General features: G+C 68.5%; 56 protein-coding genes and 2 tRNA genes (2 of these 58 cut by a window edge). 45 read left to right on the forward strand and 13 right to left on the reverse strand.

Annotated features, from left to right (window positions below):
• The 3 genes in view from AC1DCT_RS00555 to AC1DCT_RS00565 are tightly spaced (at most 28 nt apart) and all read left to right on the forward strand, a layout consistent with a single transcriptional unit that may run on beyond the window.
• Positions 1–147, forward strand: partial view of a DUF6114 domain-containing protein gene (locus AC1DCT_RS00555; RefSeq protein WP_477426947.1) — the final stretch only. The gene continues 402 nt to the left of window position 1, outside the view; the window shows 147 of its 549 coding nt (coding positions 403–549); its start codon lies beyond the left edge, outside the window; the stop codon is at positions 145–147.
• Positions 144–863: a hypothetical protein gene (locus AC1DCT_RS00560; protein ID WP_477426949.1), complete on the forward strand. Its 720-nt coding sequence runs from the start codon at positions 144–146 to the stop codon at positions 861–863. Before AC1DCT_RS00555 ends, AC1DCT_RS00560 begins: the two co-directional genes overlap by 4 nt.
• 28 nt (positions 864–891) lie before the next feature.
• Complete coding sequence (locus AC1DCT_RS00565; protein ID WP_477426951.1) at positions 892–1,464, forward strand: GNAT family N-acetyltransferase; 573 nt, start codon at positions 892–894, stop codon at positions 1,462–1,464.
• A gap of 22 nt (positions 1,465–1,486) precedes the next feature.
• On the opposite strand, the gene AC1DCT_RS00570 is transcribed toward AC1DCT_RS00565, so the two are convergent.
• Positions 1,487–1,972 (reverse strand): NUDIX hydrolase, encoded by a 486-nt coding sequence (locus tag AC1DCT_RS00570; protein ID WP_477426953.1) that lies wholly within the window; start codon positions 1,970–1,972, stop codon positions 1,487–1,489.
• Positions 1,973–2,163: 191 nt separating this feature from the next.
• On the opposite strand from AC1DCT_RS00570, the gene dnaE reads away from it, so the two are divergent.
• The 5 genes from dnaE (at position 2,164) to AC1DCT_RS00595 (ending at position 10,209) form a co-directional block, all read left to right on the forward strand.
• On the forward strand, positions 2,164–5,682 hold the full coding sequence (dnaE, locus tag AC1DCT_RS00575) for a DNA polymerase III subunit alpha (protein WP_477426955.1): 3,519 nt from the start codon (positions 2,164–2,166) through the stop codon (positions 5,680–5,682).
• A gap of 146 nt (positions 5,683–5,828) precedes the next feature.
• Positions 5,829–7,316 carry a CvpA family protein gene (locus AC1DCT_RS00580; RefSeq protein ID WP_477426956.1) on the forward strand — a complete coding sequence of 496 codons (1,488 nt, stop codon included), beginning with the start codon at positions 5,829–5,831 and terminating at the stop codon, positions 7,314–7,316.
• Between the two features lie 6 nt (positions 7,317–7,322).
• Entirely contained in the window at positions 7,323–8,657 is a 1,335-nt protein-coding gene (hisD, locus tag AC1DCT_RS00585) for a histidinol dehydrogenase (protein ID WP_477426958.1), read from the forward strand.
• A gap of 10 nt (positions 8,658–8,667) precedes the next feature.
• Positions 8,668–9,141, forward strand: a complete 474-nt coding sequence (nrdR, locus tag AC1DCT_RS00590; RefSeq protein ID WP_440731458.1) for a transcriptional regulator NrdR — start codon at positions 8,668–8,670, stop codon at positions 9,139–9,141.
• Between the two features lie 45 nt (positions 9,142–9,186).
• Entirely contained in the window at positions 9,187–10,209 is a 1,023-nt protein-coding gene (locus tag AC1DCT_RS00595; RefSeq protein ID WP_477426959.1) for a quinone-dependent dihydroorotate dehydrogenase, read from the forward strand.
• 92 nt (positions 10,210–10,301) lie between these two features.
• On the opposite strand, the gene AC1DCT_RS00600 is transcribed toward AC1DCT_RS00595, so the two are convergent.
• The gene (locus AC1DCT_RS00600; RefSeq protein WP_477229266.1) at positions 10,302–10,859 is read right to left on the reverse strand and encodes a DUF3043 domain-containing protein; all 558 of its coding nucleotides are present in this window, start codon (positions 10,857–10,859) and stop codon (positions 10,302–10,304) included.
• Between the two features lie 54 nt (positions 10,860–10,913).
• Between AC1DCT_RS00600 and AC1DCT_RS00605 the strand changes: the two genes are divergently transcribed.
• The 6 genes from AC1DCT_RS00605 to AC1DCT_RS00630 all read left to right on the forward strand — a co-directional run bounded on the left by AC1DCT_RS00605 (position 10,914) and on the right by AC1DCT_RS00630 (position 16,521).
• The gene (locus AC1DCT_RS00605) at positions 10,914–12,329 is read left to right on the forward strand and encodes a M20/M25/M40 family metallo-hydrolase (RefSeq protein WP_477426961.1); all 1,416 of its coding nucleotides are present in this window, start codon (positions 10,914–10,916) and stop codon (positions 12,327–12,329) included.
• Between the two features lie 117 nt (positions 12,330–12,446).
• A complete protein-coding gene (erpA, locus tag AC1DCT_RS00610; RefSeq protein WP_233309172.1) occupies positions 12,447–12,806 on the forward strand; it encodes an iron-sulfur cluster insertion protein ErpA in 360 nt (119 codons plus the stop codon).
• Between the two features lie 121 nt (positions 12,807–12,927).
• The gene (gene ctaC, locus AC1DCT_RS00615) at positions 12,928–13,833 is read left to right on the forward strand and encodes an aa3-type cytochrome oxidase subunit II (RefSeq protein ID WP_440731462.1); all 906 of its coding nucleotides are present in this window, start codon (positions 12,928–12,930) and stop codon (positions 13,831–13,833) included.
• Positions 13,834–13,838: 5 nt separating this feature from the next.
• Positions 13,839–15,566 carry an aa3-type cytochrome oxidase subunit I gene (gene ctaD / locus AC1DCT_RS00620; RefSeq protein WP_441978114.1) on the forward strand — a complete coding sequence of 576 codons (1,728 nt, stop codon included), beginning with the start codon at positions 13,839–13,841 and terminating at the stop codon, positions 15,564–15,566.
• A gap of 3 nt (positions 15,567–15,569) precedes the next feature.
• The gene (locus AC1DCT_RS00625; RefSeq protein ID WP_441978115.1) at positions 15,570–16,004 is read left to right on the forward strand and encodes a cytochrome c oxidase subunit 4; all 435 of its coding nucleotides are present in this window, start codon (positions 15,570–15,572) and stop codon (positions 16,002–16,004) included.
• 142 nt (positions 16,005–16,146) lie between these two features.
• Complete coding sequence (locus AC1DCT_RS00630; RefSeq protein ID WP_477426963.1) at positions 16,147–16,521, forward strand: nuclear transport factor 2 family protein; 375 nt, start codon at positions 16,147–16,149, stop codon at positions 16,519–16,521.
• A gap of 70 nt (positions 16,522–16,591) precedes the next feature.
• Here the strand turns inward: AC1DCT_RS00630 and AC1DCT_RS00635 are convergent, their stop codons facing one another.
• From AC1DCT_RS00635 to ctaE, 5 genes are all read right to left on the reverse strand, one after another.
• Positions 16,592–17,011, reverse strand: coding sequence for a rhodanese-like domain-containing protein (locus AC1DCT_RS00635; RefSeq protein WP_440731466.1), 420 nt, complete (start codon positions 17,009–17,011; stop codon positions 16,592–16,594).
• Between the two features lie 85 nt (positions 17,012–17,096).
• A complete protein-coding gene (gene qcrB, locus AC1DCT_RS00640) occupies positions 17,097–18,908 on the reverse strand; it encodes a cytochrome bc1 complex cytochrome b subunit (RefSeq protein WP_477426965.1) in 1,812 nt (603 codons plus the stop codon).
• Positions 18,905–19,978, reverse strand: coding sequence for a cytochrome bc1 complex Rieske iron-sulfur subunit (qcrA, locus tag AC1DCT_RS00645; protein WP_440731468.1), 1,074 nt, complete (start codon positions 19,976–19,978; stop codon positions 18,905–18,907). The genes qcrB and qcrA overlap by 4 nt, the downstream gene beginning before the upstream one ends.
• Before the next feature lie 33 nt (positions 19,979–20,011).
• Entirely contained in the window at positions 20,012–20,809 is a 798-nt protein-coding gene (gene qcrC, locus AC1DCT_RS00650; RefSeq protein WP_477229260.1) for a cytochrome bc1 complex diheme cytochrome c subunit, read from the reverse strand.
• Positions 20,810–20,830: 21 nt separating this feature from the next.
• Positions 20,831–21,463, reverse strand: a complete 633-nt coding sequence (ctaE, locus tag AC1DCT_RS00655; RefSeq protein WP_440731470.1) for an aa3-type cytochrome oxidase subunit III — start codon at positions 21,461–21,463, stop codon at positions 20,831–20,833.
• A gap of 181 nt (positions 21,464–21,644) precedes the next feature.
• On the opposite strand from ctaE, the gene trpD reads away from it, so the two are divergent.
• A complete protein-coding gene (gene trpD, locus AC1DCT_RS00660) occupies positions 21,645–22,709 on the forward strand; it encodes an anthranilate phosphoribosyltransferase (protein ID WP_440731471.1) in 1,065 nt (354 codons plus the stop codon).
• 20 nt (positions 22,710–22,729) lie between these two features.
• Positions 22,730–23,716: a PHP domain-containing protein gene (locus AC1DCT_RS00665; protein WP_440732413.1), complete on the forward strand. Its 987-nt coding sequence runs from the start codon at positions 22,730–22,732 to the stop codon at positions 23,714–23,716.
• 2 nt (positions 23,717–23,718) lie between these two features.
• On the opposite strand, the gene AC1DCT_RS00670 is transcribed toward AC1DCT_RS00665, so the two are convergent.
• Positions 23,719–24,654: a 5'-3' exonuclease gene (locus tag AC1DCT_RS00670; RefSeq protein ID WP_477426967.1), complete on the reverse strand. Its 936-nt coding sequence runs from the start codon at positions 24,652–24,654 to the stop codon at positions 23,719–23,721.
• A gap of 310 nt (positions 24,655–24,964) precedes the next feature.
• Here AC1DCT_RS00670 and rpsA point away from each other — a divergent pair, with 310 nt between their 5' ends.
• The 4 genes from rpsA to AC1DCT_RS00690 all read left to right on the forward strand — a co-directional run bounded on the left by rpsA (position 24,965) and on the right by AC1DCT_RS00690 (position 29,286).
• On the forward strand, positions 24,965–26,425 hold the full coding sequence (rpsA, locus tag AC1DCT_RS00675) for a 30S ribosomal protein S1 (protein WP_440731473.1): 1,461 nt from the start codon (positions 24,965–24,967) through the stop codon (positions 26,423–26,425).
• 205 nt (positions 26,426–26,630) lie between these two features.
• Entirely contained in the window at positions 26,631–27,860 is a 1,230-nt protein-coding gene (locus AC1DCT_RS00680) for an MFS transporter (RefSeq protein ID WP_477426969.1), read from the forward strand.
• 35 nt (positions 27,861–27,895) lie between these two features.
• Entirely contained in the window at positions 27,896–28,504 is a 609-nt protein-coding gene (gene coaE, locus AC1DCT_RS00685) for a dephospho-CoA kinase (RefSeq protein ID WP_477426971.1), read from the forward strand.
• Positions 28,501–29,286: a GNAT family N-acetyltransferase gene (locus AC1DCT_RS00690; RefSeq protein WP_477426973.1), complete on the forward strand. Its 786-nt coding sequence runs from the start codon at positions 28,501–28,503 to the stop codon at positions 29,284–29,286. The genes coaE and AC1DCT_RS00690 overlap by 4 nt, the downstream gene beginning before the upstream one ends.
• A gap of 3 nt (positions 29,287–29,289) precedes the next feature.
• On the opposite strand, the gene AC1DCT_RS00695 is transcribed toward AC1DCT_RS00690, so the two are convergent.
• Complete coding sequence (locus AC1DCT_RS00695; RefSeq protein ID WP_440731477.1) at positions 29,290–29,889, reverse strand: DUF4126 domain-containing protein; 600 nt, start codon at positions 29,887–29,889, stop codon at positions 29,290–29,292.
• A 306-nt stretch (positions 29,890–30,195) separates the two neighbouring features.
• Here AC1DCT_RS00695 and AC1DCT_RS00700 point away from each other — a divergent pair, with 306 nt between their 5' ends.
• From AC1DCT_RS00700 to AC1DCT_RS00710, 3 genes are all read left to right on the forward strand, one after another.
• On the forward strand, positions 30,196–30,756 hold the full coding sequence (locus tag AC1DCT_RS00700; protein WP_477229254.1) for a hypothetical protein: 561 nt from the start codon (positions 30,196–30,198) through the stop codon (positions 30,754–30,756).
• Positions 30,757–30,818: 62 nt separating this feature from the next.
• The gene (uvrB, locus tag AC1DCT_RS00705; RefSeq protein ID WP_440731479.1) at positions 30,819–32,888 is read left to right on the forward strand and encodes an excinuclease ABC subunit UvrB; all 2,070 of its coding nucleotides are present in this window, start codon (positions 30,819–30,821) and stop codon (positions 32,886–32,888) included.
• A gap of 37 nt (positions 32,889–32,925) precedes the next feature.
• Positions 32,926–33,258, forward strand: a complete 333-nt coding sequence (locus tag AC1DCT_RS00710) for a TfoX/Sxy family protein (RefSeq protein ID WP_441978126.1) — start codon at positions 32,926–32,928, stop codon at positions 33,256–33,258.
• A 131-nt stretch (positions 33,259–33,389) separates the two neighbouring features.
• Here the strand turns inward: AC1DCT_RS00710 and AC1DCT_RS00715 are convergent, their stop codons facing one another.
• Positions 33,390–33,635 carry a hypothetical protein gene (locus tag AC1DCT_RS00715; RefSeq protein WP_477426975.1) on the reverse strand — a complete coding sequence of 82 codons (246 nt, stop codon included), beginning with the start codon at positions 33,633–33,635 and terminating at the stop codon, positions 33,390–33,392.
• 48 nt (positions 33,636–33,683) lie between these two features.
• Between AC1DCT_RS00715 and AC1DCT_RS00720 the strand changes: the two genes are divergently transcribed.
• The 16 genes from AC1DCT_RS00720 (at position 33,684) to AC1DCT_RS00795 (ending at position 49,841) form a co-directional block, all read left to right on the forward strand.
• Positions 33,684–34,124 carry a MarR family winged helix-turn-helix transcriptional regulator gene (locus AC1DCT_RS00720; RefSeq protein ID WP_440732414.1) on the forward strand — a complete coding sequence of 147 codons (441 nt, stop codon included), beginning with the start codon at positions 33,684–33,686 and terminating at the stop codon, positions 34,122–34,124.
• An 80-nt stretch (positions 34,125–34,204) separates the two neighbouring features.
• Complete coding sequence (locus AC1DCT_RS00725) at positions 34,205–34,912, forward strand: DUF4129 domain-containing protein (protein ID WP_440731482.1); 708 nt, start codon at positions 34,205–34,207, stop codon at positions 34,910–34,912.
• The gene (locus tag AC1DCT_RS00730) at positions 34,909–35,400 is read left to right on the forward strand and encodes a hypothetical protein (RefSeq protein ID WP_440731483.1); all 492 of its coding nucleotides are present in this window, start codon (positions 34,909–34,911) and stop codon (positions 35,398–35,400) included. Before AC1DCT_RS00725 ends, AC1DCT_RS00730 begins: the two co-directional genes overlap by 4 nt.
• A gap of 2 nt (positions 35,401–35,402) precedes the next feature.
• A complete protein-coding gene (locus AC1DCT_RS00735; RefSeq protein WP_477426977.1) occupies positions 35,403–36,401 on the forward strand; it encodes an AAA family ATPase in 999 nt (332 codons plus the stop codon).
• The gene (locus AC1DCT_RS00740; RefSeq protein WP_477426979.1) at positions 36,398–37,705 is read left to right on the forward strand and encodes a DUF58 domain-containing protein; all 1,308 of its coding nucleotides are present in this window, start codon (positions 36,398–36,400) and stop codon (positions 37,703–37,705) included. The genes AC1DCT_RS00735 and AC1DCT_RS00740 overlap by 4 nt, the downstream gene beginning before the upstream one ends.
• On the forward strand, positions 37,702–38,265 hold the full coding sequence (locus AC1DCT_RS00745; protein ID WP_477426980.1) for a hypothetical protein: 564 nt from the start codon (positions 37,702–37,704) through the stop codon (positions 38,263–38,265). The genes AC1DCT_RS00740 and AC1DCT_RS00745 overlap by 4 nt, the downstream gene beginning before the upstream one ends.
• Positions 38,266–38,311: 46 nt before the next feature.
• Complete coding sequence (gene uvrA / locus AC1DCT_RS00750; protein WP_440731487.1) at positions 38,312–41,230, forward strand: excinuclease ABC subunit UvrA; 2,919 nt, start codon at positions 38,312–38,314, stop codon at positions 41,228–41,230.
• Positions 41,230–43,221: an excinuclease ABC subunit UvrC gene (uvrC, locus tag AC1DCT_RS00755; RefSeq protein WP_477426982.1), complete on the forward strand. Its 1,992-nt coding sequence runs from the start codon at positions 41,230–41,232 to the stop codon at positions 43,219–43,221. The genes uvrA and uvrC overlap by 1 nt, the downstream gene beginning before the upstream one ends.
• Positions 43,222–43,248: 27 nt before the next feature.
• Complete coding sequence (gene rapZ / locus AC1DCT_RS00760; RefSeq protein WP_440731489.1) at positions 43,249–44,118, forward strand: RNase adapter RapZ; 870 nt, start codon at positions 43,249–43,251, stop codon at positions 44,116–44,118.
• 86 nt (positions 44,119–44,204) lie between these two features.
• The gene (gene whiA / locus AC1DCT_RS00765) at positions 44,205–45,182 is read left to right on the forward strand and encodes a DNA-binding protein WhiA (protein WP_440731490.1); all 978 of its coding nucleotides are present in this window, start codon (positions 44,205–44,207) and stop codon (positions 45,180–45,182) included.
• Positions 45,183–45,380: 198 nt separating this feature from the next.
• Positions 45,381–46,007: a superoxide dismutase gene (locus tag AC1DCT_RS00770; RefSeq protein WP_441978133.1), complete on the forward strand. Its 627-nt coding sequence runs from the start codon at positions 45,381–45,383 to the stop codon at positions 46,005–46,007.
• A gap of 100 nt (positions 46,008–46,107) precedes the next feature.
• Entirely contained in the window at positions 46,108–47,118 is a 1,011-nt protein-coding gene (gap, locus tag AC1DCT_RS00775) for a type I glyceraldehyde-3-phosphate dehydrogenase (RefSeq protein ID WP_440731492.1), read from the forward strand.
• Between the two features lie 10 nt (positions 47,119–47,128).
• A complete protein-coding gene (locus tag AC1DCT_RS00780; protein ID WP_477426984.1) occupies positions 47,129–48,355 on the forward strand; it encodes a phosphoglycerate kinase in 1,227 nt (408 codons plus the stop codon).
• Entirely contained in the window at positions 48,346–49,137 is a 792-nt protein-coding gene (tpiA, locus tag AC1DCT_RS00785; protein WP_440731494.1) for a triose-phosphate isomerase, read from the forward strand. Before AC1DCT_RS00780 ends, tpiA begins: the two co-directional genes overlap by 10 nt.
• Before the next feature lie 99 nt (positions 49,138–49,236).
• Positions 49,237–49,485, forward strand: a complete 249-nt coding sequence (secG, locus tag AC1DCT_RS00790; RefSeq protein WP_251441808.1) for a preprotein translocase subunit SecG — start codon at positions 49,237–49,239, stop codon at positions 49,483–49,485.
• Positions 49,485–49,841 (forward strand): RNA polymerase-binding protein RbpA, encoded by a 357-nt coding sequence (locus tag AC1DCT_RS00795; protein ID WP_045272527.1) that lies wholly within the window; start codon positions 49,485–49,487, stop codon positions 49,839–49,841. The genes secG and AC1DCT_RS00795 overlap by 1 nt, the downstream gene beginning before the upstream one ends.
• Before the next feature lie 100 nt (positions 49,842–49,941).
• On the opposite strand, the gene AC1DCT_RS00800 is transcribed toward AC1DCT_RS00795, so the two are convergent.
• From AC1DCT_RS00800 to AC1DCT_RS00810, 3 genes are all read right to left on the reverse strand, one after another.
• Positions 49,942–51,258: a hypothetical protein gene (locus AC1DCT_RS00800; RefSeq protein WP_477426986.1), complete on the reverse strand. Its 1,317-nt coding sequence runs from the start codon at positions 51,256–51,258 to the stop codon at positions 49,942–49,944.
• Between the two features lie 147 nt (positions 51,259–51,405).
• Positions 51,406–51,774: an A1S_2505 family phage non-structural protein gene (locus tag AC1DCT_RS00805; protein WP_440731496.1), complete on the reverse strand. Its 369-nt coding sequence runs from the start codon at positions 51,772–51,774 to the stop codon at positions 51,406–51,408.
• 132 nt (positions 51,775–51,906) lie between these two features.
• Positions 51,907–51,980: transfer RNA gene (locus tag AC1DCT_RS00810), tRNA-Gly, on the reverse strand.
• Positions 51,981–52,110: 130 nt separating this feature from the next.
• Between AC1DCT_RS00810 and AC1DCT_RS00815 the strand changes: the two genes are divergently transcribed.
• The 6 genes from AC1DCT_RS00815 to AC1DCT_RS00840 all read left to right on the forward strand — a co-directional run.
• Positions 52,111–52,184, forward strand: a tRNA-Pro gene (locus AC1DCT_RS00815).
• A 63-nt stretch (positions 52,185–52,247) separates the two neighbouring features.
• Positions 52,248–53,723: a trigger factor gene (tig, locus tag AC1DCT_RS00820; RefSeq protein WP_477426988.1), complete on the forward strand. Its 1,476-nt coding sequence runs from the start codon at positions 52,248–52,250 to the stop codon at positions 53,721–53,723.
• Positions 53,724–53,804: 81 nt separating this feature from the next.
• Positions 53,805–54,299: a tetratricopeptide repeat protein gene (locus AC1DCT_RS00825; RefSeq protein ID WP_477426990.1), complete on the forward strand. Its 495-nt coding sequence runs from the start codon at positions 53,805–53,807 to the stop codon at positions 54,297–54,299.
• A gap of 80 nt (positions 54,300–54,379) precedes the next feature.
• The gene (locus tag AC1DCT_RS00830) at positions 54,380–54,970 is read left to right on the forward strand and encodes an ATP-dependent Clp protease proteolytic subunit (protein ID WP_440731499.1); all 591 of its coding nucleotides are present in this window, start codon (positions 54,380–54,382) and stop codon (positions 54,968–54,970) included.
• Positions 54,971–54,987: 17 nt separating this feature from the next.
• Positions 54,988–55,638: an ATP-dependent Clp protease proteolytic subunit gene (locus AC1DCT_RS00835; protein ID WP_440731500.1), complete on the forward strand. Its 651-nt coding sequence runs from the start codon at positions 54,988–54,990 to the stop codon at positions 55,636–55,638.
• 144 nt (positions 55,639–55,782) lie between these two features.
• Positions 55,783–56,147, forward strand: partial view of a sugar-binding transcriptional regulator gene (locus tag AC1DCT_RS00840; protein ID WP_440731501.1) — the 5' end (the start) only. It continues 589 nt past the right edge of the window; the window shows 365 of its 954 coding nt (coding positions 1–365); the start codon lies at positions 55,783–55,785; its stop codon lies beyond the right edge, outside the window.

Consider the following 56,147-nt stretch of genomic DNA (forward strand, 5'->3'; position numbering starts at 1 on the left):
GTCGCCATCTACTCGCTGATCGGAGTGAACCTCGGCGGCTTCATCGCGGGGATGCTCCTGGCCGGGACCGGGGCGGTGCTCGTCGTCGCCTGGATGGGGCCGCGCGATCCCGTGCCTGCGGACGGATCCGAGGAGGCGGCTTCGTGAAGGCGCAGCGCCGCCACGGTGCCGTACTCCTGGCATCGCTCGCCCTCGTCGCGCCGATGATGCTCGGTGCCGCCGCTGTTCCAGCGTCGCAGCCGGCGGGGCTGTGCATCCCGCTGCTGTGGTGCCCCTCCCCGAGCCCGACCCCGACGACGCCCCCGCCCACGTCGGGCCCCTCCGTGCCGGGGCTGCCCGCCGTGCCGGGAGCTCCGACGATCCCCGGCGCCACGACGCCGAGCGTTCCAGGAGCCGCCGCGCCGGCGCCCGCTCCGACCCCTGTCGTGGCGGCGAAGGACGAGGGCGCTCCGATCTTCACGAAGACTCCGGCCTCCATGGGGTCGCAGGGGCTGTCGTTCACCGGGCTGAGCGGCATCGCGATCGTGGACGTGCCGACGATCGACGGCGGCACCGTTCGCGCTCTGAAGATCTCCGCGGACTCGATCACGATCTCGGGGTTCTCCCTCACCGTCCGGCCGCCGGACAAGGCCGGGCTCGTCACGAACGCCGACACCATGACCCTCACCGGGCACGTGAGCGTGTATCTGGGCTCGATCACGGCGACCACCCAGGACGGGCGTGGCCTGACCCTGGGAACGGACACACCGCCGCCCCTGGACGATGTGAAGCCCGGCCTGCTGCGCGTCACGATGGGCCTCGTGGGCACCGTCGCGGACTCGATCAGCTACACGAACACGGACCAGCGCATCGTCGAGCCGTGATGTCTGCCCTCCGGGGCAGACTGGGGACATGAGCATCGAAGTGCGCCCCGCAACCGTCTTCGACGACGTCGCGACGCTCGTCGGGCCGAAGAACCCGACATCGCAGTCGTGCTTCTGCCTGAGCTATCGGATCCCCAGCAAGGAGAGCCAGGCGCTGCGCGGTGAGGCCAGAGCGGCGAGGGTTCGCGAGCTGTGCGAGCAGGATCCGGCACCGGGAGTGATCGCCTACCTCAACGATGAGCCGGTGGGATGGGCCGCGGTCCACCCGCGGCGCGATACGAGCTTCGCCCGCAACCGGCTGATCCCGCACGTCGACGACCTCGACGTATGGTCGCTGTGGTGTCTGCGTGTGCGACCGGGGTACCGGAAGCAGGGCATCACGCACACGCTGATCGACGGAGCCGTCGCCTATGCGCGGGACAGCGGCGCGCCGGCGATCGACGGGTACCCGGTAGACAACCGGGGTGCGAAGGTCGATCTGACGATGGCCTATGTCGGCACGCGGGCGCTGTTCGAGTCGGCCGGCTTCACAAATGCTGCGGACACCGGATCCGTGCTCAACGGGTTCCCCCGTGTGCTGATGCGCCGGGATCTGCGCTGAGCACCCGAGCAGCAGCGGGCTCTCAGGTCCGCGGCGGTCGCCCGCCGCGGAAGTGCGCAGGGTCGTCCTCGGCCATGGCGAGCGCGATCTTGCGGACGTGGGCATCGTCGACGTCACCCATCGCGGCGAGGTCGTAGAAGCCGACCTCGGTGAGTTCGCCGTCGGAAGGGTGCGGCTCGCCCGAGATCCACGCGCAGCGGAAAACCAGATCCAAGTAGTCGACCTCGTCGCCATTCGTGTAGGTCACACGGGGGAGCTGCTGCACGAGGGCGAGCCGCTCGACCTTCACGGCCACGCCGGCTTCCTCGAGACACTCCCGCACGGCGGTGTCCGCCGGCTCCTCGCCGGGTTCCACGATGCCGGAGACCGCCTGCCATGCGCCGTTGTCCGCGCGCTTGCCGAGCAGCACCTTCTCGTCGCGGAACACGATCGCGGTGACGCCGACGAGGTTCAGCGGGGCATGGCCCACATGCTCCCGGAGGGCGAGGACGAAGTCGGGAGTGGTCATCGGATCAGGGTACCGGGCGTCTCCTGAACCGAATGGCTGGAGGAATACCGTTCGGCTGGTGGAATCGGGTGGAATCGCCCGCCGGCTGGCATCTCGCCAGCCAAATGGATGCGGGCCCAAAGGAAGTGATGGTGACGCCCATCGGCGGGCGCGGCACCTCGATGTCCCACCCGGAAACGTAGACTCGAAGCATGGCATCAGACTCCTTCGTCCACCTGCACGTGCACAGCGAGTATTCGATGCTGGACGGGGCTGCGCGCATCGGGCCGCTGGTGCAGGAGGCCGTCGCGCAGGGCATGCCGGCGGTCGCTGTCACCGACCATGGCAACACTTTCGCCGCGTTCGAGTTCTACAAGGCGGCCCAGGCCGCCGGCGTCAAGCCGATCATCGGCATCGAGGCCTACGTCACCCCGGGAACGCACCGCAGCGACAAGTCGCGCGTGCAGTGGGGCTCTCCCGAGCAGCGCCGCGATGATGTCTCCGGATCCGGTGCCTACACGCACATGACGCTGCTCTCGGAGACCACCGAGGGCATGCACAACCTGTTCCGCCTCTCCTCGACCTCGAGCCTGGAGGGCTACTACTTCAAGCCGCGCATGGACCGCGAGATCCTGCAGAAGTACTCCAAGGGTCTGATCGCGACGACCGGATGCCCCTCGGGTGAGATCCAGACCCGCCTGCGCCTGGGCCAGTACGACGCGGCGCGTGCGGCGGCCGCGGAGTTCCAGGACATCTTCGGCAAGGAGAACTACTTCGCCGAAATCATGGATCACGGTCTCGAGATCGAGCGCCGCGTCACCGGCGACCTGCTCAAGATCGCGAAGGACCTCGGGATCCCGCTCGTCGGCACGAATGACCTGCACTATACGCACCAGCACGACTCGACCAGTCACGCGGCTCTGCTCTGCGTGCAGTCGGGCTCCACCCTCGATGACCCGAACCGGTTCAAGTTCGACGGCGACGGCTACTACGTGAAGTCCGCAGCGGAGATGCGCCAGGTGTTCCGCGATCACCCCGAGGCGTGCGACAACACGCTGCTCATCGCCGAGCGCTGCGACGTCTCTTTCAACACCGGTGCCAACTTCATGCCGCGCTTCCCCGTCCCGCAGGGAGAGACGGAGGAGAGCTGGTTCATCAAGGAAGTCGAGAAGGGCCTGCAGTACCGATACCCGGGCGGTATCCCGGACGCGGTGCGCAAGCAGGCGAACTACGAGGTCGAGGTGATCTCGTCCATGGGGTTCCCGGGCTACTTCCTCGTCGTCGCCGACTTCATCAACTGGGCGAAGGACAATGGCGTGCGTGTGGGTCCCGGACGTGGGTCCGGTGCGGGCTCCATGGCGGCCTACGCGATGAGGATCACAGACCTCGACCCGCTCGAGCACGGCCTGATCTTCGAGCGGTTCCTCAACCCCGATCGCGTCTCCATGCCCGACTTCGACGTCGACTTCGACGACCGTCGTCGTGGCGAGGTGATCCAGTACGTGACCGAGAAGTACGGCGACGAGCGCGTCGCGCAGATCGTCACGTACGGCACGATCAAGGCGAAGCAGGCGCTGAAGGACGCGGGCCGTGTGCTCGGCTTCCCGTTCAGCATGGGGGAGAAGCTCACCAAAGCCATGCCGCCGCCCGTGATGGGCAAGGACATGCCGCTGGACGGCATGTTCAACCCGGAGCACCCGCGGTACAAGGAGGCCAGCGAGTTCCGCGTCGTGATCGAGTCCGATCCCGAGGCGAAGACCGTGTTCGACACTGCCCTGGGCCTGGAGAACCTGAAGCGCCAATGGGGTGTGCACGCCGCCGGCGTGATCATGTCCTCGCATCCGCTGATCGACATCATCCCGATCATGAAGCGCGAGCAGGACGGCCAGATCGTCACGCAGTTCGACTACCCGTCCTGCGAGTCCCTCGGCCTCATCAAGATGGACTTCCTGGGGTTGCGCAACCTCACGATCATCTCCGACGCCCTCGCGAACATCCGGATGAACCGGGGCGAGGAGCTCGTACTCGAGGACCTCGCGCTCGACGACCGGCCGTCCTACGACCTGCTCACCCGCGGCGACTCGCTGGGCGTGTTCCAGCTCGACGGCGGTCCGATGCGTGCGCTGATGCGTCTGATGAAGCCGGACAACTTCGGCGACATCTCGGCCCTCATCGCGCTGTACCGCCCGGGCCCCATGGGCGCCAACTCCCACACGAACTACGCGCTCCGCAAGAACGGCCTGCAGGAGATCACCCCGATCCACCCGGAGTTCGCCGAGTCGCTGAAGGACATCCTGGAAGAGAGCTACGGCCTCATCATCTACCAGGAGCAGGTGATGGCGATCGCGCAGCGGGTGGCCGGGTTCTCTCTCGGCCAAGCCGACATCCTGCGCCGCGCGATGGGCAAGAAGAAGAAGTCGGAGCTGGACAAGCAGTTCGAGGGCTTCCAGGCCGGCATGCACGCGAACGGATACTCGGACGGCGCCGTCAATGCGCTCTGGGAGATCCTGCTGCCGTTCTCCGACTACGCCTTCAACAAAGCGCACTCCGCCGCCTACGGTGTCATCTCGTACTGGACGGCGTACCTCAAGGCGCATTACCCCGCGGAGTACATGGCCGCGCTGCTCACGAGCGTCGGCGACTCCAAGGACAAGATGGCGCTCTACCTGAACGAGTGTCGCCGCATGGGCATCAAGGTGCTGCCGCCCGACGTGCGCGAGTCGATCAACTTCTTCGCCGCCGTCGGCGAGGACATCCGCTTCGGTCTCGGCGCTGTGCGCAACGTCGGATCCAACGTCGTCGAGGGCATCGTCCAGGGGCGTCAGGAGGAGAACTTCACCTCCTTCCACGATTTCCTGAAGAAGGTGCCACTGCACGTGGCGAACAAGCGCACGGTCGAGTCGCTGATCAAGGCCGGAGCGTTCGATTCGATGGGCGACACGCGGCGCGCGCTCGTGGAGATCCACGAGGACGCCGTCGAGGCGTCGGTGGGCCAGAAGCGGAACGAGGCGCAGGGCGCGATCGGCTTCGATTTCGACAGCCTGTACGACGAGATCGAAGAGGTGGCTCCGCCCAAGGTGCCGGTACGTCCGGAATGGACGAAGAAGGACAAGCTCGCGTTCGAGAGAGAGATGCTCGGCCTGTACGTCTCCGACCATCCGCTCGCCGGTCTCGAGGTTCCCCTCGCGAAGCATGCCTCGATCGGGATCAACAGCCTGTTGGAGTCCGAAGACCTGCAGGACGGCGACCAGGTGACCGTCGCAGGGCTCGTCACGAGCGTGCAGCACCGCGTCGCCAAGGCCAGCGGCAACCCCTACGGCATGATCACCGTCGAGGACTTCGGCGGCGAGATCACCATCATGTTCATGGGCAAGACGTATCTGGAATTCCAGAGCACGCTGCAACAGGACACGATCCTCGCGGTGCGCGGGCGCGTCTCCCGTCGCGACGACGGAATGAACCTGCACGCGCAGTCGGCGTTCACGCCCGACGTCGGATCCTTCGACGCCGCGGGTCCGCTGTCGCTATTGGTGCCCGAGCAGCGCGCCACGGAGCGGGTCATCGAGGATCTCGCGGACGTTCTGCGCCGGCATGCGGGCGAGACCGAGGTCATGCTGAAGATGCATCGCGGCGGCCGTGCCAAGGTCTTCGAAGTGCCCATGCCGGTGACCGTCACCGCGGACCTGTTCGGCGACCTGAAGTCGCTGCTCGGCCCGCAGTGCCTGGGCTGAGCAGGGCGCCGCTTTCCTCTCCTCCCTGCCCGCGCTTCCCTCGGGTACGCGAGTACCGCACAGGGGCTCCCCACCGCCGCCAGGTAGTATCTGGTCCCGTTCGACGGCCGAAGTCCCCAGCGGCCGCACGACGAAAGGAAGTACTGATGACCGGCGACGTCCCCTCCGCTGAGATGGCGCAGGACGAACAGAATCCGACATCGAGCCCCCTCGCCTCGTCTGACACGGAAGTCGACGACGGACCCCTGCCCGCTGCCGCCCCGCAGCAAGGCTGGTTCGGTTTCACGCTGCGCGAGCTGATCGTCATCGCGGCATGGGTGGTCGCGTTCGCGCTGTCCTTCGTGCCGGGTGCCGGGAGCGTCCTGGACGCCTCCGCGACGGTCTGGACGATGAACGGCGCCTGGGCGCTGGCGATCGGCGTGCCGACCGCGGCCGTGTTCCTCGTCGTACTGCGACGACTGTCTCCCGAGGGGATCCGCCGGGTCGGATCCCTCGGCATCGACCAGTTCGCTTCGGTCTCCTTCTCCGTCGCCCTGGTCAGCTGGGTCGTGCTGCTGTGGCAGCAGCTGGATCTGGTCGCTGCGACACGACGGTCCGCGCTGGTCACCTGGCCGCTGTGGCTGGAGATCCTGCTGGCGCTGGTCCTCGTCGCCGTCACGGTGTTCGCAGCCCTCATCCCCGGGATCCGCGAGGACTTCGAGGACCGCATCGAGACGCTCGCGCACCGCAACGCGAACCCCGTGCGACCGGTGTTCTCGCGGCCGCGTCCCGTGCGCGCGCGGGGGAGCATCTCCGACCCGCAGAACGAGGACGATGTGGATCCGGGACTGCTGCACGAGAACGAAGTCGGAGCCGCAGGACATCTCTCCGCCACCGGGGTCACCGGTGCAGTGGTGCAGGGCGAGGCGGGCTACGTACCCGAGCATCACCGGGAGTCCTTCCTCGCATCGCAGGAGAACGACGGATCCGCGCCCGCATCGGCGGAGAACCCCTCTGCCGCGGGGATGCCGAGGGTCGCAGACGACGCCCCCTTCGACGTCGTGCCCGCGGAGGATGCGCCGACCGAGGCGATCCTGGAGGCGCCATCCGAGATCCGCCAGGACGCGGTCCCCGAGACCCGGCAGGACTCCGAGACACAGACCTCGACCACGGACTCAGCGGAAGAAGAAGAAGAAGGCGAACCCGCCACGCGCGCGGACGCCCGCCGCGCCGCCGATGCAGAAGCGTCGCCGGCATCGGGGCCCGACGCGTACGCCGGGCACGGATCCGCCGATGAGCAGGATGCAGCCGCCGCGCCGCACGACCTGTCCGACACCATGACCCAGGTCCTCGGCGATCTGCTCGAGCCCTCGCCTTCGGACGAGGTGGCCACGCACGCGGTCGACGTCGTGCCGCAGGAGCGCAACCGGGACGGTGCCGCAGCATCAGCGGCGCGGGATGAGCAGCCCCAGCCGTTCTGGGCGCTCGCGCCCGACACCCGGGCCGTGCATGACGCACGCGGTGACACGATTTTCACAATCGGACCCGAAGCATGGATCCTTGTTCTCGAGGACCGCGGTGGCGCCTTCGTGGTGCGCCACGACGACGGTCGCGTGGGCTACCTGCACGACACCGAGAACATGACCCGAGGCTGAGGACGCATGCAGACGATCGACCTGAGGGGACGCTCCCTCTCCACCGCCGAGATGCTGGCCGTCGTGCCACGCGCGACCGCCGCCCGCGCCGAGGCGCTGGCGACCGCGACCGCGATCGTGGAGGACGTGCGCGTCCGCGGCGAGGAGGCACTGCGTGAGCAGGCCGAGCGTTTCGACAAGGTCAGCGGGCACGCGATCCGGGTTCCTCGCGAGCACCTCGACGACGCTCTCGCCGGTGTCGACCCGCAGGTGCGGGACGCGCTGGAGGCGGCGATCGAGCGGGTGCGCCGGGGCTCCGCCGCGCAGGTGCCCGCGCCGCAGGTCACCGAGATCGAGCCGGGCGCCCGTATCGTGCAGCGCTGGCAGCCGGTCGGACGGGTCGGCGTCTACATCCCCGGCGGGAAAGCTCCCCTCGCCTCGAGCGTCGTGATGAACGTCGTGCCCGCTCAGGTCGCGGGCGTCGAGAGCATCGCCCTCGCCTCCCCGCCGCAGTCGGCAGAAGACGGCCGGATCCACCCGACCATCCTCGCCGCGGCCGCCCTGCTCGACGTGGACGAGGTCTACGCGATCGGCGGTGCAGGTGCGATCGGCGCTCTCGCGCACGGTGTCGCGGCGATCGGACTCGACCCGGTCGATGTCATCTCCGGACCGGGCAACAACTATGTCGCCTCCGCGAAGCGCGCCGTTGCCGGCGTCGTCGGGACGGACTCCGAGGCAGGGGCGACCGAGATCCTCATCGTCGCCGATGCCGCAGCTGACGCTCGTCTTGTCGCCGCGGATCTGATCAGCCAGGCCGAGCACGATGAGCAGGCCTCCGCCGTGCTCGTCACGGACTCGGCTGAACTCGCGGACCGTGTGGCGGCCGAGGTCGCGACGGCCGCAGCCGCCACTCGACACAGCGCGCGCGTGCAGACCGCGCTGGACGGTCCGCAGTCGGCGATCGTGCTGGTCGACGACCGTGCTGCCGCCGTGGCGTTCAGCAATGCCTATGCCCCCGAGCACCTCGAACTGCATCTCGTGGACGCCGAGGAGGCGGCCGCGGTCTTCACGAGCGCCGGTGCCGTGTTCGTCGGAGATCAGACGCCGGTGAGCCTGGGCGACTACATGGCGGGCAGCAACCATGTGCTTCCGACCGGGGGACAGGCGCGCTACGCCTCCGGCCTCGGCGCCTACACGTTCCTCCGCCCGCAGCAGGTGATCTCGTACGACCGCGATGCGCTGGCGCGCGCCCGCAAGGGCGTCGTGGCACTCGCCGACGCGGAGATCCTGCCGGCGCACGGCGAGGCCGTCGAAGCCCGGTTCGCAGTGACGCCGGAGCCGGCCGCGGCGACCGGGGCGTAGGCTTTCACGAATGCACTGCCCGTTCTGCCGCCACCCGGACTCCCGCGTCATCGACTCGCGCACGAGCGATGACGGCCTGTCGATCCGTCGACGCCGCCAGTGCCCGGAGTGCGGCGGGCGGTTCACGACCACCGAGACCGCGAGCCTGAACGTCATCAAGCGATCCGGTGTGATGGAGCCGTTCAGTCGCGAGAAGGTCATCTCCGGCGTCCGCAAGGCCTGCCAGGGGCGCCCCGTCACGGAGGCGGATCTGGCGATCCTCGCGCAGCGCGTCGAGGAGGCCGTACGACAGACCGGTGTCTCGCAGCTGGACACCAACGAGATCGGCCTGGCCATCCTGGGCCCACTGCGGGATCTGGACGAGGTCGCCTACCTCCGCTTCGCGAGCGTGTACCAGGCGTTCGACTCGCTCGAGGACTTCGAGGCGTCCATCGCCGAACTGCGCGCCGATCATCAGAGGGCGGCCGAGCAGACGGCGCTCTGAGCAACGGGTCGGTATCAGGCGCCTGACCCCGGTAGCCTGGCAGGAATGTATGCCCTGCTCTTCCGCCTCGTCCTCGCGCGCTTCGATCCCGAATTCGCCCACCATGCCGGCATGGTCGTGGTGCGGATTCTCGGGGTGCCTCCGTTCTCCTGGGCCGCGCGTGCGCTGACCCGGCCGGCGGCGGGCGACGAGGTGCGGGCACTGGGGCTCACATTCCCGACGCCGTTCGGTATCGCGGCGGGGTTCGACAAGAACGCGGTCGGCGTGCGCGGGTTGTCCGCGCTCGGCTTCGGACATGTCGAGGTCGGTACGATCACGGCCATCCCGCAACCGGGCAACCCCAAGCCGCGCCTGTTCCGGCTCATCCCGGATCGCGCCGTGGTGAACCGCATGGGCTTCAACAACGCCGGTGCCGAAGCCGCGGAGAAGCGACTCTGGAAGCTCCGCCGCCGCAGGCCGGCCGCCGTCATCGGCGTCAACATCGGCAAGAGCCGCGTGGTCGCCGTCGAGGACGCGACCGCCGACTACGTCGCATCGGCCGTGCGCCTCGCGCCGCTCGCGGACTACCTCGCGATCAACGTCTCGTCGCCGAACACGCCGGGCCTTCGGGGGCTGCAGGCCGTCGAGACCCTCGCACCGCTGCTGCGCGCCGTGAAGGCGGCGGCCGGTGCGACCCCCCTGCTGGTGAAGATCGCCCCGGATCTTCCCGATGACGAGGTCACTGCGATCGCGGAGCTCGCCGTCGCCGAGGGGCTGGACGGACTCGTCGCCACCAACACCACGATCACCCGCGACGGTCTCGTCACGGATCCGGAGAAGGTCGCCGCGGCGGGGGAGGGCGGCCTCTCCGGCGCCCCGCTCAAGGAGCGCTCGCTTGCCGTCCTCCGCCTCGTGCGCGACGCCGTGCCCGCCGACTTCTGCGTCATCTCAGTGGGCGGGGTCGAGACGGGGGCCGAGGTGCGGGAACGGCTCGACGCCGGTGCCACGCTGGTGCAGGGCTACACCGCGTTCCTCTATCGCGGGCCGCTCTGGGCGCGCCAGATCCGCGCGGGGCTGCGTCGCCGCTGAGCCGACGCGGAGGAGCGGCGCATCAGGCCCTACACGAAAAAGGATCCCGGCGCCTTGCGCACGGGATCCTTCTTCTCGTCAGGGGATCCGGATCAGTCCGGGTACTGTCCGCGCTTGACCTGCGGCTTCGGCAGACGCATGAAGCGCATCTGCAGGGATCGCATGGCGGCGTACCAGGCCAGTCCGCGCTCACGCTTGTCCTTGCCGAACTTGTCGGCGATCCGGCGGTTCACGCGGATGCCGAGGAAGACCATGTCGATGATCGCGATCGCGATGAAGCCCCACAGGCCGATGAACGCCCAGTAGGCGACCAGGGTGTTCGGGATCAGCGACACCACGATCACGACGACCATGAGAGCCATGATCCACTCGCTGACATGCCAGCCGGCGTCGACGTAGTCGCGTACCCAGCGACGCTGCGGCCCGCGGTCACGGACCGGGAGGTACTTCTCCTCGCCGTTCGCCATGCCGACGCGCTGCCGCTCCTGGCGCTGGCGAAGGTCAGCGCGCGCCTGCGCCTTGGCCTCTTTGGTGTCCGGCACGAGCGGTCGGCGCCGAGCGGCCTCCTGCTCCGCGCGCGTCGGCGTGCGGCGCCCCTTGCCGTTCGCGTCGGCTGAGTCCTCTGGTGCGGGGGTGGGAGTGCTGGGCACGAAGGCTCCTGATGTCGAGAGAGCGGGAAACGGGTGTTCTCTAAGATTACCTGCATGACTTCTCCCTCCTCCTCGGTCACCGCACCCGGTGACGTCGAAGCCGCCGTCACCGCCGCCGTGAGCACCGGGATCCCCGCTGCGCTCAGCGATCTCGGCGCTCTCGTGCGCATTCCCGGGGTCGCGTGGCCGGCGTTCGATCAGACCCAGCTCGTGCGCAGCGCCGCCGCCGTCGCCGAGCTCGCCGAGGGCACAGGCGTGTTCGACAGCGTGCGCGTGCTGCGTGCGGCCATCCCCGGCACCGACGAGGTCGGCCAGCCCGCGATCCTGGCGCGTCGGGCCGCACGCAACGGCAAGCCCACGATCCTGCTCTACGCGCACCACGACGTCCAGCCCCCCGGGGATGACGAGCTGTGGGACAACCCGCCGTTCGAGCCCACCGTCCGGGACGGGCGTCTGTATGGTCGAGGGGCCGCCGATGACAAGGCCGGGATCATGGCGCACATCGCGTCCATCCGTGCGGTCGCGGAGGCGCTCGGCGATGACCTCGACCTCGGGATCGCGATGTTCATCGAGGGCGAGGAGGAGTACGGATCCCGCTCGTTCGGGCAGTTCCTCAGCGACAACGAGGACGCCCTGCGCGCCGACGCCATCGTCGTGGCCGACTCCGGCAACTGGGACTCCGTCACACCGGGTCTCACGGTGTCTCTGCGTGGCGCGGTGCGCTTCACCCTCACCGTGCGGACCCTCGACCACGCTTCGCACTCCGGCATGTTCGGGGGAGCGGTGCCCGATGCCATGCTCGCGACCATCCGCCTGCTGAACACGCTCTGGGACGAGAACGGATCCGTCGCTGTCGAGGGGCTGACGGTACGCGATGCGGAGACGCCCGAGTACAGCGAGGAGACGCTGCGCGAGGAGACCGGGCTGCTGCCCGGCGTCACGCCCATCGGCGACGGCACGATCCTCAGCCGCATCTGGAACAAGCCCTCGGTCACCGTGATCGGGGTGGACGCCACTTCCGTTGCGGCCGCATCCAACACGCTCTCGCCGGAGACGACGGTCGTGCTGAGCTGCCGCATCGCGCCGGGGCAGAGCGCGGACGACGCGTACGCCGCGCTGCAGGCGCACCTGCGTGCTCATGCGCCCTTCGGCGCGGAGCTCTCCTTCTCCGACGTCGACCTCGGCAACCCGTTCCTGGTCGACACGAGCGGCTGGGCGGTCGGGCTGACGCGCGGCGCCATGAAGGACGGCTACGGCACCGCACCCGTCGACCTCGGTATCGGCGGATCCATCCCGTTCATCGCCGACCTGGTGGAGCGCTTCCCCGGCGCGGAGATCCTCGTGACCGGCGTGGAGGACCCGCACGCGCGGGCGCACAGCCCCAACGAGTCGCTGCACCTGGACACCTTCCGCCACGCCGTGGCGACGGAGGCGCTGCTGCTCACCCGGATGAACGAGATCACCCTCTGACGAGGAAGGGCGCATCGATCGCGGCCATGACCGGCCGCGCTCGATGCCGCCCTCGTGCGCGGCGGTAGACTCGAAGCACGGGAACCGTGCCGGTGCACGGCCGATCCAAGGAGCGACATGAGCGACATCACCCTCACCCCCGAGACCACCGCCCACGGCGTGAAGCTCACCGACGCCGCCGCGGCGAAGGTGAAGAGCCTGCTGGAGCAGGAGGGTCGCGACGACCTCCGCCTGCGCGTCGCCGTGCAGCCCGGCGGCTGCTCCGGCCTGATCTACCAGCTGTACTTCGACGAGCGCTATCTCGAAGGCGACGAGACCGTCGATTTCGATGGCGTCGAGGTGATCGTCGACAACATGAGCGTGCCGTATCTCGACGGCGCGGCGATCGACTTCAAGGACACCATCTCGGAGCAGGGATTCACGATCGACAACCCCAACGCGCAGGGTTCCTGCGCCTGCGGCGACAGCTTCCACTGAGCCGCGAAATCCCTTCTCCCACCCCTGCGCCATCCACGCCGAACCTGCGTGGATGGCGTGAATCGGGTGTGAGCTTGCCCTAGACTGGGGTAGCCCACGTCCGTGATCTGAAAGGTGCATCGTGCCCTCGAAACGCCGCCTTCGTTGGGCCGCACTCCCCCTGGGAGTAGCGGCAGCCGTGGCCCTCTCGGGATGTGCCCCGCTCATGGAGCGCGGCTTCCTGCCCGGCTTCGACGACGGCACTCACGCGACGAATCAGACCGAGCGCGTCACGTCGCTCTGGGTCAACTCGTGGATCGTCCTCCTCATCGTCGGCCTCATCACCTGGGGTCTCATGGGCTGGGCTGCGATCGCCTACCGGCGTCGTAAGGGACAGACCGGCCTGCCGGTGCAGCTGCGCTACAACATGCCGATCGAGATCTTCTACACGCTCGTTCCGCTGATCCTGATCTTCGGCATGTTCGCCTTCACGGCGCGCGATCAGACGATCATCGAGACCCAGTACGGCCCGGGCAATGAGCCCGATGTCTCGATCACCGCGATCGGCAAGCAGTGGGCGTGGGACTTCCAGTACGACGGCACGGAGAAGGACAACTCCGACGCCGTCTGGACCATGGGTGTCCAGGCCCAGCCCGACAAGGCCGGCAACATCGATCAGGCCGCCCTGCCCACGCTGTACCTGCCGGTCGACAAGAAGGTGAAGATCACCCTGCAGTCGCGCGACGTGATCCACTCCTTCTGGATCATCGACTTCCTGTACAAGAAGGACATGTACATCGGCAAGGACAACTCCTGGTCGTTCACGCCGACCCGTGAGGGCACCTACCAGGGCAAGTGCGCCGAGCTCTGCGGCGAGTACCACTCGATGATGCTCTTCAACGTGAAGGTCGTCAGCGATGCGGAGTACCAGTCGTACTTGACCAAGCTCAAGGACGAGGGCAACACGGGCGACATCACCGACGCCTACGACCGCCTCACCAACTTCCCCGGCACCGGGAAGCCCGCGACTGACTCGGAAGCGAAGTAAGCAGAATGACGAGCACTCTTCCCGACACCTCCGAGGCCGGCGCGCGTCCGACGACGATCCCGCCGCGTCAGGCGGCTCTGCTCAGCTCGACCCGCGTCGAGCAGAAGGGCAACATCGTCGTCAAGTGGATCACCTCCACCGACCACAAGACGATCGGATACATGTATCTGATCGCCTCGGTGCTGTTCTTCCTCCTCGGCGGCGTGATGGCCCTCATCATCCGCGCTGAGCTGTTCTCGCCGGGCATGCAGATCGTGCCGACGAAGGAGCAGTACAACCAGCTGTTCACGATGCACGGCACGATCATGCTGCTGATGTTCGCGACCCCGCTGTTCGCGGGCTTCGCGAACGCGATCCTCCCGCTGCAGATCGGCGCCCCCGACGTGGCGTTCCCGCGTCTGAACGCCTTCGCGTTCTGGCTGTTCCTGTTCGGTTCGACCATCGCGGTCGCGGGCTTCCTCACGCCGCAGGGCGCGGCCTCGTTCGGGTGGTTCGCCTATCAGCCACTCGCGAGTGCGTCGTTCACTCCGGGTGCCGGCGGCAACCTCTGGATGCTGGGGCTCGGCATGTCCGGTTTCGGCACGATCCTCGGCGCCGTGAACTTCATCACCACGATCATCACCATGCGTGCGCCCGGAATGACGATGTGGCGCATGCCGATCTTCTCGTGGAACACGCTGATCACCAGCCTGCTGGTGCTGATGGCGTTCCCGGTGCTGGCCGCCGCCATCCTGGCCGCTGCCGCCGACCGCGTGCTCGGCGCGCACATCTACGACCCGGCCAACGGTGGCGTGCTCCTCTGGCAGCACCTGTTCTGGTTCTTCGGCCACCCCGAGGTCTACATCATCGCGCTGCCGTTCTTCGGCATCGTGTCGGAGATCTTCCCGGTGTTCAGCCGCAAGCCGATCTTCGGGTACAAGACCCTGGTCTACGCGACGATCGCGATCGCGGCGCTGTCTGTGGCCGTGTGGGCGCACCACATGTATGTGACCGGCGGGGTGCTGCTGCCGTTCTTCGCCCTGATGACGATGCTCATCGCCGTCCCCACGGGTGTGAAGATCTTCAACTGGATCGGCACGTTGTGGCGAGGGTCCGTGACCTTCGAGACGCCGATGGTGTTCGCCCTCGGCTTCCTGGTGTCGTTCGTCTTCGGCGGACTGACCGGCGTCATCCTGGCGTCTCCGCCGCTGGACTTCTTCCTCTCCGACTCGTACTTCGTGGTCGCGCACTTCCACTACGTGGTGTTCGGAACGGTCGTGTTCGCGATGTTCGCCGGTTTCTACTTCTGGTGGCCGAAGTGGACCGGCCGGATGCTCAACGAGCGCCTCGGCTACGTGCACTTCTGGATGCTGTTCATCGGCTTCCACATGACCTTCCTCATCCAGCACTGGCTGGGTGTCGACGGCATGCCGCGTCGCTACGCCGACTACTCGGCCTACGACAACTGGACGTGGGAGAACCAGGTCTCGACCATCGGCGCCATCATCCTGGGCGCGTCGATGCTGCCGTTCTTCCTGAACGTGTGGCTGACCGCCCGCAAGGCGCCGAAGGTAACCGTGAACGACCCGTGGGGCTATGGCGCCTCGCTCGAGTGGGCGACGTCCTGCCCGCCGCCGCGGCACAACTTCACCTCGATCCCGCGTATCCGCAGCGAGCGTCCGGCGTTCGACCTCAACCACCCGGAGGCCGCCGAGCACCCGGTTGCTGCGGCCGCTGACGGAAAGGCCCGCTGACCCATGCGCGACAACATCGTTCTGTGGTGGATCCTCACCGCATTCTTCGCCCTCATGGGCGTGACCTACACGGTCTGGAACCTGGTCGCGCACGCCGGTGAGCCCCCCGTGAATGCGATCGAGTGGGTCGGCACCGTCGCCCTGTTCTTCGCAACGTTCATGGGCGCGATGATCGCGTTCTACCTCGACCGCACCCACAAGGCACAGGGCGGCACGCTGCCCGAGGACATCCTCACCAGCGACATCGATGACGGCGATCCGGAGCTCGGCGAGTTCAGCCCGTGGTCCTGGTGGCCGATCGTCCTCGCGGGCGCCGCGGCGGTCGGCATGATCGCTCTCGCCGTGGGCGTGTTCCTCTTCCCGGTCGCGCTGGCAATCTTCGTGGTCGCGATCGTCGGCTGGGTCTACGAGTACTACCGCGGTCACTTCGCCCGCTGAGCGGAGATCCCCGCGAGAAGGCCCTGGAGCGACGCTCCAGGGCCTTCTCCGTATGTCCGCGCCAGGCGTTCGTCGTCGGCGATCGTGGAACGGGTGGTGAGGTCGGAGTCTTGGGCCCGGTAGAAGCTAATAGCCTGGTTACATGACGGCAGTTGCGCTTCTGAGTGGTTTGATGTCGGCGATTGATGATCATCGCTGGAGCGATCTGCATGACTATCTTCACGAGGACTTCTCCTGCCGATACGTTCATACCGGTGAGTCCTTCGACCGTGGGTCCTGGACTCGCCTGAACGCGGAGTATCCGGGATTCGAGCACTTGCGCGTCGAAGAGATCGTTGGGACGTCGGATCGCGCGGCCTGTCGTTCCCATGTCACCGCAAGTGGCCGCGCGGGCGTGGATCATTTTGAGTGTGCGACGTTCGTCCGAGTGCGAGATGGACTGATCGACCAGATGACCGAGGTCTGGACAGATGTATCGCAGACCGCGCCCGTCGGAACCCGGGCAGAGGCTACCTGACCCTCTGCGGTGACCGCCATGAGCCTGGCGGGCGCCGCACGGGAGAAGGCGCGGAGAAGCGGCGACGTCGTCAGGCGTGTGTGCGGACGCGGGCGATGCCCGTGAGGGGATCCACCGGGCGCCGGTGCACGCCATCGGCGTCTTCGACGGGGTAGCCCTCACGTACCCAGTACTCGAAGCCGCCGATCATGAGCTTCACGTCGTATCCGAGCTTGGCGAACTCCAGGGCGCCCTTGTCACCTGCGTTGCAGCCAGGGCTCCAGCAGTAGACCACCACGGGGGTGCCCAGGGGGATCTCCTGCGGCGCCCTTGCTGCGATCTCGCTGTAATGCATGTGGATCGCATCGACGATGCGCCCTTGGGCCCAGGCGTCGTCGCTGCGGACGTCGACGACGGCGAGCTGTTCGCCGGCCTTGCGGGCGGCGTGCACATCGCTCGCATCGGTCTCGTGGGTGAGCTTCGCGGCGAAGTGGTCCATGGCGGAGGTCATACCGCCAGGTTACTCCGGCGCAGTGACAGGCAACGACGAAGGCCCCGTCTTGTGACGGGGCCTTCGATCGAGCTGGGGGAGCGGCCTACTCGCCGCCCTCCTTCGCCTGCAGGGATTCCGGGGCGAGCGCCGAGCTGGGCGTGTTCGGAGTCTCGCTGACGTGGCCCGTGTCGACCGGTGCGATCTGGTCCTCGCTCACACCGGCACGGGTGTGCGACGCCACGATCTCGTCGTGAGCGGCCTCGTTCGTGTCGTGCAGCGCGTGCCGCTGGTGCGCGTCGGCTGCGGCGACCTCGGCCTGCGTGAGCGGCGACAGGCGGTCCTCGAAGAACCAGCGCGACATAGAGGAGCGCAGGTTCTGCGTCCACGGAATGCGGCCCTTGGCATTCGGGCGGACCACCAGCGGCTCGTACACCTCGGTGTCGATGAGCTTCCAGCGGTCGTACACGTCGACCGGCTTGTGGACCTCGATGAACTCGCCACCCGGAAGGCGCACGATCCGACCGGACTCGTAGCCGTGCAGCACGATCTCGCGGTCCTTCTTCTGCAGCGCGATGCAGATGCGCTTCGCGATGAAGTAGCTGAGGACCGGGCCGATGAACAGCGTCGCCTGGAGGGTGTGGATCACGCCCTCCATCGTCAGCGAGAAGTGCGTCGCGATGAGGTCGGATGCCGCGGCCGCCCACAGCGTGGCGTAGAAGACCATGCCGGCCACGCCGATCGCGGTACGAGTGGCCGAGGTGCGGGGACGCTGCGCGATGTGGTGCTCGCGCTTGTCGCCGGTGATCCAGGCCTCGATGAAGGGGTAGATCGCCACCAGGACGATGAACAGGCCCAGTACCAGCACCGGGATGATGATCCCGAACGACCAGGTGTGGTCGAGGAACACGACATCGAGGTTCGACGGGGCAAGACGCAGCGCGCCGTCCGCGAAGCCGATGTACCAGTCCGGCTGCGTACCCGCCGACACGGGGGAGGGGTCGTACGGGCCGTAGTTCCAGATCGGGTTGATCTGGAACAGCGAGGCGATCAGTACGATCACACCGAACGTGATGAACAGGAAGCCGCCCATCTTCGACATGTAGATCGGCATCATCGGGTAGCCCACGACGTTCTCGTCCGTGCGGCCGGGGCCGGCGAACTGCGTGTGCTTGTTGATCACCATCAGCATGAGGTGCAGCACGACCAGGCCGATCACCAGGAGCGGCAGGATCAGGATGTGCAGCGTGTAGAGGCGCCCCACGATCTGGTCGCCCGGGAACTCGCCGCCGAACAGCATGAACGAGGTCCAGGTGCCGATCAGCGGGAGGCCCTTGATCATGCCGTCGATGATGCGCAGACCGTTGCCCGAGAGCAGGTCGTCGGGGAGCGAGTAGCCGGTGAAGCCCTCGGCCATGGCGAGGACGAACAGCACGAAGCCGATCACCCAGTTCAGCTCACGGGGCTTGCGGAACGCGCCCGTGAAGAACACGCGCAGCATGTGCACGCCGATGCCGGCCACGAAGGTCAGCGCCGCCCAGTGGTGGATCTGGCGGACCAGCAGGCCGCCGCGCAGATCGAACGAGATGCGCAGCGTCGAGTCGAGGGCCGCGGACATCTCCACACCGCGCATGGGCGCGTAAGCCCCGGCGTAGTGGGTGGGCACCATCGACGCCTGGAAGAAGAACGTCAGGAAGGTGCCGGACAGCAGCACCACGACGAAGCTCCACAGTGCGATCTCGCCGAGCATGAACGACCAGTGATCGGGGAAGATCTTCCGGCCGAGCTCCTTGACGAAGCCGGAGAGGCTCGTCCGCTCATCGATGTAGTTGGAGAGACCGCCGACGAATCGGCCGCCCAGGGGCGCCTCCGAAGGCTTCTCCGAGGACTTCTGCTCGGTAACAGTTGCGGTGCTCAATGACGCTCCCAGAAGCTCGGACCGACGGGTTCGTGGAAATCGCTCTGCGCGACGAGGTAGCCCTCGTCATCGACGGTGATCGGCAGCTGCGGCAGCGGGCGTGCGGCCGGTCCGAAGATCACCTTCGCGTGCTCCGTGACGTCGAACTGCGACTGGTGGCACGGGCAGAGCAGGTGGTGGGTCTGCTGCTCGTACAGCGCAACAGGGCAGCCGACGTGCGTGCAGACCTTGGAGTAGGCGACGATGCCGTCGTAGGACCACGTCTTGCGCTCCTCGGACTCGATGAGCTGCTCGGGGAGCAGACGCATCAGCAGGACGATCGCCTTGGCCTTCTCTTCGAGGTAGCCCTCCTCGTGGCCGACCTTGCTGAGCGGCTCCGGGATCACGTGCACGGCCGAGCCGATCGTGATATCGGCGGCGCGGATGGGCGTTCCATCGGGGTCGTGCGCAAGGCGCATGCCCTTCTCCCACATCGTGTGCTTGAGCAGCTGCACCGGGTCGCCCGCGATCGGGTTCTCCGGGGTGCTGTGCGGGGCGAGACCGCGGAAGAGCGCGAGACCGGGGACGACCGAGGCGACGACCGCGGCGATGAGCGAGTTGCGGATCATCACACGGCGCCCGAACCCGGACTCCTCGTTCGCGTCTGCGAAGGCCTTGATCGCGGCCTCGCGGGTGGAGTCGCGGCCACGGGTGGGGTGGCGGTATTCGATGTGCTCGTGGTCCGCCATGATCGCCTTCGACCAGTGGATCGCACCGAGACCGAGTGCGAGCAGGGCGAGGGCGATTCCGAGGCCGATGAACAGGTTGTTGTAGCGCACGTCGATGAGCGAGCCGCTCTCGATCGGGAACAGCATGTAGGCGGCGACCGCCCAGATGCTGCCTGCGAGCGAGAGGTAGAAGAGCGTGTAGACCGTGCGGACAGCGGCGTTCATCGCCTTCGGGTCCTGGTCGGTGACGCGCTCGCGGTGCGCGGGCAGCCCCGGGTTGTGCGCGGGGTCGCTGACGTCGACGCTCAGCCCGGCCGGTGCCTGATAGGTCCGGTCAAGAGCGTGCGGGTCGTCGTGTGCCATGGTTCTCCTCGTACGTTCTTCGATATGTCGGCGTCAGTTGGACTTCGCCGTGATCCACACGGTGATGGCGACCAATGCGCCGATTCCGAAGATCCAGATGAACAGACCCTCCGAGACGGGTCCGAGGGATCCGAGGTCCATACCGCCGACCTGGGTCGCGTTCTGCTGGAAGAGCAGCGCGGAGATGATGTCGCGCTTGTCTTCGGCCGAAAGGTTCATGTTGCCGAAGACCGGCATGTTCTGCGGACCGGTGACCATGGCGGCGTACATGTGCAGTGCGCTGGTCTTCATCAGGCCCGGGGCGTACTTGCCCTCGGTCAGAGCGCCACCGGCGCCCGCGACGTTGTGGCACATCGCGCAGTTGATGCGGAACAGCTCGGCACCGTGCGCGACATCGCCCTTGCCGTCGAGGATCTTCTCCTCGGGGTAGGTCGGGCCGGGCGCCACGGACTGGACCCAGGCGGCGACGTTCTTGATCTGCTCCTCGGAGAACTGCGGGTGCTTCTGCGGAGCCTGGGGGCCCTGCATCTGCAGCGGCATGCGCCCGGTGGACATCTGGAACTCGACCGCGAGCTCGCCGACGCCGTACAGGCTCGGTCCGGTGGCGGTGCCCTGCAGGTTCATGCCGTGGCAGGTGGCGCAGTTCGCCTGGAACAGCTTCTGCCCGTCCTCGGTCGAGACCGCGGCGGTGACGGACGCCGGCTCGGTCGCGGCGAACGCCGCACTCGCGCCGGCGTAGACGCCGCCGGTGATCATCAGGCCTGCGCCGATCAGAGCCGCAGCGGCCAGGGGGCTGCGACGGCCAGTACGGCGCTTCTTCTCACGTGCCATGTCGGGAATCCGCTCCGCTTCTTACTTGAGGAAATAGATGACGAAGAACAGCACGATCCAGACGACGTCGACGAAGTGCCAGTAGTAGGACACCACGATCGCGGTCGTCGCCTCCTTGTGCGTGAAGTTCTTGACGGCGAAGGCGCGGCCGAGGGTCAGCAGGAACGCGACCAGACCGCCGGTGACGTGCAGAGCGTGGAAGCCCGTGGTGATGTAGAACGCGGAAGCGTAGGAGTCGGCCGAGATCGGCATGCCCTCCGCGACCAGCTGCGAGTACTCCCAGACCTGGCCGGACACGAAGAACGCGCCCATGGCGAAGGTCAGCCAGAACCACGGCACCATGCCCCAGCGCTTGCGTCCCTTGTCGTTCACCGACGTGTAGGGCTGCATGCGCTCCGCGGCGAAGACACCCATCTGGCAGGTGAACGAGGACGCCACCAGGACCAGGGTGTTGATCGCGGCGAACGGCACGTTCAGGCTCTCTGTGCGTGATGCCCAGAGCTCCGGAGAGGTGCTGCGCAGGGTGAAGTAGATCGCGAAGAGTCCCGCGAAGAACATCACCTCACTGCCGAGCCAGACAATGGTTCCCACAGCCACCGGGTTGGGGCGCTTGATCGTTCTCGCCGCCGGGGCATACGTCGCTGAGGTCGTCACCCGTCCATTATGGCCGATCCGAGACGCCGATTGTCGCACCGGCGGCGGCGGTTCAGCCCGTCCGGGCCTCGGTGTGGCCTCGGAACCAGCCGCGAATCCCCTGAGAGACGCGGGCTTGCGGGCGGGTCGCCGGGTGCCGGAGCGGGGATCACGACTGCATCACATCGCTAGGATCGCTGGCATGGCGGATGTTCTGACCTGGCCCGATGTCCTCTCCACGCTCCTCGCCGGGCGTGACCTGAGCGTCTACGAGTCGACCTGGGCGATGCGTCAGGTGATGCGCGGGCAGGCCACCCAGGCGCAGCTGGCCGGCTTCCTCGTCGGGCTGCGCGCCAAGGGGGAGACGATCGACGAGGTGGTCGGCTTCCGCGACGCCATCCTGGAAGCGGCCGTGCCGCTGCCCGTGTCCTCGGATGTGCTGGACATCGTGGGAACCGGGGGAGACCGGATCGGGACCGTGAACGTGTCCACCACCGCCGCCATCATCATCGGCGCGACCGGCATCCCGGTCGTCAAGCACGGAAATCGCGCGGCCAGCTCCGCGTCCGGATCCTCCGACGTGCTCGGCGCGCTCGGCCTCCAGCTCACCCTCGACCCGCAGGCCGTCGCCGAGATCCTGGACCGTACCGGCATCACGTTCGCCTGGGCGGGGGCGTTCCACCCCGGGTTCAAGAACGCGGGCGCCGTCCGCGCAGAGCTCGGTGTGCCGACCGTGTTCAACATGCTCGGCCCGCTGTGCAACCCGGCGCGCGCCGAAGCGAATGCGGTGGGCGTCGCCCAGCTCGACCGGGTGCCGCTCATCACCGGCGTGTTCCGCACCCGCGGCGCCACGGCTCTCGTGTTCCGCGGTGACGACGGACTGGACGAGCTCACGACGACCGGGCACAGCCGTATCTGGGAGGTCACCCGCGGAGACATCCACGAGCACGACCTGGATCCGCGCGACCTGGGCATCCCGCTCGCCGATCTCGCCGACCTCATCGGCGGCTCCCCGGAGCACAACGCGGGCGTGCTGCGCCGCACGCTGGAAGGCGAGCGCGGCGCCGTGCGCGACATCGTGCTGCTGAACGCGGCGGCCGGCATCGTCGCCTACGAACTGTCCCACGACGCGTCCCAGGCGCAGGTGCCGATCGTGCAGCGTCTGCGCGCCGCCCTGGGCCTCGCCGAAGCAGCCGTGGACGACGGGCGCGCACTCGCGAAGCTGGACGCGTGGGTCGCGGCATCCAAGGAGCTCGCCGCGAGCTGAGCGGCGCAGGGACGGTCGGCATGGATCCGCAAGAGGCGCTGCTCGAGATCGCCAGGCTGCTCGAGCGCGAGCGGGCGTCGCGCTATCGGGCCAAGGCGTTCCGCGCCGCCGCGGCGACCTATGCCGAGCTCCCCGAGGACGCACGGTCGGATCTGAATCGGATCCAGCAGGCGAAAGGGATCGGATCCTCGACGTTCGAGGTCATCCGGCAGGCACTCGACGGGCAGACGCCGTCGTACCTCGTCGAGCTTCGTGGCGAGGTCGAACCGGAGATCGTCTCGGAGCTGCGTTCCCGGCTGCGCGGCGATCTGCACGCGCACACCGAATGGTCGGACGGGACGACCCCGATCGAGGCGATGGCGGACGCCGCCCGCGCCCTGGGGCACGAGTACCTCGCGATCACCGACCATTCGCCGCGACTGCGCGTGGCGCGCGGCCTGACCGCTGAGCGGCTGCGCCTGCAGCTGCCGCAGGTGCGTGCGCTCAGCGGTGAGGGGTTCACGATGCTCACCGGGATCGAGGTCGACATCCTCGACGACGGGCGCTTGGACCAGGAGGACCGGCTGCTCGGCGAACTGGATGTCGTGGTCGCATCGGTGCATTCCAAGCTCGCGATGGAGCCGGGGCCGATGACCCGGCGCATGGTCGCCGCGGTCTCGAACCCGCGTGTCAGCGTGCTCGGACACGTCACTGGTCAACTCGTGCAGGGGGAGCGGGGCACTCGCCCGCCCTCGAGGTTCGACGCCAGGGCCGTGTTCGAGGCGTGCGCCGAGAACGGCGTCGCCGTCGAGATCAACTCGAGACCGGAGCGGAACGATCCGCCGGACGGGCTCCTCGCACTCGCGCTCGAGATCGGCTGCCTGTTCTCGATCGACTCCGACGCGCACGCGCCAGGGCAGCTGTCGCTGCTGGACCACGGAGCTCAGCGCGCCGAGCGCGCCGGCGTCCCGGCAGAGCGGATCGTGACGACCTGGGGGCTCGACCGGCTGCTGCGCTGGGCCGGCTGAGGTCAGGCCGTGCGGCCGAGCGCCTCCAGTGCGCGCGCCATCGACGTGCCGAGGTTCCAGCGCTCCGCGACGCCGACCGCGGCCGCGGTCTCGGCGGCGTCGAGCGGTCGCAGCGGCTCGGCAGGGACTGCGATCGGCAGCGCGGTCGCGACGCGCACCACGGTGGGGGCGACGTCGAGATAGTCCGACGCGGCGAGGATCTTCTTCGCCACGCCCGCCGACATACCCTCCGCCCCCTCTGCGGCAGCACGGATCGCCGTGAGGTCGCCGTGCACGGCGAGGAGGTTCGCGGCGGTCTTTTCGCCGACCCCCGCCACGCCGGGAAGCCCGTCGGAGGCGTCTCCGCGCATCGTGGCGAAGTCGGCGTACTGACTCGGAAGCACGCCGTACTTGCGCACCACCGCCTCCTCGGTGAGGTCTTCGAGGTTGCTCATGCCGCGACCCGTGTAGATCACCCTGACTCCGCGGGCGTCGTCCACGAGCTGGAACAGATCCCGGTCGCCGGTGATGATGTCGACGGGCATGTCCGCCACCGTCGCGAGCGTGCCGATCACGTCGTCTGCCTCGTGCTCCGCGACGCCGATGACCGGGATCCGCAGCGCCGCGAGCGTCTCGCGGATGATCGGGATCTGCGCCTCGAGCGGATCCGGGACCTCCTCGACATCCGCGCCGCCCGGGACCACCTCGACGACGCGGTGCGCCTTGTAGCTCGGGATGAGGTCGACCCGCCACTGCGGGCGCCAATCATCGTCCCAGCAGGCGACGAGGTGCGTCGGGCGATACGCGGACACGAGCTTCGCGATCATGTCGAGCAGCCCGCGGGCCGCGTTCACCGAGGTGCCGTTCGGCGCCTTGACCGCGTCGGGCACGCCGTAGAACGCGCGGAAGTAGAGGCTGGCGGTGTCCAGGAGGAGCAGCTTGGGAGCGGCGTCGGTCATGTCCACAGTCTGCCAGTGCCTTCGTCGAAAGGGGGCCGTCGAAACCGCGGGGAGCACCCACGCGGATCCGCGGGAACATCGCGAGATCCCGTGGCGTTGAACCACTGCTGTGCAGGACGCTCGGCGGCCAGGGGTCGCAGGAACGCGGGCAGCGGAACCCTCAGCGACCTGATAGCATGAAGTGTCACCCGTGGGGGCATCCTCTCGCGTGCGTGACGACCAAGACACATTCATTCGCCGCGGGGCGATCCCATGCTCTGATGAGCGCGCGCCGCAGCCCGAGTATCCATCAACAAGGACAACCCACTACATGACTACCGCAACGGCCGCCCCGGCCACCAAGCAGGTCGCGATCAACGACATCGGATCTGCCGAGGACTTCCTGGCTGCGGTCGAGAAGACCCTGAAGTTCTTCAACGACGGCGACATCATCGAGGGCACGATCGTCAAGATCGACCGCGACGAGGTCCTCCTCGACGTCGGCTACAAGACCGAGGGCGTCATCCCCTCGCGCGAGCTGAGCATCAAGCACGACGTCGACCCCAACGAGGTCGTCTCCGTCGGCGACCAGGTCGAGGCCCTCGTTCTCCAGAAGGAGGACAAGGAAGGCCGTCTGATCCTGTCCAAGAAGCGCGCCCAGTACGAGCGCGCCTGGGGCGATGTGGAGAAGATCAAGGAGAACGACGGCGTCGTCACCGGATCGGTCATCGAGGTCGTCAAGGGTGGACTCATCGTCGACATCGGCCTCCGTGGCTTCCTGCCGGCCTCGCTCATCGAGCTGCGCCGCGTCCGCGACCTCACGCCGTACCTCGGCCAGGAGATCGAGGCCAAGATCCTCGAGCTGGACAAGAACCGCAACAACGTCGTGCTCTCGCGCCGCGCCCTGCTCGAGCAGACGCAGTCCGAGTCGCGCACCACGTTCCTCAACAACCTGCACAAGGGCCAGGTCCGCAAGGGCGTCGTGTCGTCGATCGTGAACTTCGGTGCGTTCGTCGACCTCGGCGGTGTGGACGGCCTCGTGCACGTCTCCGAGCTGTCCTGGAAGCACATCGAGCACGCCTCCGAGGTCGTCGAGGTGGGCCAGGAGGTCACCGTCGAGATCCTCGAGGTCGACCTCGACCGCGAGCGCGTCTCCCTGTCGCTGAAGGCGACGCAGGAGGACCCGTGGCAGGTCTTCGCCCGCACCCACGCCATCGGCCAGGTCACGCCGGGCAAGGTCACCAAGCTGGTTCCGTTCGGTGCGTTCGTGCGCGTCGCGGACGGCATCGAGGGCCTCGTGCACATCTCCGAGCTGTCCAGCAAGCACGTCGAGCTGGCTGAGCAGGTCGTCTCGGTGGGCGAAGAGGTCTTCGTCAAGGTCATCGACATCGACCTCGAGCGCCGTCGCATCTCGCTGTCGCTGAAGCAGGCCAACGAGTCGGTCGACCCCTACGGCACCGAGTTCGACCCGGCCCTGTACGGCATGCTCGCCGAGTACGACGAGAACGGCGAGTACAAGTACCCGGAGGGCTTCGACGCCGAGACCGGTGCCTGGAAGGACGGCTTCGACGCTCAGCGCGAGGCTTGGGAGCAGGAGTACGCGGCTGCCCAGGCTCGCTGGGAGGCGCACAAGGCTCAGGTCATCAAGGCCGCCGAGGCCGAGGCTGCTGCGGGCGACGACTTCGGCGCGGCCGCGCAGTCGTTCTCGAGCGACTCCGCCGGTGCCGGCACGCTGGCCGACGACGAGGCTCTCGCGGCTCTGCGCGAGAAGCTCTCGGGCGGCAACGCGTAAGCAGCATCACCCTTCAGAACGGGCCGTCGCCTCGCCTTCGGGCGGGGTGGCGGCCCGTTCTGCGTACCCGGATGGATGCCGGAAGGGCGACTGAGCCCGCAGCGGTGGTTCGCCGTGAATCATGGCCGCACGGACGTGTGAGGATGGAGACCATGGATGCGATCGCTCTGGGTGCTCGCGATGCGCACGGGCGGATCCGCGTTCGGTGACGTTCGTCGGTCACGCCCCGAGATCCCCCGCGTACCGGAGGCTCATCCTCGGACTTTTCTTTGCGGGCATCGCGACGTTCGCGCAGCTGTACGCGCCGCAGGCCGTGCTGCCGCAACTGGCCCGCGATCTCGCCGTGGACCCGGCGACCGCCGCACTGAGCGTCTCCGCGGCCACGCTGGGTCTTGCGGCCTCGGTGATCGGCTGGTCGGTCGTCGCCGACCGGATCGGGAGAGTACCGGCGATGGCGGTCGGGGTGATCACGGCCACCGCGCTGGGGCTGCTCGCGCCGTTCAGCGGAGACATCGGCGTCCTGCTCGCCCTGCGGTGCGCCGAGGGGGTCGCACTGGGCGCCGTGCCCGCCGTCGCCCTCGCCTACCTCTCCGAGGAGGTCGGCCCTCGCCACGCGGCCGCTGCCGCGGGCAGCTACATCGCCGGCACCACGGTCGGCGGGCTCGCAGGCCGGATCGTGTCGGGTCTGGTCGCCGAGGTCGCGGGCTGGCAGACGGGCGTGTGGGCAGCGACGGGACTCTGCGCCGTCGCCGCCGCGTTGTTCCTCTGGCTTGCGCCGCGGTCGCAGGGCTTCGTGCCGCTGCGGCGACGTGCCGGCCGCGGCTCCGGCGTGCTGGCGCGGATCCTCGGCCTGCTGCGATCGCCCCGCCAGCTCGCACTCTACGCCCAGGCGTTCCTGCTGATGGGTGCCTTCGTGGCGGTGTACAACTACCTCGGGTTCCACCTCGCCTCGCCGCCGTTCGCGCTGCCCGTCTGGTTCGTGACGCTGCTGTTCCTCGCGTATCTGGCGGGCACCGCGTCTTCGCCGTGGGCCGGCGTCCTCGCGTCGACGGCCGGACGCTTCCCCGTGCTGCTGGGTTCGGTCGCGGTGATGGCTGGGGGAGCCGCCCTCATGCTCGCGCCGCTCACGATCATCGTGCTCGTCGGCCTGCTGCTCTTCACCGCGGGATTCTTCGGCGCGCACGCGGTGGCGTCCGGCTGGACGCCGGTCGCTGCCTCCGCGGAGAGCCGTGCGCAGGCGTCGTCGCTGTATTACTTCGCGTACTACGCGGGATCGAGCCTGTTCGGGTGGGCACTCGGGATCGCTTTCGGCTCATGGGGTTGGGCGTGGTTCGGGGGGATCGTGATCGGGATGTGCGCTCTGGCTGCCCTGGCGGCCGTGGTCGCGTTGCGTGCGGCGGATCCGTCTTCCCAGGGAGGGAGCAGTCGGCCCTGACGGCGAGCAGCGGATCCCCGTGCAAGACTGGCAGCATGCCCCTCATCGCGCTCACCGGCGGTATCGCGTCGGGCAAATCCACGATCGCGGCACGGCTCGCCGAGCACGGCGCCGTCGTCATCGACGCCGATCGGATCGTCCGCGACGTGCAGGCACCGGGCTCACCAGTGCTCGCGCGCATCGCGGCCGAATTCGGCGCCGAGATGATCCAGCCCGACGGCGCGTTGGATCGCGCGAGGCTCGGAGCACGGGTCTTCGGCGACGCCGAGGCGCTCGGCCGTCTGAACGCCATCGTGCATCCCGCCGTGAAGGCCGAGTCGCAGCGCCGGTTCGCGGCGGCCCTGGCGGCGGATCCCGCCGCTGTCGTGGTCTACGACGTCCCGCTGCTGGTGGAGGCGCGGGTGGACGATCCCTGGGATCTGATCGTCGTCGCCGACGCCCCGGCCTCTGTGCGCGAGGACCGGCTGGTGACGGAACGAGGTCTCGACCGAGACGAGGCGCGCAAGCGGATCGCCTCGCAGGTGTCGGACGAGCGCCGTCGCGAGATCGCGGACGTGCTCGTCGATACGGCGAGCTCGCTCGCGGACACCCTCAGCCAGACGGACGAGCTGTGGCAGCGGCTGCGGACCGAGGCGCGGGCGTGACGGATCTGCTGGCGGCATATGATCTGCAGCTGCGCGGAGAGGCGGAGTTGGCAGGTGCCGCGGATGTGCGGAGCATCGGCCCTGTCTCGGTCGGTCTCTTTCCCGGCGGTGCCGGATTCGCGAGCTACGTCGATCTCGCAGGCCTGGGCGAGCGGCGGATCCGAGCGCTCGTGCGGGAAGCGCGTGCTCACTTCGAGGTGCTGCCGGAGGTGCGCTCCGCGGAGTGGAAGACGCGCGGACACGACGTCGCTCCCGGCCTCGAGGAGGCGTTGCGCGATGCGGGTTTCGTACCGCAGGAGGCGGAGTCGGTGATGCTCGGCGAAGCGGCTGCCCTCGCCGGCGCAGTGCCGGTGCCCGAGGGCGTGGTGCTGCGCGAGATCCGGGACGAGACGGACATCGTGGAGATGGAGCGGATGCAGGCGGCCGTCTTCGGGCACGGCGATGGCGCCGAGAGGGCGCAGCGCACGATCGCGCGTGTCGCGGCCGGCGACGACGTCGTGCTGTGGATCGCGGAGGCCGAAGGGCGCGTGATCAGCGGAGGCCGCCTCGAACCCGTCGCCGGCACCGAGTTCGCCGGGATCTGGGGCGGCGCCACCGTTGCGGAGTGGCGCGGGCGGGGCGTGTACCGCGCGCTGACGGCGAAGCGGGCGCAGGCAGCCCTGCATCGCGGGCTGCGATATCTGCATTCCGACTCCACCGAGTTCTCCCGGCCGATCCTGGAGCGCTCCGGGATGCGCAAGGTCACGACCACCACGCCGTACGTCTGGACGCGCGGAGGCTGACGGCTACTCCGCGTGAGTGCGTGCGCGACGTCGCAGGGACCGTCGCCGCATGACGACGATGATTGCGACGATCAGGACGACCAGCAGGATCGCCGCAACGACGGGGACGAGGATCGCGGCCGCGCTCAGAACGAAGGCGGCGATGTCCTCCGTCGTGCTGAGCACCGGGGCGGCAACGCCCGCCGTGGCTGCGTTCGCCGCGACCCGCCCAGTGGCCTTGGCGGCGTGCACGGCGAGCGCGATGACGATCCCGACGACGATGGGGATCCAGGTGTGCTCGGAGAAGAACGCGCCGGGATCATCCACGGCGACAGTCCGCGCGCTCGCGCCGGCGCCGAAGGCGATGCCGCCGGCGGCGGGTCGGATGATGCTGTGCACGACGTCGTTCAGAGAATCCAGAGCGGGGATCTTGTCCGCCACGATCTCCAGCACCAGAAGGACGCCGATGATCCAGAGGGCGACGTCACTGCCCAACCAGGACCAGCCGGCGGGGAGGGCGACGGCGGGCAGGAGCTTCGCCGCCAGGCCGAGCAGGAACAGCGGTATCCAGGCGTTCAGGCCGGCCGCCGCAGCCAGGCTGGATCCGATCACGAATTCGAGCACGGCACCACTGTAGGTGAGCGACCGGGGTTTGCCGCCTGCTGCCCCCTGAGCCGGAATGACAAGGGGGCGACAGCGGGGAGCGCTGATCGATCGCGCGGTTTGTTCGTATGGTTTGCAATATTCGATTGGATCGTATATGTTCGCTCGCGGGGCAGTGCGGGGAAGCGCTGTGGGGACAATGGGGAAAGCTCTGGGGAGTATCTGGGTGCTGGACGTGCGGCGTCTCCGTCGTGCGCGTCGACCCTGTGACGTGCGCGATCTCGGTTTCTGAGCCTCTCGCTCAACCGATATCTGGAGTGCAGAATCATGACCGACGTCAAGAGCGGCCTCTCGCGCCGTACCGTGATCAAGGGCGCCGCGTGGTCGGTGCCCGTCATCGCCGTCGCGGCGGCCGCGCCGTTGGCTGCCGCGAGCACGAACACCAACCCTACGAGTGTCGGATCGCTCGTCGAGTCCTCGCCGAACGTGAAGGACAGCGTGCTGTCTGCGTCCTCGTCGCGCGTCGAGGCGTGCTTCCCGAACGACACCTTCTCGACCCCGTTCAACCTGATCGCCACGATCACCTTCGACAACAGCGACCCGGCATTCTCCCTCGCCGGGGCCACTGTCACGTCGGCCGGGAACGTCTGGGCCGTCGCCAGTCGCACGGCGACGTCGGTGACGCTCACAGCGACGCAGACGGTGACCTGCTACGCCGGTATCACCGGGTTCGACCTGGCGTACAACGCCGGATCCGCCGTGCCTCCGCTGAATTCGCTGACTCTGAACATCTCGGGGGTGAGCACGGACGGGACGCGAAAGATCGATGGTCTGATCTCGGCCCTCGACAACGGTCCGGTCGTGGGGCCCAAGGTCCACGACGCCTGATCCCTTGGGATCCATCGAGGAGCCCCGACGCCAATGTCGGAGGCTCCTCGTAGTGTTAAGGGATGCAACCCACGCGTTCGGTCCGGCCGTTCGAAGTCGTCTCGGAGTACGTGCCCGCCGGTGATCAGCCGCAGGCCATCTCCGAGCTCGCGGCGCGCATCAACGCGGGTGAGACCGACGTGGTGCTGCTCGGCGCGACCGGAACCGGCAAGTCCGCGACCACGGCGTGGCTCATCGAGCAGGTGCAGCGCCCCACGCTGGTGCTCGCGCACAACAAGACGCTGGCCGCACAGCTGGCGAACGAGTTCCGCGACCTGATGCCGAACAATGCCGTCGAGTACTTCGTCTCGTACTACGACTACTACCAGCCCGAGGCCTACGTCCCGCAGACGGACACCTTCATCGAGAAGGACTCGTCGGTCAACGCCGAGGTGGAGCGGCTGCGTCACTCCACGACGAACTCGCTGCTCAGCCGCCGCGACGTGGTGGTCGTCTCCACGGTGTCGTGCATCTACGGGCTCGGCGCGCCGGAGGAGTACCTGCGGGCGATGGTCGCGCTGCAGGTGGGGGAGCGCTACGACCGCGATGCGCTGATCCGGCAGTTCATCGCCATGCAGTACAACCGCAACGATGTCGACTTCTCCCGCGGCAACTTCCGCGTGCGCGGCGACACGATCGAGATCATCCCCGTCTACGAGGAGCACGCGATCCGCATCGAGCTGTTCGGTGACGAGATCGAGGCGCTGTACTCGCTGCATCCGCTCACCGGAGAGGTGATCGCCAAGCTGGATTCCGTGCCGATCTTCCCCGCCTCGCACTATGTGGCCGGCACCGACGTCGTCCAGCGGGCGATCGGCCAGATCGAGGAGGAGCTCACAGAGCGGCTCGCCGAGCTCGAACGCCAGGGCAAGCTGCTCGAGGCGCAGCGGCTGCGCATGCGGACATCGTTCGACCTGGAGATGCTGCAGCAGCTCGGCTTCTGCTCCGGCATCGAGAACTACTCGCGGCACATGGATGGCCGCGAGGCGGGCGAGCCCCCGCACACGCTGCTGGACTTCTTCCCCGACGACTTCCTGCTCGTCATCGATGAGTCGCATGCGACGGTGCCCCAGATCGGAGCCATGTACGAGGGCGATGCATCCCGCAAGCGCACCCTCGTCGACCACGGCTTCCGGTTGCCCAGCGCGCTGGACAACCGCCCGCTGCGGTGGGATGAGTTCAAGAACCGGATCGGGCAGACCGTCTACCTCTCTGCGACCCCCGGCAAGTACGAGATGGGCATCGCCGACGGCGTCGTCGAGCAGATCATCCGGCCGACCGGGCTCGTGGATCCGGAGATCGTCGTGAAGCCCTCGAAGGGGCAGATAGACGACCTGCTCGAGGAGATCCGGCTGCGGGTCGAACGTGATGAGCGCGTGCTCGTCACCACGCTCACGAAGAAGATGGCGGAGGAACTCACCGACTTCCTCGGGGAGCACGGGGTCAGGGTCCGCTACCTGCACTCGGACGTCGACACTCTGCGCCGCGTCGAGCTGCTCACCGAGCTGCGGGCGGGTGTCTACGATGTGCTCGTCGGCATCAACCTGCTTCGCGAGGGCCTCGACCTGCCGGAGGTGTCGCTGGTCGCGATCCTCGATGCGGACAAGGAGGGGTTCCTCCGCAGCGGCACGTCACTCATCCAGACCATCGGCCGAGCGGCGCGCAACGTGTCCGGTCAGGTGCACATGTACGCCGACAACATGACCGACTCGATGAGCAAAGCGATCGAGGAGACCGAGCGCCGACGTGAGAAGCAGATCGCGTACAACACGGCGAACGGCATCGATCCTCAGCCGCTGCGCAAGCGCATCGCGGACATCACCGATGTGCTCGCGCGCGAAGGGGCGGACACCGCCGAGATGCTCGCCAAGCGCACCAAGTCCGGGCGAGGCAAATCGCCGACTCCGAACCTGCGGCGCGTGGGCATCGCGGCCGAGGGTGCGGAGCAGCTCGAGGAGACGATCGCGGATCTGTCCGCGCAGATGCTGGCCGCGGCCGGGGAGCTGAAGTTCGAGCTCGCCGCGCGCCTGCGCGACGAGGTGCAGGACCTGAAGAAGGAGCTGCGTGCCATGGAGCGGGCCGGACACGCCTGACTCGATCGTGCAGAGCGCCCATGGCGGAGGAGGCCACATGGTGGACGCGTCGGTGGCTGAATTGGCCGACCGGATCCGCGCACTGCTCGGCGGTACGGATGACGTCGAGGAGCGCGCGATGTTCGGCAGTCGCGCCTTCCTCAGCGAAGGGCGGATCCTGGTGGGCGCGCGTAAGGGTGGGGTGCTGCTGGTGCGCGTCGGCGCGGAGCGCGGCGCGGTGCTGCTGACCGGGCAAGGAGTCGCTCGCGCGGTCATGGGCGCCCGCACCATGAGCGAGAACTGGCTCGACGTGGCGCCCGAGGCGATCGCCGACGACAGGGCGCTCATGGAATGGATAGATCTCGCGCGGGAGGACGCCGGTGCCGCGTGAGGCGGCTTCGGGCGGCGCCGGTGCGGGGTGATGCGCTTGTGGGAGGATGCCGGCGCGGCATGATGCGCTCGCTCGGGACGCCGGGGGCGCGGGATCGCGACGCGATTCCGAGGTGACCTCGCGGGGCGGGCTCAGGGACAGTGCACGAGCGGCTTCGGGCCGCTGCGGTCGATCTCGTGCGCCGTCATCGGGGCGCCGCACAGCGGGCAGCCGCGCTGCGCGCGTTCCGCGGCTGACGGCGGCGGTGTCGCCTCGTAGGGGCCGACCGAGGCCGGGCCGGCGAAGCGGATCAGGTTGGCGTTGATCCATGCATAGAGGCCGCCCGCCTCATGGATGCGCTGCCGGAGCGGCGGTCGTTCCACGGGATTGTTCGTCATGATGATTAGTGTACTAATGATTAGGGCGGTTGGTAACATGTCGGGGTGATCGATCCCACCCCCGACGACCTGCTCCGCTTGGACAACCAGTTGTGCTTCGCCCTCGTGACGGCCGCGCGCAACGTGGTCGGTGTCTACCGGCCGATCCTCGAGCCCCTCGGTCTTACGCATCCCCAGTACCTGGCGATGCTGGCGCTGTGGGAGCAGTCTCCGCGGTCGCTGGGGGAACTGGCGACGGCCCTCGCCATGGATCCGGCGACGGCCTCGCCCCTCGTGAAGCGGCTCGAGTCCGACGGGCTGATAGAGCGTCAGCGCAGTGCCGCCGACGAACGCCGACTCGACATCGCCCTCACGTCGCGCGGCGCGGCACTGCGAACGCAAGCGTTGGACGTTCCCCGGCAGGTGATGGCGCGGCTCGGCATGACGGTGCCCGAAGTGGAAGCCGTGCGCGACGCGCTGAACCGGTTCGCCGGCGCTGTCGATCTCTGACGCTGTCTCTGCGCGGCCAGGCTCGCGACGGACGGTTCTCGGTGATCGCGGTGGCGGGTGTCAGCACGTAGGGTGAGGGAATGGTCCGCGACGACCGGCGCCTTCGCACCCTTCCGCTTTCGGGAATGTTCGCCGGTGTGGTGTTTCTGGCCGCGCTGCTCATGGCCATCTCGTCCCTGCAGGGAGTTCCGCAGTTCGGCGACATCGCCTTCGAGCATCGGATCCCGGCGCCGACCCCCGGGCCCGGCACTCAGACGCCCGGCGCCGGGGGAGCGGAGCTTCCCGACAGCCCGATCCTGGGCGTCGTCCTCGTCGTGATCGAGCTCGTGGTCGCTCTCGGCTTCCTGCTGCTGCTCGCCTGGCTGTTCTGGCGCATGGCTCGTGCCCTCTGGGCCGGGCGCCCGCTGAGCCGCGAGACCGGCAGCGCGGTCGAGGTCGGTGAGATCTCGGGGGGCGGAGAAGAGCCGGTGGATGCGGGGGCGATCCGCACGGCGGCGGCGGACGCGCAGGAGGAGATCGACGGGCACCGTGACCCCGGTGATGCGATCGTCGCTGCCTGGGTGCGCCTCGAGGAGGCATCGGCTCGCGCCGGGCGGGCCCGAGTGCCGTCCGAGACGCCGGGGGAGTTCACGCTGCGGATCCTGCGCCGGCGGCCGGGACTGGACGGCGAGCTGGAGACCCTGCTCGGACTCTACGAATCCGTGCGCTTCGGCGGCGCGCGGGCCGATGAGACCGGGCGCGCCACCGCGCGTCGGTGCCTCGCGACCATCGAGGAGGCCTGGCGGTGAAGCGGTGGATCGTGCTGGTCGTGCTGTGGATCGTCATCGGCGTTCCCGTCGCGTTGCTGCTCAGCTTCCTCGGCGTCCCGCTCCCGTTCGGGATCGCATGGATCCTCGCCTTCGCCGCCGCGCTCCTGATCGCGCAGCAGAGCTTCCTCGATGAGTCCGGTCCGTGGCCTCCGCCACCACCCGAACAGTTCCAGCGCGGGTCCGATGTCTCTCGCCTCGCCTGGGCCGTGGACGCCCGCACCGGCGTCGTGGGGATCTCGCTGCGCCGTCGCGTCACCGCGCTTGCCGACCGGCGTCTGCGCGAGCACGGGCTGACCGCGCAGGACGCGGACGCCGACGCGGTCGACACGATCCTCGGACCGGGCTCGCACGCCGTGCTCGTGGCCGCCGAGATGCGCCGTCCCGATCTCGAACGGCTCCTGCGCGCACTGGAGCAACCGACCGTCCCCTCGACCCGACCCCTGTCCGCCACGACGACCACGGAGTGAGCATGAGCATCGATCAGACCAGAGACGGCGATGCCGCCGCCATCACCGATGCGGCGGCCCGAGTACTCGCGGGCGTGCGCACCGCGGTCGTCGGCATGGACGAGCCGCTGACGCTGGCTCTGGCCACGATCCTCGCCGGCGGTCATGTGCTGTTCGAGGACGTCCCCGGTCTGGGCAAGACGCTCGCCGCCCGCAGTCTCGCGGCGGCTCTCGGGTTGGAGTTCCGACGGCTGCAATGCACGCCGGACATGCTCCCGGGCGACGTCACCGGATCCTTCGTGTACGCCCCGGACTCGGGGGAGTTCCGATTCCGCCCCGGTCCGGTCTTCACCGGCCTGCTGCTCGCGGACGAGATCAACCGCACCACGCCGAAGACCCAGTCCGCGATGCTCGAGGCGATGGCGGAGCGTCAGGTGACGGTCGAGGGACGGCGGTACCCACTGCCCGACCCGTTCCATGTGATCGCGACATCGAACCCGATCGAATACGAGGGCACGTACGCGTTGCCCGAAGCGCAGCTGGACCGGTTCATGGCGCGTCTCACGGTGGGGTACCCGGAGCCCGAGAACGAGGCGGGCATCGTCGAACAGCGCATCCGCCGGCAGCGGGAGCACACGGAGGTGGACGCCGTGATCGACGCCACGGAGCTGCTCGCGCTCCAGGCGGCAGTCGAACGGATCCACGTCGAGGACGACCTGATCCGCTACGCCGTGCACCTCGCGCGTGCCACCCGTACTGCGCAGAACGTCGCGGTGGGGGCCTCGCCGCGTGGATCGCAGGCGCTGATCCTGCTCGCACGGGCCGTCGCGGCCATCGAAGGACGCGACTTCGTGCGCCCCGACGACGTCAAGCGCATCGCGGTCCCCGTGCTCGCGCACCGGCTGACCCTCACACCTCAGGCGTGGGCGCAGGGCGTGGATCCGGCGGGCGTCGTCGCCGCGGTCGTCAACGCGACCCCCGTGCCGCCGACGGTGGCGGAAGCGGGTGCCATCCGCACATGACTGAGAGCCACTCGACGCTGCGCGCGTGGTTGGACTGGCAGCGCACGCCCATCCTGGCTGCGGCGTTCGCCGGGGCGGTTCTCCTCGCGGGCGCGGGCCTGGTGTTCGGCCGTCCCGACGTGATCGCCGCAGGGCTCCCGCTCGCGCTCGCCGGGGTGTGGGCGCTGGCGAGACCGCCGCGCGCGACATCGATGGAGATCGAGTTGAGCGTGGACGCGGCCGCGGACCGGGAATCCGTGCAGGGCCGGATCGAGCTCGTGACGGACGCGGAGTGGATCCAGCTCGCCGTCGATCAGGGCGGCGAGCGCACGGGCGAGGTCGAGACGTGCCAGGGGGAGGCGGCGCGCACCCGCACCCGGACGCTGCATTCCGGTCCGTCCGAGGCGCTCGCCGTCTCAGCCCGGGCGCTGCAGCACGACGGCGCCTGGGCGAGCGCGCCGACGGCGCGTCTCTCTGCCATGTGGGCGGCAGCGCCGCGGACGCGGCGGGTCGCCGAGCTCCCGCTCTCATCGCGTCTGATCGGTCTGCACGGCGCCCACGACGGGCAGCGCGGAGGCACCGGCGGCGACTTCCGCGATATTCATCCGTACGCGCCGGGCGACGAGCTGCGCCGCGTGGACTGGCGTGCGACGGCGCGAATGGCCCGGCGTCCCGGCGAACTGCTGGTGCGGCGCATGAACGCGCTGAGCGACAGTGCCGTGGTCATCGCGCTGGACACCGCGGACGACCTGGGTGCGGTGGTGGCGACCTGGGGCAGCGGCGCGACCGCGCACAGCGGCCCCACATCGATGGACTTCGGGCGGGAAGCCGCGCTGTCAGTCGCGACAGCGGCGATCGGGGCCGGTGACCGCGTCGCATTCCATGCGCTCTCACCGGGCGGCCGTTCGCTGCGCAGCGGATCCGGCGCCCGGCATCTGGAGCGGCTGCGCGGCGTGATCGCCGGCACCGGCGTGGACGGCGACGGCACTCGGTACCGGCGCACACCGCCGGTGCCGCCGGGGTCCATCGTGTTCGTGCTCTCGACGTTCTTCGACGGGGTCGCGGCGGATCTCGCGCTGCGCTGGAGCGCGGGAGGACAGGCTGTCGTGGCGATCGACGTGCTACCGGCGCCGCGGACGCAGCGGCTGACCCCGGCGCAGAACCTCGCGATGCGCACCCTGCTGCTCGAACGTGCCGGCGTGCTCGAGGATCTCCGCGGCGCCGGAGTCGAGGTGATCTCCTGGGATGCGGACGATCCGATGGCGGCCCTCCGGATCGCGGCCCGCACCGCGCGACGCGATCGCGGACGCGGAGCGCGGAGATGAGGGGTCCGCATGAGCTGATCGCGCCGGGTTCGCTACCGGCACCGGTGCTGCGCATCGGCACAGCGGCGATCATCACCGGCGGCGTTCTGCTGCTGAACCCGTATCCGCTGTGGTGGTGGGTGGCGGGAGGCGCATCGCTCCTCTCGGTGATCGTCCCACGATCGATGGGGTCCTGGATCGGCCTCGCGTGCATGGCGGTGGGCATGATCCTGACCGAGCCGTCGGCCGGCCGCACGGCCCTGGCGGTCCTGCTCATCCATGCCGCGCACGTCCTCGCCGCCTGGGCGTGGGCCGTGCCGTGGCGCTCCCGCATCCGGCCCGCCGTGCTGCTGCCCGGCGTGCGCCGTCTGCTTCTGATCCAGGCGATCGCGCAATCGGCCGCGACGCTCATGCTGCTCGCCGTGCCGCCGTTGCACGGACCCGGATTCGCCTGGCTGGCGCCGCTCGGCGCCGCCGTTCTCACCGGGGCGAGCGCCGCTGTTCTGCGGGTCTCGTGGGGGCCCGATCCCGCGCCGAAGACGCCTTCCAGCTCCCCGCCCGACGCTGATCGGATGCGCTGAGGGGCCTTCCGGATCCAATGTCGGCGGCCGCTCCTAGACTTGACGGGTGCCGATCGTACCCGTAACCAGCCCCGGAAGACTCAGCGTCCGAGGCGCTCGTGTCCACAACCTCCGCAACGTCGACCTCGAGATCCCGCGCGACTCGCTGGTGGTCTTCACCGGTCTTTCCGGATCCGGGAAGTCGAGCCTGGCGTTCGACACGATCTTCGCCGAAGGGCAGCGCCGTTACGTCGAGTCCCTCAGCGCGTACGCCCGCCAGTTCCTCGGACAGGTCGACCGGCCCGACGTCGACTTCATCGAGGGGCTGAGCCCGGCGGTGTCGATCGACCAGAAGTCGACGAACCGCAACCCGCGCTCCACGGTCGGCACGATCACCGAGATCTACGACTACATGCGCCTGCTCTGGGCGCGCATCGGCGTCCCGCACTGCCCCCAATGCGGTGAGCGGATCCAGCGGCAGACGGTGCAGCAGATCGCGGATCAGCTGATGGAGTTGCCCGAGCGCACCCGGTATCAGATCGTCGCACCCGTGGTGAGCCAGAAGAAGGGCGAGTTCGTCGACCTGTTCCGCGAGCTCGGGGCCAAGGGCTATGCGCGCGCGATCGTCGATGGCGAGCTCGTGCAGCTGGCCGAGCCCCCCGTGCTGAAGAAGAGCTACAAGCACGACATCGGCGTGGTCGTGGACCGCCTCGTGGCGGCTCCCGACATCCTCGGCCGGGTCACGGACTCGGTGGAGACCGCGCTGGGTCTCGCGGGCGGTGTCGTCCAGGTGAACTTCGTGGACGAGGAGGGCGACGACGCCTGGCAGTCGTTCTCGGAGAAGCTGGCGTGCCCCAACGGGCACCCGATCACGCTCACCGAGATCGAGCCGCGCACCTTCTCCTTCAACGCGCCGTTCGGCGCATGCCCCGCCTGCTCCGGTCTCGGCACCCGGATGTCGGTGGATCCCGAGCTCATGCTCGGCGACGAGACCCTGTCGATCCGCGAGGGCGCGATCATCCCCTGGACGACGCAGGGCAAGGGCCTGTTCCAGTACTACGAGCGCCTGCTCGAAGGCCTCGCGGTCGACCTCGACTTCTCTCTCGACACGCCCTGGCACAAGCTGCACTCCGATGTGAAGGAGGCGGTGCTGCACGGTGAGAACTACAAGGTCACCGTGAAGTGGAAGAACCGGTACGGCCGTGAGATGCGCTACTCCTCCGGCTTTGAGGGCGTGGTGCCCTACATCGAGCGGCAGTACCAGCAGGCGGAGAGCGACACCCAGCGCAGCCGCTGGGGCGAGTACCTGCGCGAGGTGCCCTGCCCCGTCTGCAACGGCGACCGGCTCAAGCCGGAGGTCCTGGCCGTGCGGGTGCACGGGCACTCGATCGCCGAGGTGTCGCACAAGAGCCTCGCCGAGGCGCAGCAGTTCATGCAGCGCCTCGAGCTGAGCCCGCGCGAGGCGAAGATCGCCGCGCAGGTGCTGCGCGAGATCCGGCTTCGACTCGACTTCCTGCTGCAGGTCGGCCTGTCCTACCTGAACCTGAGCCGTTCGGCCGGGTCCCTCTCCGGCGGCGAGGCTCAGCGCATCCGCCTCGCGACCCAGATCGGATCCGGGCTGACCGGCGTGCTCTACGTGCTCGACGAGCCGTCGATCGGTCTGCACCAGCGCGACAACCGGCGGCTCATCGAGACGCTGCTGACGCTCCGCGACCTCGGCAACACCCTCATCGTGGTCGAGCACGACGAGGAGACGATCGAGGCGGCGGACTGGGTGGTGGACATCGGCCCGGGCGCCGGTGTGAACGGCGGCCTGGTCGTGCATTCCGGTCCCTACGAGGCGCTGCTGCGTGAGAAGGCCTCGATGACGAGCGACTACCTGGCGGGACGTCGTGAGATCGTCACGCCGAAGAAGCGCCGTCGGATCGATCGCAAGCGCATGCTCAGCGTGGTCGGGGCGAAGGAGAACAACCTCCGCAACGTGACGGCGGACTTCCCCCTCGGGGTGCTCACGGCTGTCACCGGCGTGAGCGGATCCGGCAAGTCCTCGCTCGTCAACGACATCCTGTATCGAGTGCTCGCATCGCGGCTCAACGGGGCGCGCACGGTGCCCGGCAAGCACGTCAGGGTCACCGGCCTCGACAACCTGGACAAGGTCGTGCACGTCGACCAGGCCCCGATCGGACGCACCCCGCGTTCGAACCCGGCCACCTACACGGGCGTGTTCGACCGGATCCGCACGCTGTTCAGCGAGACGCCCGAGGCGAAGGTGCGCGGCTACCAGCCGGGCCGGTTCAGCTTCAACGTCAAGGGCGGGCGCTGCGAGGCGTGCTCGGGCGACGGCACGATCAAGATCGAGATGAACTTCCTGCCCGATGTGTACGTGGACTGCGAGGTCTGTCACGGCAAGCGGTACAACCGCGACACCCTGGCCGTGCACTACAAGGGCAAGAACATCGCCGAGGTGCTCGAGATGCCGATCGAGGAGGCCGCCGAGTTCTTCGAGCCGATCCAGGCGATCCACCGCTACATGAAGACGCTCGTCGATGTCGGGCTCGGCTACGTGCGGCTGGGCCAGTCGGCCACGACCCTGTCCGGCGGCGAGGCGCAGCGCGTCAAGCTCGCCACCGAGCTCCAGCGTCGCAGCAACGGCCGCTCGATCTACGTGCTCGACGAGCCCACCACGGGCCTGCACTTCGAGGACGTGCGCAAGCTCCTCGAAGTGCTGAACGGACTCGTGGACAAGGGCAACACGGTCATCGTGATCGAGCACAACCTGGACGTCATCAAGTCGGCGGACTGGGTGATCGACCTCGGTCCCGAAGGCGGATCCGGCGGCGGTCAGATCATCGCGACCGGTACGCCGGAGCAGGTGGCGCGCAACGCCGACAGCCACACCGGCGTGTTCCTCGCCGAGGTCCTCGGCACGGCACCGGCCGGAGCGCGCCCCGGCGCGCAGCGCGTGCTCGAGCGCAAGGCGGGTTGATGGCCGAAGAACTCCCGTACAAGCCGAGGCAGGGGGAGATCCCGACCGATCCCGGGGTGTACCGCTTCCGCGACGCGCAGGGCAGGGTGCTCTACGTCGGCAAGGCGAAGAACCTGCGGCAGCGGCTGTCGAACTACTTCGCGCCGCTGCGCACCCTGCACGAGCGCACGCGGCGCATGGTCACCACGGCCGCGTCGGTGGAGTGGACCGTGGTGCCGACCGACGTCGACTCCCTGCAGCTCGAGTACATGTGGATCAAGGAGTTCGATCCGCCGTTCAACGTGCGCTACAAGGACGACAAGTCCTACCCGTTCATGGCGATCACGCTCGCCGACGAGGCGCCGCGCGTGATCGTCACCCGCAACCGGCGGATCCCCGGCGCGAAGTACTTCGGGCCGTATCCGAAGGTCTGGGCGGTGCACGACACCATCGATCTGATGATCAAGGTGTTCCCGATCCGCACCTGCAGCGACGCCAGCTATCGCAAGGCGATGCAGACCGGGCGACCATGCTTCCCGGGCCAGATCGGCAAGTGCGGCGGGCCGTGCTCCATGAAGGTCACGATCGCCGAGCACCGGGCGATGGTCGACGACTTCATCGCCTTCATGGAGGGCGGCGACGAGCGCTTCACCCGCGACCTGACGCGGCGGATGCACGAGGCGTCGGCGGCGATGGACTACGAGAGCGCCGCGAAGTATCGCGATCAGCTCTCCTCGATCGAGGCGGTGCTGGGTCGCAGCGCCTTGGTGCTGCCGCAGGACGAGGATGCCGACCTGTTCGGCATCGCCGAGGACGAGCTGTCCGCCGCGATCCAGCACTTCGTGATCCGCGGCGGGCGTGTGCGCGGTGTCCGTGCGTCCACGCTCGACAAGGAGATCGACATCTCGGGCGCGGAGCTCGTGGACCAGATCCTGCAGCGCATGTATGGCGAGGCGAGCGGCGAGCAGGTGCCACGGCGTGTGCTCGTGCCGTCGCTGCCGGACGACACCGTCGAGCTCGAGGAGTGGCTCCGGGAGCGGCGCGGCAAGAAGGTGGAGATCGCCGTCGCGCAGCGCGGGCAGCGTGCGGAGCTGATGCGCAACGCCACTCTCAACGCGCAACAGGCGCTCATCCGCCACAAGACCCGGCGCTCCAGCGACTACACGACGCGCACGCAGGCGCTCACCGACCTGCAGGACGCGCTCGGCCTCGACGAGGCGCCATTGCGGATCGAGTGCTACGACATCTCGCATCTGAGCGGCACGAACGTGGTGGCGTCGATGGTCGTGTTCGAGGACGGCCTTCCGCGCAAGGACCAGTACCGCTCGTTCAACATCGCCGAGACCACGGACGACACCGACTCGATGTACCAGGTTCTCACGCGCAGGCTCGCGCACATCGACGCACCCGAGGAGACCGCGGAGACCGCGGCTTTCGACGAGAACGGCGAAGAACTCGTCGTCACCGAACGCCGTAAGCCGCGGTTCGCCTACCCGCCGCAGTTGCTCATCGTCGACGGCGGCAAGCCCCAGGTCGAAGCGGCGGCGCGGGCGCTTCGCGATGCCGGCCGCAGCGACATCGGCCTGTGCGGCATCGCCAAGCGCCTCGAGGAGCTGTGGCTGCCGGGGGAGGACTATCCCGTGATCCTGCCGCGGACGAGCGAGGCCCTCTACCTCGTGCAGCGCCTGCGCGACGAGGCGCACCGCTTCGCGATCACCCATCAGCGCAAGCGTCGCCGGCGCGACATCGCCTCGATCCTCGCCGAGGTCCCGGGGCTCGGTGCGGCACGGATCAAGACGCTCCTTCGCCACTTCGGATCCGTCGCCGCATTGCGCCGCGCGGATGCCGCCGAGATCCAGGAGGTGCAGGGGATCGGGCCGACCCTCGCCGAGGCGATCCGCGTGCATCTTGCCGGGTCGGCCGCAGTGTCAGGATCCCGAGAGGGAGTCGAATCCGTCCTGGTCGGCGCTGGATCCGATTCCGATGCCGCTCAGACTCCGCCTTCTGGCTAGGCTGGACACGAGCGAGGAGGAGAGCAGATGAGCGCCGACCAGGGTGAGTTCCTGATCGTCACCGGAATGTCGGGCGCCGGGCGCTCGACGGTCGCGAACGCTCTCGAGGACCTCGGCTGGTACGTGGTCGACAACCTCCCGCCGCAGATGCTCCGTCCCCTGCTCGATCTCGCCAACCTCGGCGGTGCGGCTCTGCCGAAGGTTGCTGCGGTCGTGGACGTGCGCGGGCGCGATCTCTTCGACGGCTTCCCCGGAGTGGCTCGCGCGCTGCGCGAGCACGGATCCGTGCAGGTGGTGTTCCTCGACGCCTCCGATGACGTGCTGGTGCGCCGCTTCGAGTCGGTCCGGCGTCCGCACCCGCTGCAGGGCGACGGGACGCTACTCGATGGCATCCGCACCGAGCGGACCAGGGTCGCCCCTCTGCGCGAAGCCGCCGACATCATCATCGACACCTCGAGCCTGAACGTGCATCAGCTGGCCACCAAGGTCAACGAGGTGTTCGCCGAGGAGGGCGCCGCGCGCCACAAGCTGACCGTCATGAGCTTCGGCTTCAAGTACGGGCTGCCTTCGGATGCGGACCTCGTGGCCGACATGCGCTTCCTGCCCAACCCGTTCTGGATCGACGAGCTGCGCGGCTCCACGGGTCTGGATTCCGAGGTGCGCGACTACGTGCTCACCCGTGATGGCGCACAGGAGTTCCTCGACGCCTACACGGCGGCGCTGCGTCCGGTGCTGGAGGGGTATCAGCGCGAGAACAAGAGCCACTCGATGGTCGCCATCGGCTGCACGGGCGGCAAGCACCGTTCGGTCGCGATGGTCGAGGAGCTCGCCGCGCGCCTGGGGCAGATCCCAGGGGTCGCGGTGACCGTCCGGCACCGCGATCTCGGGCGAGAGTGAGGCGGACCCGGCCGGTGATGAGCGCCGCGGCCGGGTAAGCTGATCCCTTGTGCCGAGATCCGGCGCCGCCCGTGAGAAGGAGACCCGTGGCACTCACCACCGACGTCAAGGCCGAGCTCGTCAGCATCCGGAACGCACCCCCTTCGGTGCGCGTCGCGGAGGTGACGGCGGTGCTGAGGTTCGCCGGGGGGCTGCACCAGATCGCTAACCGCATCGCGGTCGAGGCGGAGGTGGATGCGGAGCTGCTCGCACGGCGTGTCGCCCGTGACCTTGCCGAGCTTTTCGGCGTCCGTCCCGAGATCGCTCCGATCCAGGGCGCTTCCAGCCACGACGGCGCCAAATACGCTGTGCGGGTGATCGCCGCGGGCGAGACCCTCGCCCGGCAGACGGGGCTGCTCGACCAGCGCCGCCGTCCGGTGCGCGGCCTGCCCAACCGCCTCACCACCGGATCGCGCGAGGAACTCGCCGGCCTGTGGCGAGGGGCCTTCCTCGCAGCAGGGTCGCTCAGCGAGCCCGGCCGCTCGGCCGTGCTCGAGGTCGCGTGCCCGTCGTCAGAGGCGGCGATGGCCCTCGTCGGCGCCGCACACCGGATCGGCATCGCCGCGAAGGCGCGAGAGGTACGCGGCATGCCGCGCGTCGTCATCCGCGAACCTGAGGGCATCCGCGCCGTGCTCGCCTTGATGGGCGCGTCCAAGACCGCCGCCGCGTGGGAGGAGATGCGTCAGCGCCGCGAGGTGCGCGCCGGCGTCAACCGGCTGGTGAACTTCGACGACGCGAATCTGCGCCGTTCCGCCCAGGCCGCGGTCGCCGCCTGCGCCCGCGTCGAGCGCGCGCTCGAGATCCTCGGCGACGACGTGCCGGAGCACCTCCAGACGGCAGGTGCGCTGCGCCTCGCGCACCGCGACGCCAGCCTCGACGAGCTCGGCCACCACGCCGATCCGCCGCTCACGAAGGACGCCGTCGCGGGCCGCATCCGCCGCCTTCTCGCGATGGCCGACAAGCGCGCTCAGACCGAGGGGATCCCGGGCACCGAAGCCGCCGTGCCCGCCGGTTTCGACGTCTGACACGTCGTATCGAGGGCCTGCGTTCCGGTCTGTGGAAACACGCCCGGACGCAGGCCCTCGTCGTCGTCACATCCGGAAGGATCCGGACAATCCGCGCGTTGCCGTCATTAGGATGAAAGACGTCCGCCCCGTGCGCACCACCGCGTTTCGGGGGACCGGCAAGCGCCGCGAGCGCGGCGCGGATTGGATGACATCGACATGGCGATCTACACGCTGCCCGACCTTCCGTACGATTTCGCGGCCCTCGAGCCGCACATCAGCGGCAAGATCATGGAGCTGCACCATGACAAGCACCACGCTGCCTACGTCGCCGGAGCGAACGCGGCGCTCGAGTCCCTCGCCGAGGCCCGCGAGAGCGGCAACCTGGCGAACGTGAACAAGCTTGAGAAGGACCTCGCGTTCAACCTCGGCGGACACGTCAACCACTCGATCTTCTGGACCAACCTGTCGCCGAACGGCGGCGGCCAGCCCGAGGGCGAGCTCAAGGCCGCCATCGACGAGTTCTTCGGATCCTTCGAGAAGTTCCAGGCGCACTTCACCGCCGCGGCCATGGGCATCCAGGGCTCCGGCTGGGCCGTGCTGAGCTGGGACCCGATCGGCGCCCGCCTGATCATCCAGCAGCTGTTCGACCAGCAGGGCAACACCGCGCAGGGCACGGTGCCGCTGTTCCAGCTGGACATGTGGGAGCACGCGTTCTACCTGGACTACCTGAACGTCAAGGCCGACTACGTCAAGGCCGCGTGGAACATCGCGAACTGGGAGAACGTCACCCAGCGCCTCGCTGCCGCGCGCGAGAAGACCAACGGACTGCTGGTACTGTCGTAAAAGATGGGCGTCCTGATGGGCGAAAAACCCATCAGGACGCCGTTGTCCGCGCAATCCGCAAGAATCACGCACTTCCTTGAGTAAGAACCAGGAGACTTTCGTGTCTGTCAAGATCGGTATCAACGGCTTCGGCCGAATCGGACGCAACTACTTCCGCGCAGCCCTCGAGCAGGGCGCCGACCTCGAGATCGTCGCGGTCAACGACCTCACCGACAACAAGACCCTCGCGCACCTGCTGAAGTACGACTCCGTGGGCGGCGTGCTCAAGGCGGACGTGAGCTACGACGACGAGAGCATCACCGTCGACGGGCACCACATCAAGGCGTTCGCGGAGCGCGACCCCGCGAACCTGCCGTGGGGTGAGCTGGGCGTCGACATCGTCATCGAGTCGACCGGGTTCTTCACCAAGGCCGAGCTCGCGAAGAAGCACATCGAGGCCGGCGCCAAGAAGGTGCTGATCTCCGCTCCCGCGACCGGCGACGACGCGACCATCGTGATGGGCGTCAACGAGGAGACCTACAACCCGGAGACGGACCACATCATCTCCAACGCCTCGTGCACGACCAACTGCCTCGCGCCGCTGGCCAAGGTGTTCAACGACGAGTTCGGCATCGTCCGCGGCTTCATGATGACCGCGCACGCCTACACCGCCGACCAGAACCTGCAGGACGGCCCGCACAGCGACCTGCGCCGCGCCCGCGCCGCCGCGATCAACATCGTCCCGGCCTCGACCGGTGCGGCCAAGGCCATCGGCCTCGTGCTGCCGGAGCTGAACGGCAAGCTCAGCGGTTCCTCGTACCGTGTGCCCGTCCCCACCGGCTCGATCGTCGACCTGACGCTCATCACGGACCGCGAGGACCTGACGGCTGACGAGGTCAACGCCGCGTACGCGAAGGCCGCCGCCGAGGGTCGCCTCAACGGCTACCTGCAGTACAACGAGGACCAGATCGTCTCGAGCGACATCCAGGGCAACCCCTTCTCGTCGATCTTCGACTCGACGCTCACCAACGTCTCCGGCAACCTGGTCAAGGTCTCCAGCTGGTACGACAACGAGTGGGGCTACTCGAACCGTCTGGTCGACCTCACCGAGTACGTCGCCGAGCGGCTCTAAGCTCATATCCATGACTCTGCGCACCCTCGAATCCCTGAAGGAATCGGTCGGTTCGCTCGACGGAACGCGCGTCATCGTCCGTTGTGACCTCAACGTCCCTCTGCGGGACGGGGTCATCACGGACGATGGCCGTGTTCGAGCGTCGGTGCCGACTCTCAAAGCCCTCATCGACCAGGGGGCGCGCGTGATCGTATGCTCCCACCTCGGTCGTCCCGAGGGCGCCCCCGACCCCCAGTACAGCCTGGCGCCCGTCGCGGCGCGCCTGGGCGAGCTGCTCGGGCAGCCGGTCGCAATCGCGGCCGACACGGTCGGCGCCGCCGCGCAGGACGCCGTCGCGGCGCTCCAGCCCGGTGGCGTGGTCGTGCTCGAGAACCTCCGCTTCAACCCGGGCGAGACCTCGAAGGACGACGCCGAGCGCCGCGCCTTCGCGGAGCAGCTCGCGGCCCTCGGCGATGCGCTCGTCTCCGACGGGTTCGGAGTCGTACACCGCAAGCAGGCGAGCGTCTACGACCTCGCGCAGATTCTGCCGTCCGCGGCCGGTCTGCTCATCGAAGCCGAGCTGACGGTCCTCGACCGCCTCACCGAGAACCCCGAGCGCCCTTACACGGTCGTGCTCGGCGGGTCCAAGGTCTCCGACAAGCTCGGCGTGATCTCGCACCTGCTGCCGCGGGTCGACCGCCTCCTGGTCGGCGGCGGAATGCTGTTCACCTTCCTCGCGGCACAGGGCCACGCGGTCGCCTCCAGCCTTCTGGAGAAGGACCAGCTCGAAACGGTGCGCGGCTACATCTCCGAAGCAGCCGAGCGCGGCGTGGAGCTCGTGCTCCCCACCGACGTGGTCGTCGCGGCATCGTTCTCCGCGGATGCCGCTCACGAGGTCGCCGCCGCCGATGCCATCGAGGCGACGTCCTTCGGGGCCTCGGGCATCGGACTCGACATCGGGCCGGACAGTGCCGCCCGCTTCGCGGATGCGATCCGCGGATCCAAGACCGTCTTCTGGAACGGGCCCATGGGCGTGTTCGAGTTCCCCGCCTTCGCCGCCGGCACCAGAGCCGTCGCGGAGGCGCTGACCGAGACCGACGGCCTGAGCGTGGTCGGTGGCGGCGATTCCGCCGCGGCCGTGCGTCAGCTCGGTTTCGCGGATGATCAGTTCGGTCACATCTCGACGGGCGGCGGCGCGAGCCTCGAGTTCCTCGAGGGCAAGAAGCTTCCCGGACTGGAGGTCCTCGGATGGGCATGAACAGCAGAACCCCGCTGATCGCGGGCAACTGGAAGATGAACCTCGATCACCTGCAGGCCGTCGCATTCGTGCAGAAGCTGCACTGGACGCTCAAGGACGCCAAGCACGAAGACGGCACGGTCGAGGTGGCGGTCTTCCCGCCGTTCACCGACCTGCGCAGCGTGCAGACGCTGATCGACGCTGACAAGATCCCCTTCGCCTTCGGCGCGCAGGATCTGTCGCAGCACGATTCGGGGGCGTACACCGGCGAGATCTCCGGTGCGTTCCTGGCCAAGCTCGATGCGAGCTACGTCATCATCGGCCACTCGGAGCGACGCGAGTACCACGCGGAGAGCGATGAGATCGTGGCGGCCAAGACCAAGGCCGCACTCAAGCACGGTCTGGTTCCAGTGATCTGCGTCGGTGAGACGGCGGAGGACCTGGAGAAATTCGGCGCGAGCGCCGTGCCCGCAGGTCAGCTCGAGGCGGCGTTGCGGGGACTCGACGCGAAGGCGGACATCGTCGTCGCGTACGAGCCCGTCTGGGCCATCGGCTCGGGTCAGGCCGCGACTCCGCAGCAGGCGCAGGATGTCTGCGCGGTCCTGCGTGGAGTCATCGCGAAGGTCCTCGGCGACGAGGCGGCCGCGCGGACTCGCATCCTCTACGGCGGCTCGGTGAAGTCGGCGAACATCGCCGGGTTCATGCGCGAGCCCGACGTGGACGGCGCACTGGTCGGTGGAGCGAGCCTGGTCGTCGACGAGTTCGCTGCGATCGTCCGCTATCAGAAGCACGTCGGGGTGTGACACGCGTCTCCGCCCCGAGCGGCGGAGACGTCTCGACGTATAATTGACCGTTACCCGGGATCCCGCGCGCCCGTGCGGGCCCGAGCGAAAGGCCGATCCGTGGATATTCTCCAGTTCATCCTGCAGGTACTGCTGGGCATCACCAGCGTCCTGCTGACCCTTCTGATCCTGCTCCACAAGGGGCGCGGCGGAGGCCTCTCCGACATGTTCGGCGGCGGCATGTCGTCAGCGGTCGGATCCAGCGGTCTCGCCGAGCGGAACCTCAACCGCTTCACGGTCGTTCTCGCCCTGGTCTGGTTCGTGGCGGTCGTCGGACTCGGCCTCATCACGAAGTTCGAGGCCATCTGATGGCGACCGGCGGCAACGCGATCCGCGGGACGAGGGTCGGATCGGGCCCCATGGGGGAGCAGGACCACGGCTATCACGCCGACCGCATCGCGATCTCGTACTGGGACGGGCTCGGCAACGAGACCGTGCGGTACTTCGCGGCGGGCCTGCCCGAGGAGGAGATCCCGGACATCATCGATCACCCGCACTCCGGACTTCCCGCCGGGCGGGACAAGGAGAACCCGCCGGAGATCGCGAAGGCGGAGCCCTACAAGACGCACCTCGCGTACGTGAAGGAACGCCGCACCGACGAGGAGGCCGAGCAGCTTCTCGGCGACGCCCTCGCACAGCTGCGCGAGCGGCGCGGTCAGTCCTGACTTCGTCGCGCACCGTCGCAGCCGAGAGCCCCTGCTTCGGCAGGGGCTCTCGTCGTGTCCGGGCGACTTCGGACGGTGCGGACGACGAGGCGCGCCGGGTTCATCGGCAGCCGGCTGCGGTCTGGATCAGTGAATCGGGGGGAGTGCCGTAGGCGGAAGTGCCGTTGGCGTCGGACGTGAAGCCCATGCTGATCGCCCACGCGGTGGCCCAGGCCTCCGCCGTCTGATCGTTCGTCGTGTCGTACATCGTGCGGCAGCGGATCGTGATGGCGTGCCCGACCTCGTGGGCGACGATCGCGTGGGCGGCGTCGCTCGGCCATTCCTGGGCGATCGAGTTCGACAGCCGGATGGTCGCGTATCCGCCTCTGTCGTACCACCAGGCGGTCTCCCCGGAGAGGTAACCGTTGGATTCCCCCAGGCCGTTGATGAGGTCGGCCCATTCGAAGTCCAAGAGGAGGCCCGGGGCGAGAGACCGGGCGAACGCCTCCAGGTCGAGGCGGGACTGCTCGAGCGGCCCGGATTCGCTGGCGAGCGTGGCGGCGTGCGACTCCTGCAGCTTCTGCACGGCTTGAGCGAGGGCTGTGTAGTCCGCGGACACCCGGGGCTGGAACGGCGACGCGCGCTGCCTGACCTGGTCGACGGCGTAGCGGAGGTCGAGCACGGCGTCGTTGTCGGCGGGCACGTTCGCGGCCTCCGCGGCTGCAGCGCGACCCGCCGCCGCCGTGAGCGCGGTCGACGCCGTGGTGCGGGTTGCTTCGGTGGCGGTCCGCAGCGGCCCCTCGGCGGCGCTGAGCTTCTTCGCCCGGTCGCGGGCGCTCGCATCGAGCCTCTCGAGTCGTGCGGTGTCGGTGTTGACCTCCCAGAACCAGAACTTCCGTGTGCCCGCACGAGGGCGACTGCCGGGGATCAGCGCTGAGGCGGCCCTGGACTGCTCGGTGGACTGATGGGTGACGTCGGTGAGCATTGTGCGGTCCTCGGCGGTGAGCAGCCCGCCGTCCGCAACGGCGAGGACGGCGGTCGCCGCGTCGGTCACGCTGCGCGAACCTGAGAGGGCGGACTGGACCTGGCGCGTGACCTCGTCCTGATCGTCGAGTGCCTTGCTCAGCGAGGTGCTCTCGTGGTCGAAGCTCTGCCATGCCGTGAGCTCGAGGGCGGCCAACGCGCCCAGCATCAGCACGGCGACCGCGGGAGGCAGCACCCAGGCCAGGACGCGGCGCCGCCGGCGACGACGGGCGTCGGGGTCGGTGGGAGCGGTCTGCGTCGCGTCGGTGTCGTCTGTGCCCGTCTCGGGGTCGGAGGCGCTCGTGCCCAGCGGCGAGGCGCCGTCGAGGTACGGCGGGACCGCGCCGATCAGGGATGGAGCATCATCGACGTGCGACGGGGCGTCGTCGCCGCGCGGAGGGCGGGGCTCTTCCATCACGGTCCTGTCGTTCGGGGCCGAGGGGCCAGGCGATGCGGCGTGCGGCGGCTCGATGTCGTCGCAGGTGCGGACATCCTCTCATGCAGATCGGCCAAGCCGGGCCCGCTCGGACGCATGCGGTCGAGGCTGCTCGGCGCCGCGACCTCAGAGGAAGGCGACGAAGCTCGCCGGCACCGACACGTTGTCAGGCAGGCCGGCGAACGACGGCGCGACTTGATCGGGCCTGTAGCCCGCGATCCCGCATCCGACCGGGGTGAGCAGGAAACGCAGGGCAGGGTGAGCGGTCGCGTATGCGACGAACCCCTGTGCTTCTGCGGCGAGGACCTCGAGCCCGCTCATGGTGTCGATGGCATAGGTCTGGCCGTGATGACCGTGCCCTTCACCCCACGCCGCGCCGAACCGCTCGTACGCGATCAGGGCGGCGCCGCCGCCATGAAGGCCCTCGGCGTTCGAGCCGAAGACGAACACCTGGTCCGGCTGGAGTGCCGTGATGCGCGCGGGGGTGATCTCCATGCCCGCTCCCTTCGACGCAGCGAACTCTACGCCGCGAACGGGAGAAGATGAGCCTGCCGTCACGGATCGAGCGCATCCCGGCGATCGTCGGATCGGGATCCGCCTGAGATCCCTTGCAGGAGTAGGGAGAAGTGGAGGGGCTGACGAGAATCGAACTCGCATCATCTGTTTGGAAGACAGAGGCTTTACCACTAAGCTACAGCCCCGGATCCCTCGACGAGCGAGGGAACCGGCCCGCGCAACAACACCGCGGACTCCCACGAGCATACCTGACCGGCGGGGGTGCTCTGGTCCGTTAGACTCGTGGAGGCCGTTCCCGCGCGCGCGGGTCCTAACCGGGGCGTAGCTCAGCTTGGTAGAGCGCCCGCTTTGGGAGCGGGAGGTCGCAGGTTCAAATCCTGTCGCCCCGACGTTCACACACGTCGCACTCGCGTGGATCTCCGCGCGGGACATTCACAAGGAGACACACCAGCATGGCGAACAGCACCGTCGAGAAGCTTGCCCCGACCCGGGTCAAGCTGCACATCACGGTCACCCCCGAGGACCTCAAGCCCAGCATCGCGCACGCGTACGAGCACATTGCTCAGGACGTGCAGATCCCCGGCTTCCGCAAGGGCAAGGTGCCCGCGCCGATCATCGACCAGCGCGTCGGTCGTGGCGCGGTCATCGAGCACGCCGTCAACGAGGGCCTGGACACCTTCTTCCGCGAGGCGTCGCTCGAGCACAACCTCCGTATCGTCGGCCGCCCCTCGGCCGAGGTCATCGAGTGGCCGAACGAGAAGGACTTCTCCGGCGACCTCAAGGTCGAGGTCGAGGTCGATGTCCGTCCCGAGATCGAGGTCCCCTCGCTCGACGGCATCACCGTGACCGTCGACGCCGTCGAGGCCGATGACGCCGCCCTGGATGCAGAGCTCGACCGCCTGCGCGCCCGCTTCGGCACCCTGGTGCCGGTCGACCGTCCCGCGAAGGCCGGCGACTTCGTCGAGCTCGACCTCGTCGCCGCGATCGACGGCGCCGAGATCGACCGCGCGGAGGGCGTCTCCTACGAGGTCGGTTCCGGCGAGCTGCTCGAGGGCATCGACGACGCGATCGACTCCCTCACCGCCGGTGAGGACACCACGTTCCGCTCGAAGCTCGTCGGCGGCGACCACGCCGGCGAGGAGGCCGAGGTCTCCGTCACGGTCAAGGCCGTCAAGGAGCGTGAGCTGCCCGAGGCTGACGACGACTTCGCGCAGATCGCGAGCGAGTTCGACACGATCGCCGAGCTGCGCGACAGCCTGCGCGAGTCGGTCGAGCAGCAGGGCGTGTTCACGCAGGCCTCCGCCGCACGCGACAAGCTCGTCGAGACGCTGCTCGAGCAGATCGACATCCCCGTCCCGCCGCAGCTCATCGAGGACGAGGTGCACAACCACCTCGAGGGCGAAGGCCGTCTGGAGGACGACGAGCACCGCGCCGAGGTCACCGAGGCGAGCACCAAGCAGTTCCGCACCCAGGTGTTGCTCGACTCCATCGCCGAGAGCGCCAATGTGCAGGTCTCGCAGGACGAGCTCAGCCAGTACCTGATCCAGTCCGCCGCGCAGTACGGCATGGCTCCGCAGGAGTTCGTCGAGGCGCTGCAGTCCCAGAACCAGCTGCCCGTGCTGGTCGGCGAGGTCGCCCGCAACAAGGCCCTCGCAGTCGCGCTCGGCAAGGTCACCGTGGTCGACTCCAACGGCAAGGCCGTGGATCTGACCGGTTTCGTGGCCACCGAGGACGCCGCCGAGGCTCCGGTCGAGGAGAAGCCGGCCAAGAAGGCACCGGCCAAGAAGGCACCCGCGAAGAAGGCTCCCGCCAAGGCCGCGGACGCCGATGAGGCTCCCGCCGCCGAGGAGAAGCCCGCCGCGAAGAAGCCGGCCGCCCGCAAGGCTCCGGCCAAGAAGGCCGCCGAGAAGGCCGCTGACGCCGAGTAATCATCGGATCCATGATCCGGAAGAGGGCGGGTGCACCACGCACCCGCCCTCTTCGCATCCCGAGAAGACGCGAGGACAGAGATGAAGGACTGGCAGGAGCGGATCGACGCTGTCTGGGACGCCGCCGCAGGCGGCCTCGTCGAGGAAGAGGTGATCGCGAGGATCGACGCGATCGCCGCCGAGCGCGGGCCGGACGACGCCGAGGCCGCGTTCGAGCGCGCCGGAGCACGCGATTCCGCGGGGCTGCCTGACGAAGCCGTGCCGCTGTACCGGCGTGCCCTCGAGCTCGGTCTCGACGACGATCGACGCGCCCAGGCGACGATCCAGCTCGCCAGCTCGCTGCGCAACCTCGGCGACGTGCAGGGCGCCCTCGAGCTCATCGAGTCCGAGCACGCGGCGCACCCGGACTCGATCTACCGCGACGCGATCGCCGCCATGCATGCGCTCGCTCTCGCCAGCGCCGGACAGCCGGAACGGGGGCTCGGGGTCGCGATCCTGGCGCTCGTGCCGCACATGCCTCGCTACCACCGGTCGATGACCGCCTATGCCCACGAGATCGCAGGCGACGACGCCTGATATGCCGACGGCGAACACGGCCGGGCGCGTGCGTTGTCGCCGGTAGATTCGAAACACCGAACACGGAAACAGGAGCTGAAATGGCTGAACCCCTGGTCGCGACGAGCGTCTTTGACAGGCTGCTCAAGGATCGCATCATCTGGCTGGGATCCGAGGTGCGGGACGAGAACGCCAACGAGATCTGCGCCAAGATCCTCCTTCTCGCCGCAGAGGACCCCGAGAAGGACATCTACCTCTACATCAACTCGCCCGGCGGCTCCATCACCGCCGGCATGGCGATCTACGACACGATGCAGTTCGTGCCGAACGACATCGTCACGGTCGGCATCGGCATGGCGGCCTCGATGGGGCAACTGCTGCTCACCAGCGGCACCAAGGGCAAGCGCTACATCACGCCGAACGCGCGGGTGCTGCTGCACCAGCCGCACGGCGGCTTCGGCGGCACGTCCAGCGACATCCAGACGCAGGCGCAGCTCATCCTGTCGATGAAGCAGCGCCTCGCCGAGATCACCGCGTCGCAGACCGGCAAGACGGTGGAGCAGATCAACGAGGATGGCGACCGCGACCGCTGGTTCACCGCCTCCGAGGCTCTCGAATACGGATTCGTCGACCACATGCGCGAGCACGCCAGTGACGTGCACGGCGGCGGCGGCACGGGCGCGGACAAGTAAGGCTGGAGAGGACACTCATGTACACACCCACGTTCCGGTCCGCCGGCACTCTGCCCTCGAGCCGCTACGTCCTCCCTCAGTTCGAGGAGCGCACCGCCTACGGCTTCAAGCGCCAGGACCCGTACAACAAGCTGTTCGAGGATCGCGTGATCTTCCTCGGCGTGCAGGTCGACGACGCATCCGCCGATGACGTGATGGCGCAGCTGCTGGTCCTGGAGAGCCAGGACTCCGAGCGCGACATCACGATGTACATCAACTCGCCCGGCGGATCCTTCACGGCGATGACCGCGATCTACGACACGATGCAGTACGTCGCGCCGCAGATCCAGACCGTCGTGCTCGGTCAGGCCGCTTCGGCCGCCTCGGTCCTGCTCGCCGCAGGCGCGCCGGGCAAGCGTCTCGCGCTGCCGAACGCCCGCGTGCTGATGCACCAGCCCGCCATGGGCGAGGCCGGTCAGGGACAGGCGTCGGACATCGAGATCCAGGCCGCGGAGATCCTGCGCATGCGCACGTGGCTCGAGGAGACCATGGCCAAGCACACCGGTCAGCCGGTCGAGAAGGTGAACCGCGACATCGATCGCGACAACATCCTCTCCGCCGAGCAGGCCAAGGAGTACGGCATCGTCGACCAGGTGCTCACGAGCCGCAAGCGCCAGGCGCTGAGCTGACCTGCTGACATCCCGTGAAAGGGCGGTCCGGAACCGATTCCGGGCCGCCCTTTCACGTCTCCGCCCGTTGCGCGAGTGAGTGACGCACCGTGCTCATATGAGCAATGACGTGCGCGTGCGCGTGGCGGAGGGTACCCTCGGAGCATGCCCCGATCTGCCATCGACGACGACGAGCTGCTCGCCGTTCGTGTGGCGGAGCTGTATTACGACGAGGACAAGACGCAGGACGAGATCGGTGGCCTGCTGGGCATCTCGCGCTGGAAGGTCGGGCGGCTCCTTCAGCAGGCACGGATCGACGGCATCGTGCGGATCGAGATCGTGCATCCGCGCGCTCGCAAGCTCGGCATCGAGCGAGAGTTGCGCGAGCGCTTCGGGCTTGCCGACGCCGTCGTGGTCCCGAACGGCCCGAGCGACGCCGAGACGCTCGCACGCGTCGCGCAGGGCGCCGCAGATCACCTCGCGGCGCTCCGGCCCGTGCCGAAGACGCTCGCCGTGAGCTGGGGGCGGAC

This window comes from Microbacterium sp. 10L49 (assembly GCF_056395125.1).

Bases quoted from the DNA above. Each gene is read 5' to 3' on its own strand.
- AC1DCT_RS00595 (WP_477426959.1), top strand. From the start codon at position 9,187: ATGTATGCCCTGCTCTTCCGCCTCGTCCTCGCGCGCTTCGATCCCGAA.
- uvrC (WP_477426982.1), top strand. From the start codon at position 41,230: ATGGCCGAAGAACTCCCGTACAAGCCGAGGCAGGGGGAGATCCCGACC.
- AC1DCT_RS00625 (WP_441978115.1), top strand. From the start codon at position 15,570: ATGCGCGACAACATCGTTCTGTGGTGGATCCTCACCGCATTCTTCGCC.
- tig (WP_477426988.1), top strand. From the start codon at position 52,248: ATGGCGAACAGCACCGTCGAGAAGCTTGCCCCGACCCGGGTCAAGCTG.
- AC1DCT_RS00570 (WP_477426953.1), bottom strand. From the start codon at position 1,972: ATGACCACTCCCGACTTCGTCCTCGCCCTCCGGGAGCATGTGGGCCAT.
- AC1DCT_RS00780 (WP_477426984.1), top strand. From the start codon at position 47,129: ATGACTCTGCGCACCCTCGAATCCCTGAAGGAATCGGTCGGTTCGCTC.
- coaE (WP_477426971.1), top strand. From the start codon at position 27,896: ATGCCCCTCATCGCGCTCACCGGCGGTATCGCGTCGGGCAAATCCACG.
- AC1DCT_RS00605 (WP_477426961.1), top strand. From the start codon at position 10,914: ATGACTTCTCCCTCCTCCTCGGTCACCGCACCCGGTGACGTCGAAGCC.
- rapZ (WP_440731489.1), top strand. From the start codon at position 43,249: ATGAGCGCCGACCAGGGTGAGTTCCTGATCGTCACCGGAATGTCGGGC.
- rpsA (WP_440731473.1), top strand. From the start codon at position 24,965: ATGACTACCGCAACGGCCGCCCCGGCCACCAAGCAGGTCGCGATCAAC.
- tpiA (WP_440731494.1), top strand. From the start codon at position 48,346: ATGGGCATGAACAGCAGAACCCCGCTGATCGCGGGCAACTGGAAGATG.
- AC1DCT_RS00825 (WP_477426990.1), top strand. From the start codon at position 53,805: ATGAAGGACTGGCAGGAGCGGATCGACGCTGTCTGGGACGCCGCCGCA.
- qcrA (WP_440731468.1), bottom strand. From the start codon at position 19,978: ATGGCACACGACGACCCGCACGCTCTTGACCGGACCTATCAGGCACCG.
- AC1DCT_RS00835 (WP_440731500.1), top strand. From the start codon at position 54,988: ATGTACACACCCACGTTCCGGTCCGCCGGCACTCTGCCCTCGAGCCGC.
- erpA (WP_233309172.1), top strand. From the start codon at position 12,447: ATGAGCGACATCACCCTCACCCCCGAGACCACCGCCCACGGCGTGAAG.
- hisD (WP_477426958.1), top strand. From the start codon at position 7,323: ATGCAGACGATCGACCTGAGGGGACGCTCCCTCTCCACCGCCGAGATG.
- uvrB (WP_440731479.1), top strand. From the start codon at position 30,819: ATGCAACCCACGCGTTCGGTCCGGCCGTTCGAAGTCGTCTCGGAGTAC.
- AC1DCT_RS00735 (WP_477426977.1), top strand. From the start codon at position 35,403: ATGAGCATCGATCAGACCAGAGACGGCGATGCCGCCGCCATCACCGAT.
- AC1DCT_RS00710 (WP_441978126.1), top strand. From the start codon at position 32,926: ATGGTGGACGCGTCGGTGGCTGAATTGGCCGACCGGATCCGCGCACTG.
- AC1DCT_RS00630 (WP_477426963.1), top strand. From the start codon at position 16,147: ATGACGGCAGTTGCGCTTCTGAGTGGTTTGATGTCGGCGATTGATGAT.
- AC1DCT_RS00565 (WP_477426951.1), top strand. From the start codon at position 892: ATGAGCATCGAAGTGCGCCCCGCAACCGTCTTCGACGACGTCGCGACG.
- AC1DCT_RS00715 (WP_477426975.1), bottom strand. From the start codon at position 33,635: ATGACGAACAATCCCGTGGAACGACCGCCGCTCCGGCAGCGCATCCAT.
- AC1DCT_RS00700 (WP_477229254.1), top strand. From the start codon at position 30,196: ATGACCGACGTCAAGAGCGGCCTCTCGCGCCGTACCGTGATCAAGGGC.
- AC1DCT_RS00805 (WP_440731496.1), bottom strand. From the start codon at position 51,774: ATGGAGATCACCCCCGCGCGCATCACGGCACTCCAGCCGGACCAGGTG.
- ctaD (WP_441978114.1), top strand. From the start codon at position 13,839: ATGACGAGCACTCTTCCCGACACCTCCGAGGCCGGCGCGCGTCCGACG.
- dnaE (WP_477426955.1), top strand. From the start codon at position 2,164: ATGGCATCAGACTCCTTCGTCCACCTGCACGTGCACAGCGAGTATTCG.
- AC1DCT_RS00580 (WP_477426956.1), top strand. From the start codon at position 5,829: ATGACCGGCGACGTCCCCTCCGCTGAGATGGCGCAGGACGAACAGAAT.
- AC1DCT_RS00795 (WP_045272527.1), top strand. From the start codon at position 49,485: ATGGCGACCGGCGGCAACGCGATCCGCGGGACGAGGGTCGGATCGGGC.
- AC1DCT_RS00665 (WP_440732413.1), top strand. From the start codon at position 22,730: ATGGATCCGCAAGAGGCGCTGCTCGAGATCGCCAGGCTGCTCGAGCGC.
- AC1DCT_RS00745 (WP_477426980.1), top strand. From the start codon at position 37,702: ATGAGGGGTCCGCATGAGCTGATCGCGCCGGGTTCGCTACCGGCACCG.
- AC1DCT_RS00740 (WP_477426979.1), top strand. From the start codon at position 36,398: ATGACTGAGAGCCACTCGACGCTGCGCGCGTGGTTGGACTGGCAGCGC.
- AC1DCT_RS00635 (WP_440731466.1), bottom strand. From the start codon at position 17,011: ATGACCTCCGCCATGGACCACTTCGCCGCGAAGCTCACCCACGAGACC.
- qcrC (WP_477229260.1), bottom strand. From the start codon at position 20,809: ATGGCACGTGAGAAGAAGCGCCGTACTGGCCGTCGCAGCCCCCTGGCC.
- AC1DCT_RS00770 (WP_441978133.1), top strand. From the start codon at position 45,381: ATGGCGATCTACACGCTGCCCGACCTTCCGTACGATTTCGCGGCCCTC.
- trpD (WP_440731471.1), top strand. From the start codon at position 21,645: ATGGCGGATGTTCTGACCTGGCCCGATGTCCTCTCCACGCTCCTCGCC.
- AC1DCT_RS00725 (WP_440731482.1), top strand. From the start codon at position 34,205: ATGGTCCGCGACGACCGGCGCCTTCGCACCCTTCCGCTTTCGGGAATG.
- AC1DCT_RS00800 (WP_477426986.1), bottom strand. From the start codon at position 51,258: ATGGAAGAGCCCCGCCCTCCGCGCGGCGACGACGCCCCGTCGCACGTC.
- nrdR (WP_440731458.1), top strand. From the start codon at position 8,668: ATGCACTGCCCGTTCTGCCGCCACCCGGACTCCCGCGTCATCGACTCG.
- AC1DCT_RS00830 (WP_440731499.1), top strand. From the start codon at position 54,380: ATGGCTGAACCCCTGGTCGCGACGAGCGTCTTTGACAGGCTGCTCAAG.
- AC1DCT_RS00670 (WP_477426967.1), bottom strand. From the start codon at position 24,654: ATGACCGACGCCGCTCCCAAGCTGCTCCTCCTGGACACCGCCAGCCTC.